The sequence below is a fragment of the Mucilaginibacter achroorhodeus genome, assembly GCF_007846095.1.
GTDB lineage: Bacteria > Bacteroidota > Bacteroidia > Sphingobacteriales > Sphingobacteriaceae > Mucilaginibacter > Mucilaginibacter achroorhodeus.
In genome coordinates this window covers 1-57,671 of sequence record NZ_VOEI01000001.1, presented here as the reverse complement: position 1 = coordinate 57,671, position 57,671 = coordinate 1, and the positions used below count along the sequence as shown (strand labels likewise).

Annotated in this window: 56 protein-coding genes (1 of these 56 running past the window's edge); 22 read left to right on the top strand and 34 right to left on the bottom strand. The window is 41.9% G+C overall.

What is annotated here, in order from left to right; translation table 11 throughout:
* The 5 genes from secDF to FPZ42_RS00260 form a co-directional block, all read right to left on the bottom strand.
* A protein-coding gene (secDF, locus tag FPZ42_RS00280) for a protein translocase subunit SecDF (protein ID WP_146268501.1) crosses the window boundary here: on the bottom strand, positions 1-2,802 show its 5' portion. It extends 180 nt beyond the left edge of the window; the window shows 2,802 of its 2,982 coding nt (coding positions 1-2,802); it begins with the start codon at positions 2,800-2,802; its stop codon lies off the left edge, out of view.
* Positions 2,803-2,916: 114 nt separating this feature from the next.
* Positions 2,917-3,399: a dihydrofolate reductase gene (locus FPZ42_RS00275; RefSeq protein WP_146268500.1), complete on the bottom strand. Its 483-nt coding sequence runs from the start codon at positions 3,397-3,399 to the stop codon at positions 2,917-2,919.
* Positions 3,396-3,776, bottom strand: a complete 381-nt coding sequence (locus FPZ42_RS00270; protein WP_146268499.1) for a type II toxin-antitoxin system death-on-curing family toxin — start codon at positions 3,774-3,776, stop codon at positions 3,396-3,398. The genes FPZ42_RS00275 and FPZ42_RS00270 overlap by 4 nt, the downstream gene beginning before the upstream one ends.
* Positions 3,773-3,973, bottom strand: a complete 201-nt coding sequence (locus FPZ42_RS00265) for a hypothetical protein (RefSeq protein WP_146268498.1) — start codon at positions 3,971-3,973, stop codon at positions 3,773-3,775. Before FPZ42_RS00265 ends, FPZ42_RS00270 begins: the two co-directional genes overlap by 4 nt.
* Positions 3,974-3,998: 25 nt before the next feature.
* Complete coding sequence (locus tag FPZ42_RS00260) at positions 3,999-4,820, bottom strand: thymidylate synthase (RefSeq protein ID WP_146268497.1); 822 nt, start codon at positions 4,818-4,820, stop codon at positions 3,999-4,001.
* A gap of 178 nt (positions 4,821-4,998) precedes the next feature.
* Here FPZ42_RS00260 and ispE point away from each other — a divergent pair, with 178 nt between their 5' ends.
* Positions 4,999-5,841: a 4-(cytidine 5'-diphospho)-2-C-methyl-D-erythritol kinase gene (gene ispE, locus FPZ42_RS00255; RefSeq protein WP_315898384.1), complete on the top strand. Its 843-nt coding sequence runs from the start codon at positions 4,999-5,001 to the stop codon at positions 5,839-5,841.
* Positions 5,842-5,969: 128 nt separating this feature from the next.
* On the opposite strand, the gene FPZ42_RS00250 is transcribed toward ispE, so the two are convergent.
* The 4 genes from FPZ42_RS00250 to tgt form a co-directional block, all read right to left on the bottom strand.
* Positions 5,970-6,248, bottom strand: a complete 279-nt coding sequence (locus FPZ42_RS00250) for a hypothetical protein (RefSeq protein ID WP_146268496.1) — start codon at positions 6,246-6,248, stop codon at positions 5,970-5,972.
* Positions 6,249-7,100: 852 nt separating this feature from the next.
* On the bottom strand, positions 7,101-8,003 hold the full coding sequence (locus FPZ42_RS00245; protein WP_146268495.1) for a DMT family transporter: 903 nt from the start codon (positions 8,001-8,003) through the stop codon (positions 7,101-7,103).
* A complete protein-coding gene (locus FPZ42_RS00240; protein ID WP_146268494.1) occupies positions 8,004-9,119 on the bottom strand; it encodes an LptF/LptG family permease in 1,116 nt (371 codons plus the stop codon). It lies immediately after the preceding gene.
* The gene (tgt, locus tag FPZ42_RS00235) at positions 9,120-10,250 is read right to left on the bottom strand and encodes a tRNA guanosine(34) transglycosylase Tgt (protein WP_146268493.1); all 1,131 of its coding nucleotides are present in this window, start codon (positions 10,248-10,250) and stop codon (positions 9,120-9,122) included.
* Positions 10,251-10,371: 121 nt separating this feature from the next.
* Between tgt and FPZ42_RS00230 the strand changes: the two genes are divergently transcribed.
* The 3 genes from FPZ42_RS00230 to rsmG are packed head-to-tail and all read left to right on the top strand — an operon-like array spanning position 10,372 to position 12,786.
* Positions 10,372-11,574: a glycosyltransferase gene (locus FPZ42_RS00230; RefSeq protein WP_261382197.1), complete on the top strand. Its 1,203-nt coding sequence runs from the start codon at positions 10,372-10,374 to the stop codon at positions 11,572-11,574.
* On the top strand, positions 11,565-12,170 hold the full coding sequence (locus FPZ42_RS00225; RefSeq protein ID WP_146268492.1) for an RNA polymerase sigma factor: 606 nt from the start codon (positions 11,565-11,567) through the stop codon (positions 12,168-12,170). The genes FPZ42_RS00230 and FPZ42_RS00225 overlap by 10 nt, the downstream gene beginning before the upstream one ends.
* Positions 12,160-12,786: a 16S rRNA (guanine(527)-N(7))-methyltransferase RsmG gene (gene rsmG, locus FPZ42_RS00220; protein WP_146268491.1), complete on the top strand. Its 627-nt coding sequence runs from the start codon at positions 12,160-12,162 to the stop codon at positions 12,784-12,786. Before FPZ42_RS00225 ends, rsmG begins: the two co-directional genes overlap by 11 nt.
* Here the strand turns inward: rsmG and FPZ42_RS00215 are convergent.
* Positions 12,776-14,866: a M56 family metallopeptidase gene (locus FPZ42_RS00215; RefSeq protein WP_146268490.1), complete on the bottom strand. Its 2,091-nt coding sequence runs from the start codon at positions 14,864-14,866 to the stop codon at positions 12,776-12,778. The two genes, rsmG and FPZ42_RS00215, sit on opposite strands and share 11 nt — an antisense overlap.
* Positions 14,863-15,240 carry a BlaI/MecI/CopY family transcriptional regulator gene (locus tag FPZ42_RS00210; RefSeq protein WP_146268489.1) on the bottom strand — a complete coding sequence of 126 codons (378 nt, stop codon included), beginning with the start codon at positions 15,238-15,240 and terminating at the stop codon, positions 14,863-14,865. The genes FPZ42_RS00215 and FPZ42_RS00210 overlap by 4 nt, the downstream gene beginning before the upstream one ends.
* Positions 15,241-15,364: 124 nt before the next feature.
* Here FPZ42_RS00210 and dprA point away from each other — a divergent pair, with 124 nt between their 5' ends.
* Positions 15,365-16,465, top strand: coding sequence for a DNA-processing protein DprA (gene dprA, locus FPZ42_RS00205; RefSeq protein ID WP_146268488.1), 1,101 nt, complete (start codon positions 15,365-15,367; stop codon positions 16,463-16,465).
* Here dprA and FPZ42_RS00200 read toward each other — a convergent pair.
* The 8 genes from FPZ42_RS00200 to sppA form a co-directional block, all read right to left on the bottom strand.
* Positions 16,462-16,938 carry a SixA phosphatase family protein gene (locus FPZ42_RS00200; RefSeq protein ID WP_146268487.1) on the bottom strand — a complete coding sequence of 159 codons (477 nt, stop codon included), beginning with the start codon at positions 16,936-16,938 and terminating at the stop codon, positions 16,462-16,464. The genes dprA and FPZ42_RS00200 overlap by 4 nt on opposite strands.
* 62 nt (positions 16,939-17,000) lie before the next feature.
* A complete protein-coding gene (locus tag FPZ42_RS00195) occupies positions 17,001-17,612 on the bottom strand; it encodes a porin family protein (RefSeq protein ID WP_146268486.1) in 612 nt (203 codons plus the stop codon).
* Positions 17,613-17,661: 49 nt separating this feature from the next.
* Entirely contained in the window at positions 17,662-18,627 is a 966-nt protein-coding gene (locus tag FPZ42_RS00190) for a glycosyltransferase family 9 protein (RefSeq protein ID WP_146268485.1), read from the bottom strand.
* A complete protein-coding gene (gene rfaE2, locus FPZ42_RS00185; protein WP_146268484.1) occupies positions 18,627-19,130 on the bottom strand; it encodes a D-glycero-beta-D-manno-heptose 1-phosphate adenylyltransferase in 504 nt (167 codons plus the stop codon). The genes FPZ42_RS00190 and rfaE2 overlap by 1 nt, the downstream gene beginning before the upstream one ends.
* An 18-nt stretch (positions 19,131-19,148) precedes the next feature.
* Positions 19,149-19,703 (bottom strand): D-sedoheptulose 7-phosphate isomerase, encoded by a 555-nt coding sequence (gmhA, locus tag FPZ42_RS00180; protein ID WP_146268483.1) that lies wholly within the window; start codon positions 19,701-19,703, stop codon positions 19,149-19,151.
* A 55-nt stretch (positions 19,704-19,758) separates the two neighbouring features.
* The gene (gene rfaE1, locus FPZ42_RS00175) at positions 19,759-20,739 is read right to left on the bottom strand and encodes a D-glycero-beta-D-manno-heptose-7-phosphate kinase (RefSeq protein WP_146268482.1); all 981 of its coding nucleotides are present in this window, start codon (positions 20,737-20,739) and stop codon (positions 19,759-19,761) included.
* 15 nt (positions 20,740-20,754) lie between these two features.
* On the bottom strand, positions 20,755-22,440 hold the full coding sequence (locus FPZ42_RS00170; RefSeq protein ID WP_146268481.1) for a DNA polymerase/3'-5' exonuclease PolX: 1,686 nt from the start codon (positions 22,438-22,440) through the stop codon (positions 20,755-20,757).
* A 142-nt stretch (positions 22,441-22,582) separates the two neighbouring features.
* A complete protein-coding gene (sppA, locus tag FPZ42_RS00165; RefSeq protein WP_146268480.1) occupies positions 22,583-24,361 on the bottom strand; it encodes a signal peptide peptidase SppA in 1,779 nt (592 codons plus the stop codon).
* Between the two features lie 82 nt (positions 24,362-24,443).
* Here sppA and folK point away from each other — a divergent pair, with 82 nt between their 5' ends.
* Positions 24,444-24,923, top strand: a complete 480-nt coding sequence (gene folK, locus FPZ42_RS00160; RefSeq protein ID WP_146268479.1) for a 2-amino-4-hydroxy-6-hydroxymethyldihydropteridine diphosphokinase — start codon at positions 24,444-24,446, stop codon at positions 24,921-24,923.
* A 23-nt stretch (positions 24,924-24,946) separates the two neighbouring features.
* Positions 24,947-25,324, top strand: a complete 378-nt coding sequence (locus FPZ42_RS00155) for an Hpt domain-containing protein (RefSeq protein WP_146268478.1) — start codon at positions 24,947-24,949, stop codon at positions 25,322-25,324.
* Between the two features lie 157 nt (positions 25,325-25,481).
* On the opposite strand, the gene purS is transcribed toward FPZ42_RS00155, so the two are convergent.
* From purS to rho, 3 genes are all read right to left on the bottom strand, one after another.
* Complete coding sequence (gene purS / locus FPZ42_RS00150) at positions 25,482-25,736, bottom strand: phosphoribosylformylglycinamidine synthase subunit PurS (protein WP_146268477.1); 255 nt, start codon at positions 25,734-25,736, stop codon at positions 25,482-25,484.
* Positions 25,737-25,771: 35 nt separating this feature from the next.
* Positions 25,772-26,506 carry a CDP-diacylglycerol--serine O-phosphatidyltransferase gene (gene pssA / locus FPZ42_RS00145; protein WP_146268476.1) on the bottom strand — a complete coding sequence of 245 codons (735 nt, stop codon included), beginning with the start codon at positions 26,504-26,506 and terminating at the stop codon, positions 25,772-25,774.
* A gap of 90 nt (positions 26,507-26,596) precedes the next feature.
* The gene (gene rho / locus FPZ42_RS00140) at positions 26,597-28,225 is read right to left on the bottom strand and encodes a transcription termination factor Rho (RefSeq protein WP_146268475.1); all 1,629 of its coding nucleotides are present in this window, start codon (positions 28,223-28,225) and stop codon (positions 26,597-26,599) included.
* A 255-nt stretch (positions 28,226-28,480) separates the two neighbouring features.
* On the opposite strand from rho, the gene pyrF reads away from it, so the two are divergent.
* On the top strand, positions 28,481-29,311 hold the full coding sequence (gene pyrF, locus FPZ42_RS00135; RefSeq protein ID WP_146269530.1) for an orotidine-5'-phosphate decarboxylase: 831 nt from the start codon (positions 28,481-28,483) through the stop codon (positions 29,309-29,311).
* Positions 29,312-29,404: 93 nt separating this feature from the next.
* Here pyrF and FPZ42_RS00130 read toward each other — a convergent pair whose 3' ends face one another.
* A complete protein-coding gene (locus FPZ42_RS00130) occupies positions 29,405-29,941 on the bottom strand; it encodes a pyridoxamine 5'-phosphate oxidase family protein (RefSeq protein ID WP_146268474.1) in 537 nt (178 codons plus the stop codon).
* Between the two features lie 219 nt (positions 29,942-30,160).
* On the opposite strand from FPZ42_RS00130, the gene FPZ42_RS00125 reads away from it, so the two are divergent.
* Complete coding sequence (locus FPZ42_RS00125; RefSeq protein ID WP_146268473.1) at positions 30,161-30,724, top strand: dihydrofolate reductase family protein; 564 nt, start codon at positions 30,161-30,163, stop codon at positions 30,722-30,724.
* A gap of 41 nt (positions 30,725-30,765) precedes the next feature.
* Here FPZ42_RS00125 and FPZ42_RS00120 read toward each other — a convergent pair whose 3' ends face one another.
* The 3 genes from FPZ42_RS00120 to FPZ42_RS00110 form a co-directional block, all read right to left on the bottom strand.
* Positions 30,766-32,130 carry an exonuclease domain-containing protein gene (locus FPZ42_RS00120; RefSeq protein ID WP_146268472.1) on the bottom strand — a complete coding sequence of 455 codons (1,365 nt, stop codon included), beginning with the start codon at positions 32,128-32,130 and terminating at the stop codon, positions 30,766-30,768.
* Between the two features lie 192 nt (positions 32,131-32,322).
* On the bottom strand, positions 32,323-34,140 hold the full coding sequence (gene yidC, locus FPZ42_RS00115; RefSeq protein WP_146268471.1) for a membrane protein insertase YidC: 1,818 nt from the start codon (positions 34,138-34,140) through the stop codon (positions 32,323-32,325).
* A 23-nt stretch (positions 34,141-34,163) separates the two neighbouring features.
* Positions 34,164-35,774, bottom strand: a complete 1,611-nt coding sequence (locus FPZ42_RS00110; RefSeq protein WP_146268470.1) for a CTP synthase — start codon at positions 35,772-35,774, stop codon at positions 34,164-34,166.
* 235 nt (positions 35,775-36,009) lie between these two features.
* Here FPZ42_RS00110 and FPZ42_RS00105 point away from each other — a divergent pair, with 235 nt between their 5' ends.
* A complete protein-coding gene (locus tag FPZ42_RS00105) occupies positions 36,010-37,011 on the top strand; it encodes a hypothetical protein (protein ID WP_146268469.1) in 1,002 nt (333 codons plus the stop codon).
* Here the strand turns inward: FPZ42_RS00105 and FPZ42_RS00100 are convergent.
* Together FPZ42_RS00100 and trpS are read right to left on the bottom strand one after the other, a co-directional pair.
* Entirely contained in the window at positions 37,008-37,622 is a 615-nt protein-coding gene (locus FPZ42_RS00100; protein WP_146268468.1) for a deoxynucleoside kinase, read from the bottom strand. The two genes, FPZ42_RS00105 and FPZ42_RS00100, sit on opposite strands and share 4 nt — an antisense overlap.
* A 111-nt stretch (positions 37,623-37,733) precedes the next feature.
* Positions 37,734-38,729, bottom strand: a complete 996-nt coding sequence (trpS, locus tag FPZ42_RS00095; RefSeq protein WP_146268467.1) for a tryptophan--tRNA ligase — start codon at positions 38,727-38,729, stop codon at positions 37,734-37,736.
* 319 nt (positions 38,730-39,048) lie between these two features.
* On the opposite strand from trpS, the gene FPZ42_RS00090 reads away from it, so the two are divergent.
* The 5 genes from FPZ42_RS00090 (at position 39,049) to FPZ42_RS00070 (ending at position 43,625) form a co-directional block, all read left to right on the top strand.
* Positions 39,049-39,774, top strand: a complete 726-nt coding sequence (locus FPZ42_RS00090) for a lysophospholipid acyltransferase family protein (protein WP_186458657.1) — start codon at positions 39,049-39,051, stop codon at positions 39,772-39,774.
* A gap of 2 nt (positions 39,775-39,776) precedes the next feature.
* Entirely contained in the window at positions 39,777-40,067 is a 291-nt protein-coding gene (gene gatC / locus FPZ42_RS00085; RefSeq protein WP_146268465.1) for an Asp-tRNA(Asn)/Glu-tRNA(Gln) amidotransferase subunit GatC, read from the top strand.
* Between the two features lie 115 nt (positions 40,068-40,182).
* The gene (locus FPZ42_RS00080) at positions 40,183-40,950 is read left to right on the top strand and encodes an ABC transporter ATP-binding protein (protein WP_146268464.1); all 768 of its coding nucleotides are present in this window, start codon (positions 40,183-40,185) and stop codon (positions 40,948-40,950) included.
* Positions 40,951-41,763, top strand: coding sequence for an AraC family transcriptional regulator (locus FPZ42_RS00075; RefSeq protein ID WP_146268463.1), 813 nt, complete (start codon positions 40,951-40,953; stop codon positions 41,761-41,763). It begins immediately after the preceding gene.
* Positions 41,764-41,978: 215 nt separating this feature from the next.
* Positions 41,979-43,625, top strand: coding sequence for a serine hydrolase domain-containing protein (locus tag FPZ42_RS00070; protein ID WP_146268462.1), 1,647 nt, complete (start codon positions 41,979-41,981; stop codon positions 43,623-43,625).
* A 1-nt stretch (position 43,626) separates the two neighbouring features.
* Here FPZ42_RS00070 and FPZ42_RS00065 read toward each other — a convergent pair whose 3' ends face one another.
* From FPZ42_RS00065 to FPZ42_RS00055, 3 genes are read right to left on the bottom strand one after another with little or no spacing between them, the layout of a single operon-like run.
* Positions 43,627-44,256: a hypothetical protein gene (locus FPZ42_RS00065; protein ID WP_146268461.1), complete on the bottom strand. Its 630-nt coding sequence runs from the start codon at positions 44,254-44,256 to the stop codon at positions 43,627-43,629.
* Positions 44,257-44,304: 48 nt separating this feature from the next.
* Positions 44,305-44,760 (bottom strand): hypothetical protein, encoded by a 456-nt coding sequence (locus FPZ42_RS00060; RefSeq protein ID WP_146268460.1) that lies wholly within the window; start codon positions 44,758-44,760, stop codon positions 44,305-44,307.
* A gap of 1 nt (position 44,761) precedes the next feature.
* Positions 44,762-45,781, bottom strand: coding sequence for a chitinase (locus tag FPZ42_RS00055; RefSeq protein ID WP_146268459.1), 1,020 nt, complete (start codon positions 45,779-45,781; stop codon positions 44,762-44,764).
* Positions 45,782-45,884: 103 nt separating this feature from the next.
* Between FPZ42_RS00055 and FPZ42_RS00050 the strand changes: the two genes are divergently transcribed.
* From FPZ42_RS00050 to FPZ42_RS00035, 4 genes are all read left to right on the top strand, one after another.
* Positions 45,885-46,433, top strand: coding sequence for a cob(I)yrinic acid a,c-diamide adenosyltransferase (locus FPZ42_RS00050; protein WP_146268458.1), 549 nt, complete (start codon positions 45,885-45,887; stop codon positions 46,431-46,433).
* Between the two features lie 94 nt (positions 46,434-46,527).
* A complete protein-coding gene (locus tag FPZ42_RS00045; RefSeq protein WP_002996718.1) occupies positions 46,528-46,749 on the top strand; it encodes a DUF2795 domain-containing protein in 222 nt (73 codons plus the stop codon).
* A 124-nt stretch (positions 46,750-46,873) separates the two neighbouring features.
* On the top strand, positions 46,874-47,020 hold the full coding sequence (locus FPZ42_RS00040) for a lmo0937 family membrane protein (protein WP_146268457.1): 147 nt from the start codon (positions 46,874-46,876) through the stop codon (positions 47,018-47,020).
* A gap of 105 nt (positions 47,021-47,125) precedes the next feature.
* The gene (locus FPZ42_RS00035; RefSeq protein WP_146268456.1) at positions 47,126-47,275 is read left to right on the top strand and encodes a lmo0937 family membrane protein; all 150 of its coding nucleotides are present in this window, start codon (positions 47,126-47,128) and stop codon (positions 47,273-47,275) included.
* A gap of 36 nt (positions 47,276-47,311) precedes the next feature.
* Here the strand turns inward: FPZ42_RS00035 and FPZ42_RS00030 are convergent, their stop codons facing one another.
* The gene (locus FPZ42_RS00030) at positions 47,312-48,040 is read right to left on the bottom strand and encodes a 2-C-methyl-D-erythritol 4-phosphate cytidylyltransferase (RefSeq protein ID WP_261382196.1); all 729 of its coding nucleotides are present in this window, start codon (positions 48,038-48,040) and stop codon (positions 47,312-47,314) included.
* Between the two features lie 164 nt (positions 48,041-48,204).
* The gene (queA, locus tag FPZ42_RS00025; RefSeq protein ID WP_146268455.1) at positions 48,205-49,254 is read right to left on the bottom strand and encodes a tRNA preQ1(34) S-adenosylmethionine ribosyltransferase-isomerase QueA; all 1,050 of its coding nucleotides are present in this window, start codon (positions 49,252-49,254) and stop codon (positions 48,205-48,207) included.
* 178 nt (positions 49,255-49,432) lie between these two features.
* On the opposite strand from queA, the gene FPZ42_RS00020 reads away from it, so the two are divergent.
* Positions 49,433-50,680 carry an ABC transporter permease gene (locus FPZ42_RS00020; RefSeq protein WP_146268454.1) on the top strand — a complete coding sequence of 416 codons (1,248 nt, stop codon included), beginning with the start codon at positions 49,433-49,435 and terminating at the stop codon, positions 50,678-50,680.
* Here the strand turns inward: FPZ42_RS00020 and FPZ42_RS00015 are convergent.
* Positions 50,677-53,982 (bottom strand): PAS domain-containing hybrid sensor histidine kinase/response regulator, encoded by a 3,306-nt coding sequence (locus FPZ42_RS00015; protein WP_146268453.1) that lies wholly within the window; start codon positions 53,980-53,982, stop codon positions 50,677-50,679. The two genes, FPZ42_RS00020 and FPZ42_RS00015, sit on opposite strands and share 4 nt — an antisense overlap.
* Before the next feature lie 145 nt (positions 53,983-54,127).
* On the opposite strand from FPZ42_RS00015, the gene FPZ42_RS00010 reads away from it, so the two are divergent.
* Positions 54,128-55,414 carry a citrate synthase gene (locus FPZ42_RS00010; protein ID WP_146268452.1) on the top strand — a complete coding sequence of 429 codons (1,287 nt, stop codon included), beginning with the start codon at positions 54,128-54,130 and terminating at the stop codon, positions 55,412-55,414.
* Positions 55,415-55,487: 73 nt separating this feature from the next.
* Positions 55,488-57,380 (top strand): RecQ family ATP-dependent DNA helicase, encoded by a 1,893-nt coding sequence (locus FPZ42_RS00005; RefSeq protein WP_146268451.1) that lies wholly within the window; start codon positions 55,488-55,490, stop codon positions 57,378-57,380.
* Positions 57,381-57,671: the final 291 nt, after the last annotated feature.

The following is a 57,671-nucleotide window of genomic DNA, read 5'->3' as shown; positions in this document are numbered from 1 at the left end:
GCTTAAAGTATTGTTAATGGCGTGGTTAATAACTTCGCCCTGATCCGGGTTTTTCTCATTATGTAAAAACTCGCGGATACGGTCAAACACAACAACGGTATCATTAATAGAGTAACCTATAACGGTAAGCAAAGCTGCTATAAAGGCCTGGTCGATATCTAAAGAGAACGGAAGAACATCTTTAAACAAAGAGAAGAACGATAATACCAGCAATGAATCGTGCGCGGTTGCAACCATTGCACCCAAGCTAAACTGCCATCTGCGGAAACGGATAAGGATATACGCAGAGATAACAATAATAGCGATGATGATGGTCCACTTGGCAGATGATTTGACTTCGTTGGCAACGGTAGCTTCTACCTTTTGGTGGCTTAATATGTTATCAGCCGTGATCTTGGTAGCAGGGTTAGCCGATAAAGCTTTGATCAAAGCAGCTTCAACTTTAGCATCAGCGCTTTCTACGTTATCATTGATGAGGTAGTTAGTAGTAATGCTGATCTTATCAGAACCGTAAGTTTTAACTTCGGTACCTCGGCCAAGCGTAGCATCTACAGCATCATGTACCTGCTCTGTAGTAACAGATGGGGCAAACTTAACAACGTAAGTACGGCCACCGCCAAAATCTACACCATAGTTAAAACCACGGGTAAACATTGATATTAAACCGGCAAGTATGAACAAGCCAGAGAATGCGTAGAACTTGTAACGGTTTTTAACAAACTTGTAGTTTGCGTTTTTAAAAGTATGTGAGCTCCAAGGGCGAGAGAATTTGATATCCCAGCCTTTTTCAAGCATATATTCAAATATCAACCTTGAGATCAGTAATGAACAGAACAAAGTGGTTATAATACCGATCATCAACGTGGTAGCAAAACCCTGGATAGGGCCCGAGCCGAATACGAATAATATAACACCTGTTAAGAATGTACTGATGTTGGCATCCAAGATTGATGGCAATGCGTGTTTAAAACCATCAGCAATGGCAATGCGTAATGATTTGCCTGCATTAAGTTCTTCACGAACGCGCTCGTAAACCAATACGTTGGCATCCACCGCCACACCCAATATCAAAATGATACCGGCAATACCAGGCAGCGTTAATACCGCACGGATGCTTACCAATACACCCATCAGGAAGAATACGTTAACCAATACCGCAACAACGGCTACTGTACCTGCACGGTTGTAATAAGCGATCATGAATATCAGGATCACAACTAAACCAAGTATACATGATAGCAAACCTGCGCTGATAGCTTCCTGGCCTAATGACGGACCTACTACTGCCTCACCAATGATACGGGCAGGAGCTAATAAACGGCCTGCTTTTAACACGTTGGCTAAGTCTTTGGTATCTTCCTGGGTAAAGTTACCGCCGGAGATAGATGAGACACCACCGGTGATTTCGTTCTGTACGTTAGGAGCAGAATATACATTATCATCAAGAACAATCGCAATGGCTTTTTTACCACCGCCTGCAGAAGCTTCTGCGGTAACGTTTTTCCATTTTTGTGCACCCTGAGAGTTCATGTACATGGTAACTTCAAAGCCGCCTTTCAATTGGTCAACATCGCTGCGTGCATCAGTGATCACATCACCGTTTAGCACCGCGCCATTTTCAGCACCTGATAACTTGATAGCAAACAGGGTAAATCTTTTTGTGCCTTTTTCAGGTTTTACGCTCCAAAGCAGTTTCAGGTTTTGTGGTAACACCGCTTTAACATCAGCACTACGCAGGTATGCATCTACTTTAGCAGTATCTTTTTGCTCGGCAGAACCAACCATTGGGCCGGGAGCCAACTGAGGCGAACCATCTTGCCCCTGGTAAACCATTGGGGTTAAAACAGCAAACAATGGGTTTTGTGCAGCCAGCTGCGATTTGTTATTTACACCGGCTGAATCTTTAGCAGCACCGGTTTTGATCTTGCTTAATAATGAAGAAGCAGAATCTTTTTTATTAGCATTAGCAGCAACTTTAGCAGTATCTGCCTTGGCAGCCTTTGTAGTATCTTCTTTTGGAGCTGTTTTGTTTTTAGCGTTTGCCGCAAGAATACCGTTAACGTTATTAAGCAAACCGTAGATCTCGCTGTTATCAAAAGTTTGGTAGAACTCCAGTTTCGCAGTTCCTGATAACAATTTACGAACACGCTCTGGTTCTTTAACACCAGGTAGCTCAATAAGGATACGGTTAGTGCTTTTTTGTAACTGAATGTTTGGTTGTGTTACACCAAACTGGTCAATACGTTTTTGCAATACGGTGTATGATTGTTGAACTGCAGTATTGGCCTGGTCTTTCAGGTAAGCTTCAACTTCGCTGTTTGATGAGTTGAATTTTAATTTATCCTGGTTGTTGTTGTTAGCAAAAATAGTAGCCAGTTTGCCATTAGGATTAAGCTTCTGGTACTCATCAACAAAAAGGGTAATGTAATCCTTTTGCTCGGTTACCGTTCTTGCCTGCGCGTTAGCTAACGCCTGGTTAAAAACAACATCTTTGTTTTTGTTTGAAAGCTCGGTCACCAACTCGCGCAAAGATATTTGCATGGTAACATTCATACCGCCTTTTAAGTCCAAACCTAAAGCAAGTGCGTTATCAACACAATACTGGTAAGTATGCCCAAAAACCGGGTAAACCGGTTGCGTAGAAATAGAATCAAGATATGCCCTTTCTTTTTCGGCATTGCCTTTGGCGTACGCTTTAGCATCGCTCTCAACTTTGTGCGTCACCCATGTAAATGATAGCTGGTATAAACATACCACAGCCAGCACAATGGCGAAAAATTTAATAACCCCTTTACCTTGCATTGCGAATTAAATATGTAATGAATTAGTTTATAAGCTTTTTAAATAAGACGGCAAATCTAATAAAATTTCACAAGCATGAAATTTTTAATTGAAACAAAATCTCTGCTGTTTTTGTTAGCGCCGTTCAAGTGTGATATAAGAATACGGATAAGGATTTTTCTCGTCGGCTTCATGGCGCTCGCGGCTCACTTCATGCCACAACGAGTGGTCTATCTCCGGGAAAAAAGTGTCTGCATCAAACTGATGATGAACAACTGTTAAATAGATCCTGTCGGTTTTGTCCATGGCCTGCCTGTAGATCTCGGCACCGCCACCAATAAAAACTTCGTCTTCGCTTTTGCAGAGATTCAAGGCCTCGTCTATTGATCTCACCACCTCGCAGCCGGGGATCTCAATATCCTGCCTGGTCACCACAATATTGCGGCGTTTAGGCAGCGGCTTACCAACCGAATCAAACGTCTTGCGACCCATGATGATGGTGCGGCCCGATGTTATGTCCTTAAAATGTTTAAGATCATTTGGCATGTGCCAAAGTAACTGATTGTTTTTGCCGATAGCATTGTTCTCTGCTGTGGCTACTATGATTGAAATGGTCATTGGGTTTTTATAGAGTGCCGGATAATCCAGTCTTTTATTTGGTCAAAGTTTATGTGACCCATACTTGCAGAGATTGCCATATCGTATTTCTCTTTTTGAGAAGCTAACATGGTAAACTGAGCGTCTCTCAATGTAATACGAAACAACAAATAAGCGATTCTTTTAATTCCGTCAACAAATGGATGATTGATGATGAGGCTTTCAAATATTGCAGCCGCCTTATCAACTGCAGTTGGATAAAGATCTTGTTGATCAAAAGTCATATACGGACGAGCTAATGCAGCTTCCAAGTCAGCAATGTCTCTAATGCCTTTGCTTCCTCCAAATTGATCGACTAAAGCATTGTGGTATTCTTCAACAATTTGTAAATCGATCATTGAGCTAACTTCCTCAATACTTCTTCATCCTCTGCAACAATCTCCTTGAAGTATTGATCTAATTTTGCTTTATCAGCTATTTTAGTATTTACGTCTTGTATATAATCCAAAACATCTTGCAGCAATTTTTCTGGAGCGTTTTCAGGAATTTGTCCAATAGCTTTTTGGATCTCTTCTTTTAATTCTGTAGTGCTCATAGTCTCAAATTTACAAAATTTCTAACTATACCGCAACTACACCCTTGATATGCGGATGCGGATCATAATTTTCTAAAGTAAAGTCTTCGTACTTGAAACTGAAAATATCTTTAACATCAGAATTGATCTTCATGGTTGGCAGCGGGCGTGGGTCGCGGCTTAGTTGCAGTTGTGCCTGCTCCAGGTGGTTATTGTAAATATGGGCATCGCCAAAGGTGTGGATGAAGTCGCCGTAGTCAAGGTCGCAAACCTGTGCCATCATCATGGTGAGCAAAGCGTAGGATGCAATGTTGAACGGTACGCCTAAAAATATATCTGCACTGCGTTGGTATAACTGGCAAGATAGTTTTCCTTTGGTCTCACCCTTTGATGCATCAGCCGGCTCAACGTAAAATTGGAACAAGCTATGGCAGGGTGGGAGTGCCATCTGGTTAACATCAGCAACGTTCCAGGCCGATACCATGATGCGGCGCGAGTCAGGGTTGTTTTTGATGGTATTCACTACCTGGATAATCTGATCTATGTGGCCGCCGTCAGGCTTAGGCCAGCTGCGCCACTGGTAGCCGTACACCGGGCCAAGGTTGCCGTTCTCATCGGCCCACTCGTCCCAAATGCGAACGCCGTTATCTTTTAGATACTTGATATTGGTATCTCCACTCAGAAACCAGATGAGCTCGTGAATGATGGATTTCAAGTGAAGTTTCTTGGTAGTCACCATCGGGAAGCCATCTTTCAAATTAAAACGCATTTGGTAACCAAAAACGCTGAGGGTGCCCGTCCCGGTGCGGTCATGCTTTTGCGCTCCGTTTTCCATCACATGTCGCATCAAGTCGAGGTACTGTTTCATTTTTACTTTGCTGGGTGGTTAGTTGTCATTGAGTCATTAGGTCATTGAGTCATTGTTTTTAATAATGACTCAATGATAGCAAGGTCAATGACTCAATGACTCAATGACAGCGCAGCGAATTATGGCGAAGCCAGTTCTTCGGTACAAAGAAAAATAATCTAATTTTGGTATCCTACTGATGTGCAAAAATACATCCGTTGTTAATCAATCGCTGATGATCGTATTCCCGAACGCAAAAATAAATATCGGATTAAATGTCACTGCCCGCCGGCCCGACGGATACCACGACCTTGAAACGGTTTTTTACCCTGTGAAAATTTATGACGTGCTGGAAGTGATAAAGGCTGATGAGCTAAGCTTCCAATCATCAGGACTTGACATACCTGGCAGGCCAGAGGATAACCTTTGCATCCAGGGATACCACCTGCTCAAAAAAGATTTTCCAAAACTACCGCCGGTAAAAATTCACCTGCACAAAAATGTGCCGATAGGTGCAGGGCTGGGAGGGGGATCTGCTAACGCTGCGTTCTTCATCAAATTGATGAATGAAAAATTTGAGCTCGGCATGGATGAAGACGCCATGATGGACTATGCGCGGTTGCTTGGCGCCGACTGTGCTTTCTTTATCAACAACCGCCCGGTCTTCGCTTTTGAAAAGGGCGATGAGTTTGAGCCGGTAAAACTCGACCTATCAAACTACCATGTTGCGTTGGTAATGCCTGATGCCCACGTATCCACTGCAGAGGCTTACAGAGGCGTAAAACCAACTCCTGTTAAGGAAACTGTATACGACCTGGTAAATATGCCCCTAACGGCATGGAAAAAGCATATTCGTAATGATTTTGAAGCGCATATCTTCAACAATCATCCCGTTATCCGTGGCGTAAAAGCAAGCTTGTATGAGCGTGGTGCTTTATACGCCAGTATGAGTGGCTCGGGAGCATCGGTGTTTGGCATTTTTGAGAGCAAGCCCGACTTGAAAGATCTTGAAGAAACATGCCGGGTTTTTTACAACGTTTAACAATAACCGCCTGGGAGTGGTATCAAGTAACATGCAACCGGGTACAAACTAACCCCTGACCAGGTACCGACTAAGCCAAAGTAAATATACTTGAAGTGCTATAATCACCCATTAAACCTCGCTCACTACTAACTAATATAATCCCTGTCTTCGTCACTTAGTGTATTGGGATCTTCTTTTCCATGGATGTCGTTGTAGTGTTCGCTGATATTATACTTCTTGTTTTTAGGGCGTGCAACTAACACGCCTAAAATGAAAGCCAGGATGGCAACCGGCAAAAGCATTTTCACTTTTGATGTATACACTGTGTTGAATAAAATATGGAAATACACGCCATCGGTATTTTGCATAATGATCACCGTAAGCAATACAACTATAACAAGCGCAACAATATTTTTGATGCTCATAATTTCTCGAGATAAGCTTTTCTCTAATCTACATTTTTTAGTTGCTATTTAAAAATAGGATAGGGTCGAGGCTAGATTTACACAAGACCAACTGCTGCCGTTTTTTCAAATTGCCGACGGGCTGAATCTTCGCTCAGGTCTTTATCAAATACATTCCAGTTGAGGTTGCAATTCCGACCCTATTAAGATATCGCTTTTGCAATATGATGGAGTGGTTTGGAGCCAAAAATCTCTCCGCTCGGCGGGATCATTAGTTTGATACATGTGTCGAAAATTCCTCGAAATTTTCACCAGGGATTCCAAAATGTATACGCTTGGCAGTACTACCAGCTTTTTATTCAATTTTATATTTTGGCTATTCGTTACACTTAGTATTCCGGATATAGCTTAAGGATATGCTTCAAATTTATTGATTATTTAATCAATATAATTACACTGATAACCATTACGTTAAGTCGATTTAAATCCTCTTTTAATTTGCTATGCTAATTTTATTAGTAATTGAGTTTAATTTAATTGTTATTTATATAAATTAAAATTTCATTTAAATTATATAAATAAATGATTTACATAATTATATATAATTTATATATTATTTATAATTAACTATAATAATTAAAATTTTAAGTTAGAAGTGACATGAAAGTCATCTCTGCTCATTACTTGATACTAATACACTAACTTGATTTTCAAATTTGGCTCTAAAGTGTCTGAATTTTTTTTGCGTGGAAATATGCGCCTAAAAATGAAAGTGCCTTAGAAGGGCTAAAAATGCGTTTGACTGATAGGGTTACTTTGCCCCTACCCCTGATAGAAAACCCTGAGGAACGACAGAAAAAAGACAAGGAAAAATTATCTGTTACGACGTTTGGCCATCTGTTTCTGGGCGACAGGAAACAGGAAGATGGTAGACAATACAATTGCGGCACCGGCCCAAAAACCGGCACTCATGGTGCTGGTATTGTTAAAAAAAAGAAAAGCCATAATGATGCCGTACACCGGCTCGAGGTTGGTGATCAACGCCACACGAAAGGCAGAGAGCTCGCGCATTACTGATACACCTGCAACATAAGCGAGGGACGTGCAAACGGTACCAAGTAGTAGGAGGTAGCCAATATCAGATGGTTTTGGAACCACTAAACCACTGGTTCCAACGGTTCCCAAAAGGTATAATGTGATCCATAAAAAGGCGCCGGAAAGTTCATAAAATGCAATTACAGGCGCTTCTATTTTTTGCACATGGCGACCATTGATGATAGAGAATAAGCTCGCAAGCACAGCACTTACAAGGCCGGCGATGATACCCTTAGTGTATTGCGTTTCAAACTTGAAAATTAACGCAATGCCAATTACGATAAAAACGCCTGCAATTACCTCCAATTTTGAAGTTTGCTTTTTATTGATTATCGGCTCAAAAATTGCCGTAAAAAGTGTGATAGATGAGAGGCAAACTAAGGTCACCGGAACGGTTGAAAGTTTGATTGAAGCAAAGAAAAGTATCCAATGCCCGCCTACTAAAGCACCGGTAAGAGCCAGTTTTAGCGCCGTTTTTCGGCTTAATTTGAAGGCCGTTTTGTTGAATTTGAAGTACAAAAACAACGAAAAACTGGCGATCATAACCCTGTACCACACCAAATTTACCGCGGAAATTGAGATCAATTGACCTAAAATTCCGGTAAATCCCCAGATAAAAACAGTGAAATGAAGGATCAAAAGGTTCTTGTTCAGACCCTGATTTTGTACGTTTGAAGGCATTTATTTAGGCGCTTTTACGATCAGTATATAGCCTAATATACCAAAAATTGCGTTGGGAATGCACACTGAAATGAGTGGATCGAAGCCTCCTTTTACCGAAAAAACGAGGGCAAATTTGTTCACCACGATGTATGTAAAGCATATAAAAATGCCTATACCAAGTGGCAAACCTACTCCTCCGCGTACCTTTCTGGATGATATTGCAACGCCGATACATGTGAGTACAAAGGTGGATAGTGGCTCTATAAACCGTCGATATTTTTCAAATTCCATATCAATAACTGCCCCTGTGCTGCGGATTTTTTCCTTGGCAATTGCCGCATTCAAAGTCTTCAAAGGCATGGCGCCGTAGATATTACTTACCACATTATCGTGCGCCTGGAAGTCAATGGGGCGCATGTCAAGCACGGTATCTATGTTGTTGTAGCTGCTGAAAAGAGTGTCCTTTAAGCCCTTAATAATGCGCCTGGATGGGCCGCTTATTATCCAGTGATTTTTAAGAGAATCGTACTTTATACTGGTTGCCGTGAGGCGTTCTTTCATGGTATCACCATCAAATTTTTCCAGCATAAACTGATAGCCGGTTTGCATTGCAGGGTCAAAAGATTGCATGTAAACGTAAGTGTGTTTATCTAATTGGATATGCACATCAGCCTTTGATTGGTCGTCGTTAGCGAAGAAATTTCGACTTTCAAAATCAACTTTTAGCTTGTTGGTATGCGGAATCACATACAAATTAAGCAGGAGGGAAATAACAAAAATTAGGATTGAGGATAGTGCGTAGGGCCTTAAAAAGCGATTAAAACTGGCCCTGCTGGTAAGTATCGGAACGATCTCCGTCTGGTTGGCCATCTTAGCCGTAAAGTATATCACCGCCAGGAAGTTAATGAGTGGCGACAATAACATCAGGTAAAATGGAATAAAACCTGCATAATATTCGAATATAATATCGTGCAGGCTGGAATTCTTGCCCAGGAAATTATCAAGGTGCTCAGAGATATCAAAAATAACCGATATTACAAGGAAGATACCAAGGGTAAACACAAATGTGCCCAGGTATTTACCCATAATAAACCTGTCAATAACGGTTAAATATCTGCCAAGTAGTTTCTTCATCTACAATCTTGTGCCTAAGCGGGTTACCATTTTGTTCTTCCAGTCGTAAAACTCTCCCGAGATGATTTTATTGCGTGCTTCGCCTACCAGCCATAGATAAAAGTGAAGGTTATGCAGGGTTGCCACTTGTGCGCCAAGCATTTCGCCGCTATGTATAAGGTGGCGCAAGTAGGCTTTGGTGTAAACCTTATCGGCAAAAAGGTCACTGTCTGCCTCGATAGGAGAAAAGTCGTTTTTCCACTTTTCGTTTTTGATATTGATAATGCCGTCTTTAGTGAACAACATACCGTTACGGGCATTGCGGGTTGGCATTACACAGTCAAACATATCAATACCTAAAGCAATGTTTTCCAATATATTAACAGGGGTTCCAACACCCATTAGGTAACGTGGCTTTTCCTTTGGTAATATATCGCAAACTACCTCCGTCATGGCATACATTTCTTCGGCAGGTTCGCCTACGCTAAGTCCGCCAATGGCATTTCCTTCGCGCTCAAAAGAAGCAATAACTTCTGCCGATCTCACCCTCAGATCTTTATAAACAGACCCTTGCACAATAGGGAATAGGGTTTGGCTATAGCCATATTTCGGCTCGGTGTTGTCAAACCTGTCGCAGCATCGTTTAAGCCATCGATGGGTCATTTCTATAGACCTTTTCGCGTAATTGTACTCGCAGGGGTAAGGCGTGCATTCATCAAATGCCATAATGATATCGGCACCAATAATGCGCTGTATATCCATCACATTCTCGGGTGTAAACAGGTGTTTTGAGCCATCAACATGCGAGCGAAAGGTTACGCCTTCCTCCTTTATCTTACGCACTTCGGTAAGCGAATAAACCTGGTAACCGCCGCTATCGGTCAAAATTGGGCCGTCCCAGCCGTTAAATTTATGTAATCCGCCGGCTTGTTCAAGCGTGTTTAGTCCGGGCCTTAAGTATAAATGATAGGTATTTCCTAAGATGATCTGCGCCTTTATGTCCTCTTTAAGTTCGCGCTGATGTACCGCTTTTACGGTACCGGCAGTGCCAACGGGCATAAAAATTGGCGTTTGGATAACCCCGTGATCGGTAACCAGTTCGCCTGCCCGGGCCTTTGATAGTGGGTCTTGTGCTTGTAAAGTAAATTTCATTGTATCCCGGCAAAATTAACAAAAGCTACCTTATTACTGTAAGTTTTAAAGGCTTCAAAGTTTTAATGTTTGTTGTGGATAGCTAAATGTTTGCCCGATATGGAAAACTAATGCTGATTATGTGAAATATGTTAACATTTCAACCTCAAAACGTTACAACATTACAACGTTTTTTAACAACTTTGCTCTTTATTTTAAAGGCGCATTGGAAGCTTATATACAACAGGCATTATTCATTTTATTTCAGCTTTGTTTTATTGTTCAACTATATTACCTCATCAGTAACCATAGTAAACTTTCGGGCTACAAACCACGGCAAGAGCTTCCGCAACCAACAGTACCTGTTTCGGTGATCATCAGTGCACGTAACGAAGCTAAAAACCTGATCGTTTACTTGCCTTATATCCTGCAGCAAAATTATCCTGACTATGAAGTTGTGGTGGTAAATGACCGTTCAACAGATGATACGGCTGATGTGCTGCGCGAGATACAACAGGAGTTTCCGCATTTAAAAATAGTAACCGTGACCGAAAGCGAGAAGCATAGAACTGGGAAAAAGTTTGCGCTTACCATGGGTATAAAGGCTGCGAAATATGAGCATTTTTTGTTTACAGATGCCGACTGCAAGCCCGCCACGCTCGACTGGATAACCCGAATGGCCGCAAACTTTAACGCCTCAACATATATCGTTTTAGGGTATTCGCCGTATATTAAAACCCGCAATTTTTTAAATCCTTTTATCCGTTTTGAAACGCTTAAAACGGCTATCAATTACCTTTCTTCAGCCTTAAAAGGCGACCCTTACATGGGTATAGGCCGTAACTTGGCTTATACGCGGAGCCTGTTTTTTGGTGCCAAGGGCTTTGCATCGCACATGCACGTAATGAGTGGGGATGATGACCTTTTTGTGAATCAAAATGGTACATCTGTAAATACAACTATCGAAATTCACCCCGATACATTTACTTACAGTGATGCAAAAAGCACTTTAAAAAGCTGGTTTATTCAAAAGAAAAGGCACATGGGTGTAGGTAAATTATACAAGAACAGCCATCGACGTATGCTTAGCCTTGATGCTGTAAGCGGCTTTTTGTACTATGTGCTGCTTATTGCATTCATCATACTAAAGTTTGAACCATTATTAATAGCGGGTGTTGTATTATTTAGGTTGATACTGCAATTTGCTATTTATCGCAAAATATTTAAAAAACTGGACTGTGCCGATCTGCTGTGGTGGCTGCCATTTTTTGATATGATATACTATATCTATTTAAATGTATTTGGATTGATTGGTACCTTTATTAAAACCACACGATGGAAGTAAACAAAAATTTCACCGAGAACGCCAGGAACGATTTCCAGCTGGTGCTGAAAGCCCGCGAGGGAAACCAAAAGGCCTATGCTGATCTGATGCAGCGTTATAAAGATTCCATTTACTTTATGGTGCTTAAGATGGTGAACAATAAGGAAGATGCCATGGACCTTACCGTTGAAACCTTTGCCAAGGCCTTTGAAAAGCTGGATAAATATCAGCCCGAGTTTGCCTTTAGTACCTGGTTATTTCGTGTGGCTACCAATAACTGTATAGATTTTATCAGGAAAAAGAAGCTTAGCACTCAATCCATCCACGGTATGATGGATGATGATGGCGATGAAAAGCCGTTGCAAATAAAAGCTGATACCCTTAATCCTGAAGAATCATCGATAAAAAAACAACAAACGGCCGAGTTAAAATTATTGATAGAAAGTTTGCCTCCGCGTTACCGTAACCTGATAACCCTGCGCTATTTTGATGAGCTGTCATACGAAGAGATCTCCCAGCAGTTAGACTTGCCGTTGGGAACCGTTAAAGCACAATTATTTAGAGGGCGTTACCTGTTGGGCAACATCATAAACCGATACAAAAAGGATGGAATCTGATATCCTCTTAAAATACTTCCCCGATATTACCAAGGAGCAGCAGGAACAGTTTGCACAGCTGCAGGAACTTTATACATTTTGGAATAACCAGATCAATGTGATATCCCGTAAGGACATCGACCTGTTGTATGAGCGCCACGTTTTGCATTCGTTAGGTATAGCTAAAGTGATGGGCTTCTTGCCAGGTGAGAACGTTTTGGATGTGGGTACCGGTGGTGGTTTTCCGGGCGTTCCGTTGGCTATTATGTTTCCGGATACACAGTTTCATTTGGTAGATAGTATTGGTAAAAAGATAAAGGTAGTGAGCGAGGTTTCATCTGCTATTGGCTTAAAAAACCTGCGTGCAACACATGCACGTGCAGAAGAAATTAAGGAGAAATTTGATTTTGTAGTATCGCGTGCGGTTACGCAATTAAAGGATTTTTATCCCTGGGTAAAGGATAAATTTAACAAGCAGTCTAAAAATAAATTGCCTAACGGCATACTCTATTTAAAGGGAGGGGATCTAACTCAAGAAATTGCCGACGCGGGTTTAGCCGTGCAGCAATTCTACCTCAAAGATTATTTTGATGAGGATTTCTTCGAAACCAAACAGGTTATTTACGTTAAGATTTAATTTTACTGCCAGTTACAACAACTTCTGTAAGTACCGTGCTTTTGCCATCTTTTGGTATCTGCCTGGCAATTTCTACTTTATTATCTATTGTTGGATTAGGATTATCTTCATCAACAAGATTAAAAGATACAGGGATATAATAGTTGCCGGCCGGAATATCCAAATGCTTATCATACATCCCTAATACCCTTGCTACTTCATTATCGGCGATCGGAAGTATCCCTTTGTACAATTTGATGTTGTTTAGTTTTCCATCTTTTACATCAAAATTCATGATCACTATGCCGCTTTTGTCTTCATTTCGCAACCTGGCAGGGAATCTTACATATTTGGCTATAAAACTATAAAAAGCATTTAATCCTTCGATTTGGTCCCGGCTTTTCCACTTGGTTGAAGTTATAGTGGGTGGCGGTGGCGGAGGTGGAACGCTCGTAGCTTTTTTTCTTGATTCTACGGGTGGCGGCGGTGGTGGATTATTCACATAACCAGTGGCTACAACTACGCCGGCAAAATTTGGTTTAGACCTGTAATTATCTAATGATTGATACCTTTTAGTATAACCTTGCAGTGCAAAAACCGTTGCCAAATAGTATTGCCCCGGCGCTTTATCAACAATGCCATTAAAAGAACGGATTGCGTTCAAAGCTGCTTCGTCACAACCATTGCCAATGCCTTTTTCTACTTTTATGTCGGTTATTTTACGATCGGAATTCAAACGGTAAGATAATATTACATTACCATCAGTTTTACTTTCTCGGGCAGATTGTGGATAACGTAAAGTTTTAGCCATATGTTTATACAATGGTATATATGCCGTTTCATAAGGTGGCGGTGGGACCAAAGCTTTAGTAGGCAATTGAGGCGCAATTACGAGCGCGCTTCCTCTTTTATCTTTATTGTATATTGATACCGGTCTTGAAGGCGGCGGCGGTGATTTTTGAGTTTGCTCATACGCTGATCTGGCCGAATCACGCAAAACTTTTTCTATCCTAAAGTGATCGCCGTTTGAAATGGTAATCTCTTTAGGTTTATCAGGAAAGGTTTTAACTGAATAAAAGGTGGCTTTGTCGGCAGTCGAATCGCGCAGTTCCATGTCATCCGCAATGGCTATGATGCCGGTTGTTAGATCAGTTAGTCTAAGCGTGTAGTTACCGCTATCAATTTGCACTGTACGGCTGGTTTGCTTTTGCGGCGTAAAGTCTATCACCCCGTAATCTTTACTAAATAGTAACGTGGATGTACACAACATCCCCGCGCAAAGCGGTGCTGCTGCCAGGTATTTTAGCCTTGCTAACTTGCCTGATCGTTTTTGGTTTAACATGATTATTCTCCTTTTTAATAGGTTATTGTTGAAGAAGGAATGCGTAACCGATGCGCCTGCCAATCCGTAAGCGTTATTAAGCAGGAAGGATGAATAGGAAAGGGCATCATTTTCGAGGGCCGCAGTTTGCTCGTCGGCTATATATTCGTGCAGGGTTTTTAAGCTTTGCTGTACCAGGTAAACCACCGGGCTAAACCAATTAACGATCTTAAGCAACTCCAGGAAAAGCACATCGAGTGTATGTTTCTGGCGAATATGCACCAGTTCGTGCGCGATAATGGTCTCAGACTGTTTAAGACCGGTACCCATGTACAAATAATTGAAGAATGAAAAAGCGGTTTGGCTATCAGGCAGATCAACTCGTTGGTAGTCGCCATAGCTGTATGATCGCCCGGCTTTGGTTATCTTAAATAAACGCCATAACCTAACAAGAAGAACTACTGCAGCAATCATTGCCCCGGCTATGTACAGGTAAGGCAGCGTATTATCTACAGTAAACTCGAAGCCCTGCTTTTGAACCTGTACGTTTAAATTTGTTGGTAGTACGTAAGAGGCCTGAGTAAACGTTTGCGTTTCTTCGAGATGCGGCTTTAAGGCACTTATCTGCGTTAGCGGAATAATAAACGCAATAATGCAGGATGCTATCAGATACATCCGGTTGAGCGTATAATGTGTATTGTCAGCTAAGATCAGACGGTAGCACAAGTAAAATACCAGCATGTAAATATTGGCTTCGATGAGATAATGTAACCAGCTCATTTTTTCTCAGATTTAAGTTTTTCAATCAGTGCGCTTAATTCGTCAAGTTCTTTAACGCCCAGCTTATTTTCATCGGCAATAAACGATACCAGGCTTTTGTAAGAGTTATCGAAGTAGTTGGTCATCAACTTATCTACGCTGAATTTCTTGTAATCAGCTTCGCTGATGACAGGGAAGTACACATGCGAGTTGCCATAAGCTTTATGATCAATAAATCCCTTACCTTCCAATACGCGCACTACAGTTGATACCGTGTTGTAGGCCGGTTTGGGATCAGGCATTTGGTCCAGTATATCTTTTACAATACCTTCCTGTAACTGCCACAATATCTGCATTATCTGTTCTTCGGCTTTGGTGAGTTCTTTTAGTTTCATAGCAAACTATTTTTATAGTTAAGTGAAGGTATAAACTATTTATATAGTTTGCAAACTATTTTTATAGTTTTTTTCGGAGGCGGCATTTTTACAATGCTATCGCTATATTGTAGCACTTATAACTATGTCACTACTTCACCAGGTTGCGCTTACTTTTTTAAAAGAGATAGGTCACGTTAGGGCCAAAACGCTTGTTGCACACTTAGGCAGCGCCGAAGCAATTTTTAAGGCGAGCCCCGGGCAGTTATCAAATATTCCGGGGATAGGGGAGATCACTATCAAGAAACTGGAATTCACTGAGCCGCTGCAACGCGCTGAAAAGGAGTTGAAATTTATTGAAGATAATAATATTGACGTGTTGTTTTACACCGATGCGCGTTACCCCAAACGCTTAAAAAATTGTGTAGATGCGCCTGTGTTGCTTTATGCGAAGGGCCAATATAATTTAAATGCGCTTAAGGTTGTGAGTGTTGTTGGTACCCGTAATGCTACCGATTATGGTAAGCAGCTTTGCCGCCAGTTGATTGAGGAACTGGCAGAGCATAACGTTCTGGTGGTTAGCGGACTTGCGCACGGTATTGATGTTGCCGCACATAAAGAGTGCTTAAAAGCTAATGTGCAAACGGTTGGGGTGTTAGGGCATGGGTTGGATAGATTATATCCCGGCCAGAACCGCAGTACTGCAGATAGGATGCTGCAAAACGGCGGACTTTTAACCGAGTATCCATCTGGTACCAATGCCGACAGGCAAAATTTTCCTGAGCGTAATAGAATAGTTGCAGGCATGGCTGATGCTACTATTGTTGTTGAAGCAGGTTTAAAGGGTGGGGCGTTGATAACTGCAGAGATCGCTAACAGCTATCACCGTGATGTATTTGCTTTCCCCGGAAGGTTGGATGATGAATATTCGGAAGGCTGTAACTTCCTGATCCGTAATAATAAAGCTGCACTGTTAACCTGCATGGCCGATCTGGCTTACAGCATGGGATGGGAAAAAAGTACGGAAGTTAAAGGCGGCCCAGAGCAGTTGATCTTGCCGATTGATTTATCTGCCGATGAACGTGCTGTATATGAAGTGATACAGACCAATAAAGCGCCGTTGGCCATTGATGAACTCGCCATAAAAGTAAATATGCCTACCAGCCAACTGGCCATGACGTTGTTAGATATGGAGTTGCAAGGTTTCATCCGTTCATTACCGGGTAAAACCTACGCGCTTAATTAATCCTCCTTTGGGCTATCAAGCCAGGTGAGTTTTCCTGAACCTTCGTGCAGTTCCATCCAGTTGTCAGCCTCAAATTCCAGAAGCGCAACGGCGCAGGTAGACATATCTTTGTATTCTCCTGATAGCAATGTAAGCACCTGGCTTATAGCGGGGTTGTGCCCTACCAATGCAACGAAATCCTTATCAGGTAAGTTATAGATCACTTTGAGTAGCGTATTTTCACTCGCCTCATAGATATCATGATCTGTGATGGCAGTAACAAGACCGAGTTCCTCTGTAAAAACATTTGCTGTAGATAGGGTACGCAAAGCTGGGCTCGCTACTACAATATCCGGCTTTATATGGTTTTTAAGCAGCCTCGCCGTCATGATTTCACATTGCGTAAAGCCTTTATCAGTAAGGGGGCGTTCAAAATCCTGGTAACCACTTTCATGCGTGGCTTTAGCGTGTCGGATAAGTAGTAGTTTTTTCATGTTATATTAAACAACAAAAGCGAAGCCAAAGCTCCGCTTTTGTAATAGTGTAATGGATTTATTTAGAATTTAAAACCAGCAGAGATACCAAATACACGGTTTTTGGTTGAAACTTCTGCTGTGCCGTCATTACCAATATCTGTTAATCCCAGATCATAGTTAATACCCAACAGGAAGCCGTTTTTAAATTCGAAACCTGCTATGCCATTAAAACCTGCATCAACTCTTTTAAAGTCACCATCGCTGCCGAAGGTTACATCCATGCTTTCAGAATTTGTTCCATCTGATGCTTTTACCTTACCGTTTAATCCGAAGGCAACATACGGGCCTACGCCAAAGTAAACGCCGCCAAACGTAGCAGGTACGTGGTAAACCACATTAACGGGTACTTGCAGATAATAGGTTTTAAAATCTGCTTCAACACCACCTGATTTGTAATTTCCGCCTTTTCCTGCATAGTAAATACCAGGTTGGATGCTGACGTTTGTGCTGGTTTTAACATCAGCAAAAAGGCCGGCTGCAAATGTTGTTGTTGAACCTGAACCTACAGATAAATTGCCGCTTGATGATGAAAGGCTTGCGAAACCTATACCACCGCGTACACCATAAGTTGTTTGAGAAAATGCTGAGGTTACTGCGAATGCGCAGCAAATAGAAAGTAAAAATTTCTTCATTGTGCTTAGATTTAGTGAGCGCAAATGTAAGAAAATATGAGAAAATCCCTTAGCTGTTCACAAATTCGGTGATAGCGTCCTCGGGGATATCCCACATGCATTTAAAATGACCTAATGGACATCTCTCCAGGCCGAATTTTGAACAGGGGCGGCAATCCAGATCGATGCCGGCCACCAATGACTTTTTTACCATGTAGGGTTTTACGCCAAGCAAATCTGGTATCGTGCCACCCCAAATGGAAACAATTGGCCGGTCAAAAGCTTCGGCAATATGGGTAAGCCCGGTATCAAAACCTATAACGGTTTTTGCTTTAGAAACCAGGAAAACAGATTCATCAAGCGAAGTTTTGCCGCAGGCGTTATGGACTTTTTCGCCGATCGCAGAGGCAATCTCATCTCCGTTGATCTTTACATCATTGCCGCCGAGCAATAAAACAGGGCCCTCAATTTCTTTACAAATGCTGATAATCTTTTTGTTAGGCATGCGCTTTGTAAAATGCGTGGCCCCAATTACAAAGGCCGTATATCCATTAAGGTGACTTGCAGGCAGCAGATCTGCTAACTGATACGCCTTATTGATGTAATAATCTATAGGCTCTCCGTCATTGGTAACGCCTAAAAATTTTACTGTCTTAAGGTATCTATCAACCAGGTGCACGGGTGGTACCAGGTTTTTACGAAGCTTTAGGCTAAGCCATTTAAGTATGGTTTGCTTATTATAAGTAGACGAGTGTATACGTGTACGTAGTTTAATAATAGCCGTACGCAGGTTGTTGTGCAGATCGATGATGTGATCGTAGCCTTCTGCCTTGATATCAGCAATGGTTTCTGATAGGCTGGGTTTAAGCAGCAGCAGCTTATCCAGGTATGGATTATTATCGTAAATGTATTTGAATGCCGGTTTGGTTATGAAGTGTACTTCGGCGTTGGGTAATTGTTTTTTTAAGCATCGCACCACCGGTGTGGTGTAAATAATATCACCCATTGAACTGAAGCGGATAACCAAGATCTTCATCAGGAAGTTTGCGCTTTTATCCTGTTAATAATAGATGTTGATGAGTAGCCATCAACCAGCGTAATTGTTTTTACTTCACCGCCGTTTGCCAGCACTTCTTTTGAACCGGCTATCTGGTCTACAGTGTAATCAGCACCTTTCACCAATACATCAGGCAATAACTGCGCAATCAAATCACGAGGTGTGTCGTCCTCGAACATCACAACTGCATCCACAAAAAATAGGGAAGCCAATAAGGCCGCCCGGTTGTTTTGGTCGTTTATTGGCCTGCTTTCACCCTTGAGTCGTTTAACAGATGCATCGGTATTAAGGCCGATTATAAGTTTATCGCCAAGGTCGGCGGCCTTTGCCAGGTAGGTGACATGGCCCAGGTGCAGCAGGTCAAAGACGCCATTAGTGAATACAACCTTTTTGCCGGCAACCTTCCATGCAGTGATAGTTTCCTGCATTTGAGGCAGGGTTTGTATCTTATTCAAAAGTGTATTTTCCAGCTCTTGGCGCATGTTGTAAAGCTACGCAATTTAAAAAAGGTCGTCTACAGCTTTGCACAAAATGTGGCCAATGAGGATGTGCATTTCCTGTATGCGTGCGGTAACATTTGCAGGCACTACAATATTAAGGTCACAAATGCTATTCATTTTTCCACCATCCCTGCCGCTCAATCCCAGTGTTTTACACCCAGCGTTTGTTGCGGCACTAAAAGCATTTAAAATGCCCTGACTGTTGCCGCTTGTTGAAATGCCTATAAATAGATCATCCGGTCGCGCCAATGCCTCAACCTGGCGGGAGAAAACGTGATCGTAACCGTAATCGTTAGCTATAGCGGTAAGGGCAGATGTATCTACCGTTAAAGCGATTCCCGGCAAAGCACGGCGTTCTTTTACAAAACGGCCGCTTAGTTCTGCCGCAATATGCTGGGCATCGGCAGCACTGCCACCATTACCCGCAATTAAAACTTTGTTACCAGCTTTTATACAATCAGCGATCATTTTGCAGGCAAACTCAATGTCGCCGGTAAGAGTTTCTATTACCTTTTGTAGGGTTTGCTGGTGTTCGTATAGTTCCTCTATAACCATTTCTTTAAATCATTGTAATTAAGTAAGTCATTTATTACCGGCTACTTGTCACTTTTTACCTGTTTTCAATATCCTGTAGTATTTCATCCACCGTAGTCACAGCACTACCTGTTTGCCTTATCACGATGGCCGCAGCATGGTTAGCCAATTCACAGGCCTCTTCAACAGAAAGCCCCTGAGCTATAAAGTAAGCCATAGTTGCAATTACCGTATCACCCGCGCCCGTTACATCAAATACCGATGTTGCCTTAACGGGTAACAGCTTGTAAGCCAGTTCGCTGATAATGGCCATTCCCTGCTCTGACAAGGTTACTACGATGTATTCGGCCTCCGTTTGCTGTAATATTACGCGGGCAGCTTGTTGTAATTCTTCTAAATTAGTTATACGTTCAACTTTTGCAGCTTCGGCAAGTTCTTTACGATTGGGCTTAATAATGTAAGCACTTTTATACTTTGCGTAGTTAAGACCTTTCGGGTCTACGATCACTTTTTTGCCGGCTGCATTTGCAGCTTCAATCAACTCCTGTGTAAGCTCCGGAGAGAATAAACCTTTGTTGTAATCAGATAGAATGATTATATCTGCCGCGTCGATAGCTGTTTTTATATTGGCAACAAACTGGTGCTGTAGTTCTGGTAAAAGCGGGATGGTGGTTTCCCTATCTACACGTACTAATTGGTGACTGCCTGCCATAACGCGGGTTTTTACCGTTGTAGGCCTGTTTTTATCGCTAAAGATGGCACTTGCATTAACGCCTTCGCGCTCAAGTATTTCGGTAAGCTTGCCTGCATCGGCATCATTACCAGTTACGCCACCTAAAGTGATAGCAGCCCCTAACGAGAGCAGGTTTTGCGCAACGTTGGCAGCACCGCCGGGAGTAATAAACTCTTTCGTAACGTTAACAACAGGCACCGGTGCCTCAGGCGAGAGCCTGTTGGCATCACCTATAATATAGTGATCGATCATCAAGTCGCCAACAACCAAAATATTTGGTTTGGTTCCAGATTGCTGTAAGCTGCGTACTTTTTGTGATAACATACCTTGTGGCAATACTTAAGCGCTTACAGCGCTTTTTTTCTTAGCAAACACTTCTTTAATTTCTGTTAATGATAAAGCGTTAAGGCAATTCTGTTTTGCCACACCGCCTTTACGTGCCACAATGGTACCGTATTTCATATCATTAAAACCACTGTTGCGGTGCGCATCCGGATTAATGGACAGCATTACGCCTTTTTCAATAGCGTACTGATGCCAGCGCCAATCAAGGTCTAAACGCAATGGGTTGGCATTTATTTCTATAACAACATTATTGGCGGCACAAGCTTCAATTACTTTTTTATGGTCAATATCATATCCTTTTCTGCTTAGCAGTAGTCTGCCGGTAGGGTGGCCCAGTATTGTGGTGAAAGGGTTTTCGATAGCTTTTATCAAACGCGCAGTAGCCTTATCCTCGGTCATTTTTAAGTTGGCGTGGATAGATGCTACTATTAAATCAAACCGTGCTAAGATCTCGTCGGGGTAATCCAGCGAGCCATCGTTCAATATGTCTGATTCAATCCCCTTGAAGATATGGAAGCCATCGATTTTTTTATTTAAATGATCAATCTCTTCATGTTGTTGCAACACCCGCTCAATGCTTAAACCTTTTGCATAGAAGGCACTTTTGCTGTGGTCTGATATACCCAAATATTCGAGTTTGAGTTCGTCACGGCAGTAGAGGGCCATTTCTTCAAGTGTATTTACCCCATCGCTCCAGGTACTGTGGTTGTGTAATGATCCCTTGAGATCATTTAAGGTTATCAACGTAGGCAACTGGTTATCAATAGCTGCCTCTATAAAGTTTTTCCCATCGCGCAGCTCAGGCGGCATCCATTGCAGATTTGCCTTTTCGTAAATAATTTCTTCACTATCCGGGAAATCAAGCGGAGGGCTTATCCTGTTCAAAACTGCTTCCACGTGCTCATCGTTGCCTGTATTGATAAAGAGTTCTTTATAATACTCCGACCTTTGTACGCAGATGATATCGACTAACAAGCCGTTCTTTAACTCACCTGATACATGGTGCCCATTTATGGTTACATTACTTAACAGCGCCGAATTGGCCAAAGCATTAAACGCAATTTGCTGATCAATACTGCCGATGATAATAACCAATTCGCTGATGACCTCATTCAAACGGCGAAATTCTCCGGCAAAATGTTTTAAAGCATCGGGGAAGATGCCTCTTATTTCATCCATCAACTCCTGAGCCTCTTTTTCTACTTGCGCAAAAAGGAATTTGCCGTTACCGGCCATGCGGAATTCGATCACTTTTTTGATCTCTTCCTGCGTCTTAAGGCCGAAACCTTTAGCCTCTATCAGTCGGTTCTCGTTACAAGCATAATAAAGTTCACCAATATTTTCAATGCCCAGATCCTTCCAGATAATAGCGATTTTCTTTGGGCCGATACCTTTGATACCCATCATTTCCACAATGCCTTCCGGTGTTTGGGCAATCATGTCTTCCAGTTCGGCAATTGTGCCGGTTTGCAATAGCTCAATGATCTTAGCAGCTGTACTTTTACCGATACCATCAATTTTTTCTAATTCTTCCTGCGTTTTGTCTGAAGCTTGGAAGGGTAATTTATCTATCTTAAATGCAGCGTTTGCTATTGATTTTGTTTTGAATGAGTTAACCTCATGCAACTCCATCAATTGCGATAAAAGGCGAAACGTGCGGGCTATCTGTTTATTCTCCATAAATTAGACGAACGGTAAAAGTACGAATTAGCATTAGCTACAACAATCTTAATTAAGTTTGAACATCCAAATAGCTGTATAGTTTATTTGGAACAAAAAAAGCCACCATTAAGGCGGCTTTCTTCAAAATATTAAAGCGAAATTATTTTATCACTATATCATAAGGCATGCGCATTTGCGGGGTACGCATCATGCTGGTAACGCCCTTTATCTGTTCGTAGATGCGGTAATTTTCGCCAAGCTCGGCTTTTACAAAATAAGCTTTAACTTCGGCGCTTAAGCCGGCACCAAATTTATCCAGCGTGCTTTTCTGCTCCGGGTAGCTTACCAATTTATAATTTTTAAGGTTAGCTTTTTTCGCTGCTGACGCAATGGCATCGTTGATATTACCAAGGCGATCAACCAGTCCGATTTTTACTGCCTGTGCACCCGTCCATACGCGGCCCTGGCCGATGCTATTTACATAAGCCTGCGTTTTGCCGCGACCAGCTGCAACGGCTTTGGTAAAATCATCATACCCGTGGTTTACGTTGTTTTGTAAAATAGCGCGCTCCTCTGGCGTAAGCGGACGACTGACATCACCCAGATCAGCAAATTTACCGGTTTTTACACCGTCAAACGTAACGCCTAACTTATCATTAAATAGCTTTTGCATATTAGGCAGTACCGCGAAAATACCTATTGAACCGGTAATGGTATTAGGTTCTGCTATAATAGAATCTGCCGCGCATGAGATATAATAACCTCCGGATGCTGCCACATCGCCCATTGAAACAATTACGGGCTTTACTTTTTTTGTAAGCATTACCTCGCGCCATATCACATCTGAAGCTAATGAACTACCACCCGGCGAGTTAACACGTAAAACCAGCGCTTTAACCTTGTTATCAGTACGCACTTTTCTTATTGCTTTAGAGATGGTCTCAGATCCGATCGAATTGTCGTCACCGTCGCCGCCGTTAATCTCACCTGATGCATAGACCACAGCGATGCGATTATTGGAGCTTACCTCTTTAGGATCAGTAGAATTTTCGTTCCCGCTTTTCAGGTATTCATCTAAGCCAACACTGGCAATATCTTCTTTGTCTTTTTTACCTGTGCGCTGTTTTAATTCAGCTAATATCTCGTCTTTGTATTTTAAACCATCTATCAATTTATATTTCAGGGCATCTTCCGGCAATTGAATGCGACCGCTGTTGGCGTAGTTAAACAATGTGTCTTTGTTGATATTGCGCGCCTTGCCAATATTGGTCAGAAAGTGATTGTACATTGAACCCAGGTAAGAGGTAACCTGCATGCGGTTAGCATCGCTCATTTTGGTTAATACCAACGGTTCTACCGCGCTTTTGTACGTACCCACCTTAATGATCTGCGCTTCGATACCTAATTTATCCAAAGCACCTTTAAGGAAAGTGATCTCAGAGCTAAAGCCCTTAAACTCCATTATGCCTTTAGGGTTCAAATACACTTTATCGGCAACAGATGCCAGGTAGTAGAAACCCTGTGTGTAGATCTCTGAGTAAGCGATAATAAATTTGCCCGATTTTTTGAAATCTATCAGCGCATTACGTATCTCTTCGGTAGTTGCCTGGCCATTCATCATATAGCTTTCGTCCAGGAAGATACCTTTGATCTTATCGTCGGTTTTAGCTTTTTTAATGCTGGCTAAAATATCGTTAAGGCCTAACTCACGTTTTTTATCAAGGCCGAGGAAGGGTAAGTTACTAAGCGGATTATTGGGCGTGCGCTCATTAATGGCATAATCGAATTTGACGTGCAGAACCGAATTTGCATCTACTGTAGCAGCACTATCGCCACTGGCCGCCACCCCAATTATTCCCAACAAGATCACAAAGCCAACAACAAAAACAATGGTGATACCTACTATAGTAGCTAATACAAATTTGAAGAATTGTTTCATTAAGAGTGATAAATCATTTAACTATGCAAACTTAGCGATTGCATATCGATTAAGAGTTGCAAGCTTGATATTTGTTACAACAATGATTGATGTTTTTTTGCTCTTAGGCAGTAACCTCGGCAACCGTAAATTGTTTTTAGACAAGGCAATTGAACATATATCAACAGAGATAGCGCCGGTAGAGAAGGCTTCGTCAATTTATGAGACACAATCATGGGGTAAAACAGATGAGCCTGATTATTTAAACCAGGTGATACAAATAAAAACAAGCAAGCCGGCAAGAGTGATATTGCAAAAAGTATTGAATATAGAACAAGAGCTTGGACGCGTGCGCGAAGCCAAGTGGGGTTCAAGGGTCATTGATATCGATATATTATTTTATGGGGACGAAATTATAGATGAACCAGACTTGAAGGTGCCTCACTCGCAATTACATAACAGAAGATTTACTTTAGAGCCATTAAATGAGTTAGCACCAAAACTGTTTCACCCTGTTTTACGTAAGAATATAAACCAGTTAAAAACCGAGCTTACCGATAGCTTAATTGTAAAAAAAATCTAAATTTGATCTTATAAATTTACATAATGTCTGATTTTCAGCCTAACCAAGACCTTGACCTGTCTTTCCTGTACGAAATTGCAGATGGCAGCGACGAATTTATTGTTGACTCTATAGGGTTATTTCTTGAACAAACCCCGCAACTGTTAAATACCATTAGTAACGCTATTGATGCACAGGATTGGGCTACGGCAGCATCTGCATCACATAAACTTAAACCTAACCTGGGGTTTTTTGGTATGCCGATAAGCCAGGCAACCATACAAGAGGTTGAGTTGGCTTGCAAAGCAGGAGGGGAAAATCCGACAGAAATAATTGAAAAATTTACGCAGGTTAAAAGCACTGTAGAAGCTAACCTAATTGAGCTGCAAAAGATCAAAACTGAAAAAGAAGCAAATCTTTAGCGATTAGAAAGACTGCAGTTGGTAAGTCCGAACGACTGAAAAAGAAAATATGAAGCAAAAGAAAAGCAAGCCATCGGCTTGCTTTTTACATTTTATCTGTGTTTTCTTGAAATAAAGCAGCTTTCGGACTTACCGACTACTGACTTCAGACTCGATACTACTTCTCAGTAAGCGTAAAAGTATAGCTTTCCATGATCAGGTTAGCTAACAGGTTTTTGCATGCTTCGTCAACTTTTGCATTCGCGGTGGCCTCGCTGTCGGCTTCAATTTCTAACGAAATGTGTTTACCAATACGCACGTTCTGTATCTCAGACAAGCCAAGGTTTTTCATGCTGCCGGTTACAGCTTTACCTTGTGGGTCAAGAATTTCTTTTTTGGGCATTACATCGATCTCGGCCAGAAATGTTTTCATGTTTTGAAGTTAACGAGATGATACCGAATAACCGATTACTTTTTTGAACCGCTTATTGCAGTATTATCTGCAAATTTTAATTGAATTAACGATAAGGTGATATACATTACAATAACCACCGGAACCGCGGCAAATTTAAAAAATAGTATGAGTATTGCCGAAAACAGGAGCAATAAATAGCGGTAAAAGTTTTTATTAAAGTCGCGATCCTTAAACTTTAACGACATAAGGGGCAACTCGGCTACCAGCAGGGTACACATCACAACAATGAATACCGAAAGCACGTACGGGTTGTGCACATAATGCGCAATGTTGGTATACTGTGGCAAAATTAAAGGGATGGATGCGATAAGGATGGCGTTTGCCGGTGTAGGCAAACCAATAAAACTTTCGGCCTGGCGTGTATCGTTATTAAATTTAGCCAGCCTTAGTGCAGAGAATACCGGAATAAGAAATGCAATAAAGTTTAACCACTCACTTACATGGTCAATCTGTTTGGTTTGCAGCATCAACATGTACATAATAGCTGATGGCAGCACGCCGAAACTCACCATATCAGCAAGTGAATCAAGATCTTTACCTATACCTGAAAAGGATTGGAGAACCCTGGAAGCGAAGCCGTCAAAGAAGTCGAAAATGGCTGCCAGGAAAATGGCATAAGCTGCAAATATCAGGTTATCCTGAAAGGTAAAAACAATACCAATACAACCACTGAACAGGTTTGCACACGTAATTGCATTCGGTAGATGTTTTTTTACCCGTAGCCGCATAATGTTATGAAGGTATCACAATTTTTACTAAAACGCAAAGGAGTTACAATTAACGTTGTGTTATTTATAACTCCTTTAAGCGTGAAAATATTATGAATTCATTGATATTAAGAACTCTTCGTTAGTTTTTGTACCACGTATCTGCGCTTGTAAAAACTCCATCGATTCCTGCGAGTTCATATCAGCCAGGTGGTTACGTAATATCCAAATGCGTTGCAATGTATCGCGGTCAAGCAACAGGTCGTCGCGGCGGGTACTTGACGCGGTAATATCAATAGCCGGAAATATACGTTTGTTAGATAATTTACGATCCAACTGAAGCTCCATGTTACCTGTACCTTTAAATTCTTCAAAGATAACCTCGTCCATTTTAGAGCCGGTTTCGGTAAGCGCAGTTGCTATAATGGTTAAAGAACCGCCATCTTCGATGTTACGGGCCGCACCAAAGAAACGTTTTGGTTTATGTAATGCATTAGCATCAACACCACCCGATAATATTTTACCAGATGCAGGTGCAACAGTATTATAAGCACGCGCTAAACGGGTGATAGAGTCAAGCAGGATAACCACATCGTGGCCACACTCAACCATACGTTTTGCTTTTTCTAACACGATATTGGCGATTTTAACGTGGCGCTCGGCAGGTTCATCAAATGTTGATGATACCACTTCTGCACGTACGCTGCGGGCCATATCGGTAACCTCCTCAGGGCGCTCATCAATTAGCAGGATGATCAAATAAACCTCCGGGTGGTTTTTTGCTATCGCGTTAGCCACATCTTTTAACAACATGGTTTTACCTGTTTTAGGCTGCGCAACTATCAAACCACGCTGACCTTTACCAATAGGTGAGAAAAGGTCCATAATGCGGGTTGAGTAATTGTTAGGATCGGTAAACAGGCTTAGCTTTTCTGACGGGAAAAGCGGCGTTAAGTGATCAAAAGGAACACGGTCGCGCACCTCTGCGGGGATACGGCCATTAATAGCCTCAACACGCACCAACGGAAAATATTTTTCACCTTCTTTTGGCGGGCGAATACTACCGCGAACGGTATCGCCGGTTTTTAAACCAAATAATTTGATCTGCGACTGTGATACATAAATATCATCAGGAGAGGTTAAATAGTTATAGTCTGACGAGCGTAGAAAACCATAACCATCGGGCATAATTTCAAGCACACCTTCGTTAACAATTACGTTATCGAAATCCATGTTAATGGCAGGTTCCTGTGCTTTTTGCTGTTGTTGGTTATTTCTGCGGTCAAATTTCTGCGGGCGTGGGTTTTCAGTAACCGGTGCTGCATCGGGCTGGCCTACTTGTGGTGTTTCCTCAGCGCTTTCAGCAGCGGGCTGGTCAGTAACTGGGGCTACTTCCGACTCAACTTCCGGCTGAACTTCTTCCTCCTGCTGATCAAAAAGGTTAGTATCATCTAAACGTACCTCAACGCGTGGTTGCTCTTTGCCTTTTACGGTACGCGTACGTTTACGTGGTTTATCTTCAAACTCTGCGGCGGGGGCTGCAGTTGCAGTTTTTTCAGTGTAATTATTGTTTGTTGTATCTTGTTGTTCCCGGGCTACAGCTATTAATTGTTGTTGCTCGTTTATAGCAGTTATTAACTGCGCTTTACGCAGGTCATCAGCTTCGGCAATACCTAAACTTTTAGCAATTTCGCGCAACTCAGAAACGAGTTTGTCGTTCAATTCAGTTGTCTCAGACATGTTATGAAATATAATTCAAAAGGATTTTTATGAAAGTTGTTTGGAAGTCCTGATATACAATGTTAATCCAGGCAAATTATTAGATAGATAATAAATAACGTGGAAGCTAAAATTGTTTCTTTGGTGCAAGAAATAATCCAGGAAAACAGTGCAATGTTAATGAAATAATGTTACAATGCAAATTTATTAAAAAAAATAAGGGTTGGCTATAATTAATGTAGTTTTGCCACAACAAAATTTAAGTACCCGCCAATGATATCCCGCGCGCAGCTTATTGACCAGATCAAACTTAAGAAATCGTTTTTATGTGTTGGCTTAGACACTAATATTGAGAAGATACCCGGTTTTTTAAAAGAATATCCAGATCCTGTTTTCGAGTTCAATAAGCGCATAATTGATGCTACTAAAGACCTTTGTATAGCTTATAAGCCCAACGCCGCTTTTTATGAAGCACGTGGTGTAAAAGGTTTGCTTAGCCTGATAGCTACAGAACAATACATTCCTAAAGACTGCCTAAGCATAATAGACGCCAAGCGTGGTGATATTGGCAATACATCTGATAACTATGCCCGGGCGTTTTTTGATAAAGAAGCTTCGGGGATGGATTTTGATGCCATTACGGTAACGCCCTATATGGGTAATGATAGTGTTACTCCGTATCTTAAATACGATGGTAAATGGGTGATCATATTGGCTTTAACTTCATCGGTAGGTAGCAAAGATTTCCAGTACCTCAATACAGGTGATGGCTACCTTTATGAAACTGTTATAAAAAAGGCTAACAGTTGGGCGGGCACCGATAGAATAATGTATGTAGTTGGCGCTACCAAAAGCACTGAGTTTACGGATATTCGCAAACATGCGCCTGATAATTTTCTTTTAGTACCAGGTGTTGGTGCACAGGGCGGAAGCCTGCAAGACGTTTGCCAATATGGCATGACCAAAGATTGCGGACTGATCGTAAACTCATCTCGAGGCATCATTTACGCCAGCAACGGTAAGGACTTTGCTGAAGCCGCTCGCGCAGAAGCGCTCAAACTGCAGCAGCAAATGCAGCAGGAACTGGAGAAAGCGGGCGTTATTTAGTTAATTAGAGATTAGTTGATAAGAGATTAGGGAAACCTAACGATATAATTTGTACAAAGGTAAGCCTAATCTCTAATCTCCGGTCACTAATCTCTAAACTTCAAGCTTCCCTTCAATAGAATCATCAAGGGTTTTGCCTAAAGCCGCGCCTACCAGTTGTTTAACAAAGGCAATGGCGTTGCCGTGTTTATTATCCCAGTAATAACCTTGTGTTGGCGATACTTTTATAACGGTGATACGCGAGTCATCTTCGCCTTCGGTAAACCATGTTTTTAAAATGGGTTGCCACAATTCTTTAATCTTTTCTTTGTCTTTGCTTATTTCTGCAGTGCCATAGATATTCAGGAAATCAGAATGTGCTGAACCTTGAAAAAGCAATTGTACAAAAGGGTCTTTACTTATCTCTTCGTTTTTATGGCTGTCGTCTGCGCTTAGGAACCATAGATCACCGTTGTCGTCAATTTTTTGAGGTGACATGGGGCGGGTAGAAAACGGCAAACCTGTTTTGATGTTGCTGCAGAAAAAGCAACTTGAAGCCGCTTCTGCCAATTCCTTCATTTTTTTCCAGGCTTCATTACCTTCCAGGTTTTCAAAATTATCTTCGGGTTGTTGTTGGTTGATACTATCCATCTTTATCGTTTTTAATAGTTAAATGATAATATATTAACTTTTAGGATAGTGATTTGTTTGTATTGAAACTTGATTAACATGACTCAAAAGGCAATTTTTGAATGTTTTCTTAACGCTTTTTCGGTAGACGTGAATAGCCTCGTACTTAGTCGTTTTTGCACCCGATGATCCTGAAAGTCTCAGCCTACTTTTGGTAGATAATCATTAACAATAACTAAAATGAGAAAATTGAAATTGCAGGTACACATGACCGTAGATGGTTTTGGAGCAAGAAAAAATGGACAAAATGATTGGGTTTTCTTTTCAGGGCCGGACGAAGCAGGTTTTCAAAAATTAATAAATCTTGCAGAAACATGCGATACCGTTTTGGTTGGGCATAATATGGCACCTACTTTTTTAGGGCATTGGCAAAACATGGCAGATAGTGAGCAGCCTACCCAGCAAAAAACCTTTGGACAGGTAATATCTAACATGCGAAAAATTGTTTTTAGCAGAAACCAAAATACGAGTGACGTGCCTAACGTAGAAATCGAAAACGGAGATTTGCGTAAAGCTATTGAAGCGTTGAAAAACGAAGAGGGTAAAGATATGATAGCTTACGGTTGTGGTGAATTTGTACTTGCTCTTATCAAGCAAAATCTGATTGATGAATACTACATTATTGTGAACCCGGTGGTTATCGGTGATGGTATAAGTGTTTTTAAAGAAGAAAAAGTACTGACATTAGAAAGCTCAGACGCTTTTAAAAACGGAAAGGTTTTAAACAAGTATCTGCCGGTATAATCCTGTAAATTCAGACAATTCTTTAATTCGAATTCTAACTGCTATGCAAACACAACTTTTCGTTGCGGAAAACGGTCGGCATAGCCGGTTACAATGTTGCGGATGTAATCGTTACCGGGATAGGGGGTAAGGTAATTTTTAAGCGATTGAAGATTGTCTGCATTATAATAGTGAGAGATGTAGCCCATTCCATAAAAACGGCCTTCTTCAATTAGTATACAGCTATGCTCATCGTCTGTTCGCCCCTCATCCCGTATGGCAAAAGTAGGCAAAGCTTTTTTCAACTCATGAAGGGCTGCATCAATGCGTTTATTATAGTTTTCAGGCGACTCATGGCCTTCACATGCACAGTTGCCAATGTTATTACCGCTGCAGGGCTGGTCATTTTTTTGAATGAAGCACAGCTTAGGGCAAAGCCCGAAGGTTTCTATGAGGTTGTTTAGTAAATTATAGCCTTCCAGCAGCGAGTTGCAAGCATAAACGGCAGGCATATGCTTGCGGTGTTTATCAACAGCCATACGCAGGTATCCACGCTGATCTTCGTACATGTAGATGCCAAATGTATTTTCAAAGCGTTTAAGCGATCTGTTGTATTTCGGCCAAAGGCGTTTTATTTCGACAGCTTCCAGTACAAAAGCAATCAATTCTGTACCGCAATTTTGGAAACTGATGCGGTGAATGTTCTTTAAAAATTCTTGCCTTTGCAGGTTGGGATTGTTCCCGGTAAAATGGCTGCATACCCGTTTGCGCAAGTTTTTGGCTTTGCCCACGTAGATCACCTTGCCTTTTTGATCATGGAAATAATAAACACCGGGGTTTTGAGGTAAAGCATCAATATCGGCCTTAGGTAAATTGGCAGGTAGTGTTTGCTCCTTACTATTTTGTTTTAAGGCTTTGCTGATGTGGTTATCATTATCCTTACCAAGCAATATAGAGAATAGTTGAGCAGTGGCTTCAGCATCGCCCATGGCCCGGTGGCGGGCATTATTCTGAATGCCCAGGTGGGTGCAGAACTTACCTAAACTGTATGACATCAGCCCCGGCATAATTTTACGCCCCAGCCGCACGGTACAAAGCTTATTGAGGTTTACTTCATAACCCGCAGCACTAAGGTGATATCGCAGAAAAGAGTAATCGAAGTTGACATTATGAGCTACAAAGATCTGCCCTTTAAGCAGGTGGAATATTTCCGCAGCAACATCTTCAAATAAGGGTGCGTGCTGCACCATATCGTTGGTTATACCGGTAAGAGCACTTATGTAAACCGGTATATCTCGTTGAGGGTTTACCAAAGTCTCAAACCGTCGAACCACTTTTTTACCATCGTGTATGCAAATAGCCACCTCAGTAATGCCGTTAGCACTGGCATGCCCGCCCGTTGTCTCTATATCTACAATTGCATACATGGTAATAACAAATGTAAATATAATTGCTAAAATTATTAGTCTTAAATAAAAAAAGTCGGAAAATCGGTAAAGTCCGCAAGTCTGAGAAGACAAGAGGTATGAGTAACGATGTTAAAAAGAAAAGCCCCGTAACATTAGTTATGAGGCTTTAAATATAATCTTTGGACTTTACCGACTGTCGGACTTTCCAACTTATTTCTTCTTCGTCTGCACCTGTTGTTGCTGGCGCATCATTTCTTCCATTTTAGCGGCAAAACCTGATTTTTTCTTTTTAGGATCTTCGGGTTTCTTTTTATTTTCCTGGATTTGTGCATGGATCTTCTTATCATCAACCATGAATTTGATCAGGTATTGCTGCAAGAAAGTGAACATGTTAGCCAGGAAGTAATAGTAGTTCAAACCGGCAGGGTAGCTGTTCAGCGTAGCAAAGAAGATAAATGGTGTAATATAACCAATGTATTTCATTTGGCCTGTAGCCCCCGAGATCTGATTGTTGAAATAGGTATAGATCAACGTGGATATCGTCATCAGCAAACACATTGCACTGATGTGATTACCTATAATAGGGATGTTAGTTGAAAATTTGATCACATCATCATAGGTAGACAAATCATGCATCCACAAAAAGTTTTGTCCGCGCAACTCAAACAAGCTTGGGAAAAAACGGAAGAATGCAATTACGATAGGCATTTGTAACAGTAGTGGCAAACAACCACCTAAAGGATTAACGCCTGCTTTTTTGTAAAGCTTAAGATATTCCTGTTGTAAAAGGGTGGGGTTATCCTCTCCAACTTTAGCTTTGATCTCGTCCATCTCCGGCTTAATTACACGCATCTTAGCCATTGACAGGTATGATTTGTAGGTAAGCGGCGATAACACCAATTTCAACAATACCGTAAGCGCCAGGATGATCAACCCATAATTCCAGTTAAACTGTTTAAGGAAGTTGAATACCGGCAACACTGCAAACTGGTTGATGTATTTTAATGGTCCCCAGCCCAAGTTAATGATCTTTTGCAGATCGTAACCTTGTTCTTTAAGAGTATTGAACTGATTAGGGCCAAAGTAAAACTCTAAAGGCACAGCGCCGCTTGCATCGCGGGTTAGCTGTAAACCTGCCTTCATTTCCTTGACCAGGGCTGTATCTGCAACATTGGTAACCACGCCAAGGTCAGATCTGGTGATGCCATCTTTAGCAATCAAAACGCTTGAGAAAAAGTGCTGCTTAAAGGCAACCCATTGCATTTTTTTATCGCCAATACTTTTCTGGTCGTCCTTGGCTTCAGACAGGTAATCCACATCGCCATCCATGTTACGATAGTATACCGTTGAATATTGGCGCTCTTGTTTAATGTCTTTTTCAAGTTTGTTTAAGCTGGCGTTCCAGTTAAGGCTGTATACATTGCTGTTGGCCAAAACCTGATCCATCCCAGTTGGGCGTATGGTTAAACCCAACTTAAAGCCCGTGCCTTTTAAGTTGTATACATAATCAATATACTGCGTAGGGCTATAGCTTAAACGCATAGTAACCGTTGAAGAATCTTTACCGGCAACCGTTAAAGAGGTGTTACTTGGCTTAAAGTAAAGATCATTGGTGTTATAGTTTTTACCTGATGCAGTTAACGCCAGGCCAAAGGTGTTTTTATCACCGTCAAATAAAACCAAAGGTTTTTTACCGTAAGTAAGGTATTTTTTAAGTTCAGCAGAATAAATACGGCCGCCTTTTGTGCTTAATTTAATACGAACGTCTGCATTTTCTAAAGTAACAAATTGCTCGGTACCGTTAATTGCAGCACCAAACGGGCCCTTCATTGCAGCAGAATCTACCGCTACAGTTTTTGCTACGGTATCTGCCTTGGCAGGGGTTTTTATCAGGCCTTTTTTTATCGAGTCCTGGTGAACTGTTAGCTTTTCTTTTTTGATCTCTGCCTCGTTTGGTTTCATTAAAAAGACACCAACACCAAGGATGATCATGATCAGGAATAAACCTGTGAATGTATTCTTATCCATTTATCTGTTTCTCGTACTGTAACTTAGTTCTTGCGGGCGTAAGCCAGCGAAGCGGCGACAAAGTTAATAAAAAGTGGATGCGGATTAGCAACAGTTGATTTTAATTCCGGATGGAACTGTGCTCCCACAAAATAAGGGTGATTTTTTAGTTCAACAATTTCCACCAAACCATTTTCAGGGTTGATACCTGATGGTACTAAACCCGCCGCTTCGTATTCTTTTAAATACTTATTGTTAAATTCATAACGGTGGCGATGGCGCTCACTAATGCGTGTTTTGCCGTAAGCAGCAGCTGCCTTTGTGCCCTTTTTAATATCACACGGTGAAGCACCTAAACGCATAGTGCCGCCTTTGTGCACAATAGTTTTTTGTTCCTCCATCATGTCAATTACCGGGTTAGGTGTTTCCGGGTTCATCTCGGTGCTGCTGGCATCAGCATAACCTAATACATGGCGGCCAAATTCTACAACGGCACATTGCATGCCCAGGCATATGCCGAAGAACGGAATGTTATTTTCGCGCACATAGCGTATAGCTTCGATCTTGCCTTCAAAGCCACGTTCGCCAAAGCCGGGTGCAACTAACACACCATGCAGGCCACGTAATTTTTCAATGGCGTTTTCTACTGTTAAACTTGCCGATGGAATATATTCTACCCGTACTTTGCACTCATTTTTTGCACCTGCATGCACAAATGCTTCGATAATTGATTTGTACGCATCGGGTAATTCCACGTATTTACCAACCAAACCTATTCTAACATCAGCAGTAGGGTTTTTTAAGCGGCCCAGGAAATCCTTCCAGCTTTCCAGATCCGGCTCGTTCTTGTGGGCCAGTTTAAGTTTTGATAATACGGTTTGATCGAGTTTTTCTTTCAACATCAGCAAAGGCACATCATAAATTGTTTGTGCATCCATTGATTCGATTACCGCATTGATGTTTACGTTACAAAAAAGTGCAATTTTTTTTCTGATGTCTGCATTTATATGATGCTCTGTACGGCAAACAAGTATATCCGGCTGGATACCGTACTCCAGAAGCATTTTTACCGAGTGCTGTGTAGGTTTGGTTTTTAACTCACCTGCTGCAGCAAGGAAGGGGATTAGCGTTAGGTGGATAACCAGTGCATTATTGGGCCCTGCTTCCCATTTAAACTGCCTTACAGCCTCTACAAACGGCAGGGATTCAATGTCACCTACGGTACCTCCAATTTCGGTGATCACAATATCGTAGTCGCCGCTTTCACCTAATATGCGGAAGTTGCGTTTTATCTCATCAGTAATGTGAGGCACAACCTGCACGGTTTTACCCAGGAAAGCACCTTCGCGTTCACGATTAATTACATTTTGGTAGATACGGCCGGTGGTAATGTTATTAGCCTGAGAAGTAGGAACGTTTAAAAAACGCTCATAGTGACCAAGGTCAAGATCCGTTTCGGCACCATCCTCGGTAACGTAGCACTCGCCATGCTCATAGGGATTTAACGTACCCGGATCGATGTTAATATACGGATCGAATTTTTGGATGGTAACGCGATAGCCGCGCGCCTGAAGTAACTTAGCTAATGAGGCCGAAATAATGCCTTTTCCTAACGATGAGGTAACTCCACCCGTAACAAAAATGTATTTAGTCATGATTTTTTTTGAAATCAAAGGCAGTTTTAAAGGGGGCTGCCAATTGTTTGTGTACGGGATACAAAAGTAAGAAATTTTGCGGGATTTGCCCGTTCATTTTGCAATTGTGGAAAAGCCTTGATAAACCGATAAGGAGCCGCTTGATTAGCAATACAATAACAATTCATAAATTTTATCTGCAGGTTAGCAACCAAAGCATATATGCATTAGTTTAGCGAAGCCATTTATTCTTTTAATGCCGCTAATTAAAGTAATACCCCAAATATTCTCTTGTAGAAAACTGCCTGTATTGGCAAATGCGCTTATTTATCTGCTAATCATCATAGCTACTTCATCTTGTTCGGTGAAGAAAAAAGCAGGTGCCACGCTTGTGATGCAAGAAAATTACTGCGAACCGCCCAAATATTTCATAAGGTCAGCAATTCCGGATACGTTAAAGTCGGAAGAAATTTTGGCGGAAAATCTCTCTTTAAAAAAGTTTTTTACCGACCAGGATATTTTGATCATCAACTCATTAGGGATTGCAGAAGATATGAAAAAACTGATGAGTTTAAAAAAAGACACTACAATTAATGGCAAATTGAGAAAATTGGAGATCGGGAACAAAACATCTAAAGTATTGCTGCTTGCTATCTCTGATATTAATTCGGCTGCTGCAGAATTAGATTGTGAGGGTGAGCGTGTAGACCAGGTAGGCAGCTATGTAGATGATATCAATTCAACAAGAAATAACCGCTACACTGCTGCCTCAATTGTATTAGGCGCTTTAACATCAATAAGTGGCGTTTTTATTAAAGCAGAAGGACTGAATAATGTTGTTACCGTAGCAGGAGGGGGGCTAACAGGTGCGCTCGGATTCTTGACACTTAACCCGGGCGGTAAAAAGGTAAAATTTAACCATCGGCGTAATTTGCTCAAAGACATTTGGCTGCAACAAAACACAGACAACCATTTTTCGGGTTGGATATGGTATATGTTGAGCGAAAAAAGCTTTAGCAATAAAGGGGAATCATCCCTGATGTTTAATCTGAAAAAAAGATGGATAAAATATCAGTTTGATAACGACGAGAAACAAGCCAACAGCTCTGTAATTTTTACCGAGGGTGGTATTTACAAGGCGGATGACCTACATGACCGGGCATCTATGATCAATCAATTGCAGGCAGTTATCCGTTCGATAAATCAAAATCTGAATAACCTGATGATCGAGATGGAAAAGGCGGAAACTACTCCTTAAAACAACCCATTTATTTCCCGCTCTATCTGGTTGATGATGGTACCCATGTCCTCGGGGTTGTTGGCGAAATCAAGGTTGTCTTTATCCAGCACCAGCAGTTTGCCCAACTTATAGTTCTTTATCCATTTATCGTACTTCTCGTTAAGTTTGGACAGGTAATCTATACGGATACCAATTTCATACTCGCGGCCGCGGCGTTGGATGTTATTCACCAGGGTTGGTACCGAAGCCTTGAGATAAACCAACAGATCTGGTGGTTTTATAAATTCGGTGATGTTGTCAAAAATGCTTTGATAGTTCTCGTAATCGCGGGTGGTCATCAGGCCCATATCGTGCAGGTTCTCTGCAAATATGTAGGCATCCTCATAAATGGTCCGGTCCTGGATAATGTTACGGCCGCTTTTTTGAATATCGATGATCTGGCGGTAACGGCTATTGAGGAAATAGATCTGCAGGTTAAAGCTCCAGCGTTTCATATCGCTGTAGAAATCCTCTAAGTAAGGGTTATTATCAACTGCTTCAAAAAGGGGATCCCAGCCATAGTTTTTGGCGAGCATTTCTGTAAGCGTGGTTTTTCCCGCGCCGATGTTTCCTACGATAGCTATGTGCATATTTTGTCTGAATCAGAATTTTCCGAATTTACAGAATTAAGAGAATTTATTTGGGTGTCTGAACATGAATTCTGAGAATTTTAAAATTCTGTAAATTCTGATTCCGACAGTTTAAAACTTCCTGAACCCGATGATCTCTCTTACTTCCCTGATTGTTTTTGATGCACTTTCACGGGCTTTATCGGCTCCAAGGTTGGCAACCTTGCGTAGGTAATCAGCATCACCGGCAATATCGTTAATGCGGTCGCGAATAGGTGCAGTGGCAATGATCATATCTTCAGCCAGTTGCTTCTTTAGGTCGCCATAACGTATAGCCATAGTATTGTATAGATTGTCAAAGTGCGCGATAGTATCTGCCGATGAAACTACTTTCATCAGGTCGAACAGGTTTTGTATCTCCTGTGGTTTAGTTTGGTTCTCTTCTGTTGGGCCGCTATCGGTTTTGGCGCGCATCACTTTTTTGCGGATAGCCTCGGGGCTGTCACCTAAAAATATAGCATTACCTTCTCCTTCGCTTTTGCCCATTTTGCCGGCGCCGTCAAGTCCCGGGATTTTCACCAGATTGGTACCGTATGAAAATGCATAGGGCTCAGGAAAATATTCGTGGTTATATAGGCGATTAAAGCGGTTGCCGAATGTACGGGCCATCTCCAGATGCTGTTCCTGGTCCTTACCTACAGGTACCTTGATAGCTTTGTGAATGATGATGTCTGCAGCCATTAAAACAGGGTAGGTAAGCAGGCCGGCGTTAACATTATCAGGATTGGCACGTACTTTATCTTTAAAAGATGTGGCGCGTTCCAACTCGCCCATATAGGCGTTCATATTTAAATATAAGTAAAGCTCTGTTACTTCCGGTACGTCGCTTTGCACGTATATAGTTGCTTTTTCAGGGTCGATGCCTGCTGCAAGGTATTCTACTAAAACCTGTTTAACATTCGCGTGCAAATTGGCAGGCGTTGGGTGCGTGGTCAATGAATGCAGATCGGCTATAAAAAAATAACAATTGTACTCGTTCTGCATTTTTACGAAATTTTGGATAGCTCCGTAATAGTTTCCTAAATGCAAGTTTCCGGTTGATCTTATGCCGCTAACAACAGTTTCCATATAGGTGGCGAAAGTAAGGATTTTTTAGCCTCAGCCCAAACCGGTCTCCACGGGAGAGAGGCTTTTAAGAAAAAAATATAAGCGTGTGACAAGCTAAGTTTTGATCCGCTCGTAAAGTAACTCAACCCGACATCACTACGCTCGTCGACCCTCTCTTCGCTACGCGAAACGAGAGTAAGGAAATCTGTGTTCCTTTACCCTCTTTGCTGCTTGCAGCAGAGAGGGTGGTCCAGCGTAGCGTAGACCGGGTGAGTCAACTACGATGCATGAAATAGTATAGTTACATTATAAGCGGCTATTTTTTATATTTTTGGAACGGATGAAAATGATATTGAGAAAAGCGCACCTATACCTTTACCAGGGCAGTGTGGCGTTTTTTTACTTTGTGCTTTGGCCGTTTTTATACTATAACTCTCGCAAATATGAGCGTTACGGCAGCATGAATGCTTTTAGGCGCGTATGGGGGCGCTTAAGTTCAGGCACTGTGGGCATCCGTTATCGTTATCATTACGAGAAACCTATTGACTGGAGCCGGGCTTACATTATTACACCTAACCATACATCAAACCTTGATATTACCGCTATGAGCCTGCTGGTGAAAAACAATTTTTGTTTCATGGGCAAGCAGGAACTGGTTGATGGTTTGGTTACTGGCCTTTTCTTCCGTACGGTTGATATTCCCGTGAATCGCGAAAGCAAAATAGCGTCTTTTAAAGCTTTTAAACAGGTGATGGAACGTTTGCAGCAGGGCATGTCGGCCGTTATATTCCCTGAGGGCACTATCCCTGATGAGTACCCACCGGTGCTTCATCAGTTCAAGAACGGCCCTTTCAGAATGGCTATTGAACTGAAGATCCCAATTATTCCCGTAACATCTGTAAACACATGGAAGGTGATGTGGGACGACGGGAAAAAAATGGGCAGTGAACCGGGCGTATGTGATATATTTGTACACGAGCCAATTGAAACGGCCCATTTAACTGTTGATGATGCTGACGATTTACGCGATAAAGTTTTCAGCATCATGACCAATAAATTAAATTAAGCATGAACATTGACGAGCAAACCGTTGATAAGATAGCCCACCTGGCAAGATTAGAACTGGCTGCCGACGAAAAACAGGCCATGATAACCGACATGAACAAAATATTAGGTTTCATGGATAAACTAAATGAGGTAGACACTACAGGTGTTGAGCCCCTTGTTTACATGACGGCAGAGGTAAACAACCTGCGCGATGATGTGGTAAAACAGGATATCACTACCGAAGAAGCGCTTAAGAATGCTCCACTGCATGATGATAGCCATTTCCTGGTAGCGAAGGTTATTTCTAAATAGATAAATAGTCGAAGGACAAAGGACAGGAAATTCTTCTCTCCTTTATCCTTGTTTCTTTTGTCAAAAAAAATGTAACATTTCCTGCCGACTTATTGTCAAAGCAGCAAAAAAACGGATGAAGCAGACACTTACCAAAGATGAACCGCTTATTACTATCAAGGATATCGGCCGTAAATACGTAATCGGGTCTGAGATTATACACGCTATAAAATCCGTTACGCTTACTATTCAAAAAGGCGAATTTGTGGCTTTAATGGGGCCGTCCGGTTCAGGAAAATCTACCTTAATGAATATTCTTGGCTGTTTAGATACACCTACCAAAGGGCAATATGTACTAAACGGTATCGACGTAAGCCACATGACCGATAACGATCTTGCAGAAGTGCGCAATTCGGAAATCGGGTTTGTGTTCCAAACATTCAACCTTTTGCCGCGCAACAGTGCCTTAGATAACGTGGCTTTACCTTTGGTATACGCCGGCATCAGTAAAGAAAAACGTAACGAGCGCGCAAAACAGGCTTTAGAGAACGTAGGCCTTGGTCATCGTGTAGATCATCGCCCTAACGAGCTTTCGGGCGGACAGCGCCAGCGTGTTGCAGTGGCCCGTGCTTTAATAAATAACCCATCCATCATCCTTGCAGATGAACCTACAGGTAACCTGGATACCAAAACTTCTATTGAGATCATGGGGCTTTTGGAAGATATTCACTCAAAAGGTAACACCATTATATTGGTAACACACGAAGAGGACATTGCTTTGCATGCCCACCGCATTGTACGCATGCGCGATGGCCTGGTGGAGAATGATTATCTTAACGATAACATTCAAACCGTTAGCAAACGCGAGCCTGAGGCTGAAAGCGGCATCAATTTGACTAAATAAGTGAAAACGCTAAAAACAGGTGAATTTTACGGGCAAACCAACCAAACCCTGCACCTGGATTTTGCAACCATAACCGATACCGAATATACCCACGATAGTGTTGACTGGCATTACCACGAGAATGCTTATTTTACTTTTATACTGCAAGGCAACGTAATTGAGGGTAACAAGAAAGAAGTCTATACCTGCACGCCCGGCACCTTGCTTTTCCATAACTGGCAGGATCCGCACTATAACATTAAGCCCAAGGGATATACCCGCGGCTTCCAGATAGAGATCAATAACCACTGGTTATCTCAAGCCGATATAGACATACAGAACTTACAGGGGAGTTTTTCCATTGATAACCCGCAGGTGAAATTGCTTTTTTACCAGTTATTTAAAGAATCTAAGGCCAATGATGATGCATCGATACCCGCAACTGAGGCATTGCTGCTACAGGTTTTAGCCGGCATGGAAAGTAACGCCGCAACCGGAAGCCGGAACAGACCAGATTGGGTAAAGCAGGTAAAGGAAGCTATCGCCGATGATATTTCGCGTAAGTTTACCTTAAAAGAGATGGCTGTTGTAGCCAATGTGCATCCCGCGCACTTGTCTCGCGATTTTTCAAAATATTTTAACACTAACCTCGGCGAGTATATTCGAATGATGAGGATAGAGAAGGCCTTATCGCTGATGCATAGCAGGAAGCTCAGCTTAACCGAAATTGCCATGCAATGCGGCTTCGCCGACCAAAGCCATTTTTTGCGCTGCTTTAAAGTGCTAAATGCGGATAAGCCTAAGGTTTACAGGGCGGTGTTGGCGAGCGGTTGAACAAATAACACACCCCTGGCCCCTCTCGATAGGGGAAAGTTGATGGTGAATAGATGCTTTCATCCCCCTCTTGAGCGGGGCGACCGGGATTGACAAAAAGCAGAAACATTCATAGGGTGTGTCAATCTCGTACTGTAAAGAATAATTCACAACGTTAATTCTGTTCTATTTTAGCAAATACTATCCGGCCATCTTTGGGGAAATAAAATTAATTGATGAAACTACTTAAAACGCTGCTTTTTCTTATTTCAATCCTTGTTTTAAGAAATGCCTCTGCGCAGGATATAGTAAAAGCCGACCCGATAGAATCGCCATTACATAAAACGAATGTAGGCCGCATCATATTCATGACTGATACCGTTCCCCTGGATAAAACCACTGATAAAGATTTCTTAAGTGAGGTTACATTAACTCCCAATGCTAACTTAAGCATGCGTGCTTTTATGCCCAACTCGCTTACTAATCTACAGCATCAAATGGCCCCACAGCAAACTGTCGACCAGCTAAATCAGGGCAATTACCAGTTCACATATTATGTAGATGGCAAACAGATCTACCAGGAAAATCTGCATAAAGGTGCTGGTTATGCGCGCAATAAAAATGGCCGCACAATACTCACTGTTAAATTATTAAGTACACTGCATGAAGATATGTGGTCGAGGCATATGTTTAGCCGATTTATGATGCGCGGGGGCGAGGATGCCTTAACAACCGGACATCACACGCTTAAAATAGAACTGCGTCCATATATAGTTGAGCCCGATATTAAAGTAGGTGACCTGATAGCGAAGGGTGAAATAAAAATTATTGTCCCGAGTATTGATGTAAAAAATAAAGCCATTCAGGCGATAAAACCGAACAGCGGCTGGCCGGTATCTGCCGAGCGCTACAATAATCAACTGATCATTGGCCTTAATGAGAAGATCTTGCAGAACAAGTTTAAGAACATTAATGGTATTGTAGTGATCAAGAATGGCAAACTGTTGATAGAAGAATACTTTAACGGCGATGGGCGTGATACACTGCATGACCCGCGTTCGGTAGGGAAAACCTTTGCATCAGCTATTACGGGCGTAGCTATCAGTGAGGGTCACATCAAATCTGAACAGCAAACGCTAAAAGATTTTTATGATCTTAATACTTATCAAAACTACTCGCCCCGCAAGGATAGCGTCACTATTAAAAGTTTGCTCACCATGAGCTCTATTTTCGATGCCAATGATAATGACGATAACTCGCCTGGCAATGAGAACAACATGTATCCAACTGATAACTGGGTAAAATTTGCGCTGGATTTGAAGGTAGATAGCCTAAAAAAGCCATATAAACAATGGAACTATTTTACTGCTGGGATAGTAGTTTTAGGGGATATTTTGAACAAAAAAGTGCCGGGCGGACTTGAACGTTATGCCGATACGAAATTATTTGAACCACTTGGCATACGTGAGTACAAATGGCAATACACACCGCAAAATGTGCCAAGTACCGCTGGTGGTATACGGTTACGAGCATTGGACTTCGCAAAATTTGGACAATTATATAAAAACAAAGGCCAATGGCAGGGCAAACAGATCATCCCGAAAGCATGGGTTCAAAAATCATTCACCAAACAAATAGCTTTGCCTGCCGATGTGGTTGGCCCTGGTTATTACGGTTATTTGTTTTGGAATAAAACTTATCAGGTCAGTGGAAAAGCGTACGAAACGTGGTATTGCACGGGCAACGGCGGCAACAAGATATTTGTGTTTAAAGATCAGCCTCTTGTAATTGTTATCACAGCAAGCGCCTACAACGAAAGTTATGCCCACATCCAGGTAGATAAAATGATGGAGGACTATATCATACCGGCCGTAACGCCCTAAATTAACATTTCAACTCTGCCAGTTTAGCTACAAATTCTGCCAGGTAAAGTGTGTTTTCGGGGGTAACTGGCTTGTGGTTGCCGATGATGAGGGTATGCTCATAGATCTCGATCACAAAGTCTGACTTTTTGATAGACATAACCGCATCCCTGAATTGTTGGTTCATTGCGGCTTCTGTTTTATGGCGGTCGTCTGTTAAAACATAAAAGCGGTCGCTGAAGGCTTTATCTTCTCTAAAGTCCAGTTCTATCGGGAAGATGATCTCCCGGATCTTATCGATAATTGTTTCGGTACGGATCACTACGCGCCCAAAATCTTTTTTAAGGTAGGCCAGCGCCCAGGGCTGGAAGGTATCGCGGTGCTGTATCTTGTTTTTCTGATTGATTGAGGTTGTTTCGGCATCGGTGTCCAGCAGTAAAACATAGCTGTCCCCACAATGATTTTTAATGGCAAAGGTGTTGCGGATGTGAACAGACCGGTGATGATTTAACGTTTCAAATTGCTCTAACTGAAAATCGATATCACCCGGAATATCTATCCTGAAACGGTTTCTTAACCTTTGGCAAGTTGTTTCGTAAGGGTGTTTTCCAATATCGGGCAAGCCGGTAGCATCAACAGATAAGGAGTTCATTTAGCTAAGATAGCACAATGCGGTATTTGTTACAACCACATTGTTTAGTTACTCAATAAGCCCAAACTGCTTAAAATGATGTGTAAAGTGCTTGTTGTGCCATTTTATCCACTCGTTGTAGGTCATCATACCGAAGCCGCCGTGTAGTATTTCAATGCCGGGGTTAACGTTGTGATGTTGATGAAAATTTTCTATTTCAACAAGTAACTGCCATTTTGCAGTTTCCAGATTCGGGTAAGTATATTTATCCGGCAGTTGACCAAGCACTACATTCCGAGGGATGGGCTCATCTGTGTAAACCCAAAGTTTTTTCTGTTCCTTAAAATCTGGCGGTAGGCCTATATCTATAGGTGTTTTTACCCCATTTGTGTACTGCACCTCGTTGATCATGTGCTCAACCATTTGTTGTGCAGTCATGTTGCCCCAAAGGGGAAGCGAAACGGGTGTGAGTTTCTTAAGCCATTGTTGAACACCATCAATATCGGTTACATCAACAGCCAACATATCAATACTTATAAGGCTCCATTTTACCACAGCTACAAGCGCAATTAGGGTCGGTAACGCCTAATTTTTTAAGAAAGAACTGGTAAAAGCCTATACGGTCTTTCATGCTGTAATTGTCTTCACCCTTATTACATTCCAATTCGCCGTTTACGATAAGGATGGTCATGCCGAAGCCCGGTGTTCGGCCTTTGGCTCTATCAGTGGCGCTTGGTTGCCATTTACCTATCATCACATCATGTGCTGATGGTTTGTGAGTTTCGGGCGTCATCCAGAAATAAATAGCAGTTTTAAACGATACAACAGGATCAGTTTCAACCAGGCCCGGATTGTTCAGTAATACTTTCTTATCGCCAAAAATACAGTCAGATGCATAACCGTAGTTGCCATTATAACTTATTTGCATAGGCCCGCGACCATAGTATTTTTGGCCTTTAACTGGTGGGTACTCATCGCTATCGCTTATGTATTGCAAAGATGTATTTTCTTCGTGCAGCAGCATAAGCCCGTCGGTATAACTCTCATTTTGACCGTGGCGAGTTTCATGGGCTATTTGCGCAAAAAAAGCTGATAATTCGCGCTTGTTAGTAGTTGCATCACCGGCAGTACAAAACGCGCCATAATCAACAGTGTAACTGCTATCAGGCTTTTGCTTGGCCCAAGGCTCGTTCCAATCACCATCCTGCCTTACGGTTGAAGATTTACCTGTACTTTTATCGGTGCGGATAAATTGGTAAACCGATACCGCTCTGCGTGTAACCTGTACCTTTATCTGTGCCAATTCATCAACTGCTTTTATAAAGGCCGCATAGGTATAAAACTTATCTCGTTCAGGGAAAAGCTCATTGAACTGCTTCTCTGATATAAACTTACTGAAAGAAGGGGCGGTAGCAGGTTCGGCTTTAACGGTGGCTGTGCTGTCAGTAGTTTTTTTTGCATTACTGTTACCGCAGCTAAAGCTTAACAATGCGGTTGCCAATAAAGTTACAGTGGCCAGCCTGGCAGTAGAAGTGATGATCTTCATGGTAGCGGTACATATTTTATTTGTACAAAACACAAACACGTAGTTTAAGTTTAAACTTTGTAAATATGCATATTAAAACGCCATCACAATTAAATAATTGTTTATGAAGATCTATACCAAAACCGGCGATAAGGGCTTAACTTCGTTAATAGGCGGTACCCGCGTACCCAAGCATCATTTACGTATTGAAGCCTATGGCACGGTTGACGAATTAAACTCTTATATCGGACTGATCAGAGACCAAAACATTGAACAACACGATAAAGATATCCTCAAAGAGATTCAAGACAGGCTATTTACGGTTGGGTCGTCATTGGCCTCAGATCCCGAAAAATCTAAAATGACAATACCCGATCTTTACGATGATGATGTTGATTTGCTGGAGAAGGAAATGGACAAGATGAATGAGATTTTACCGGCGCTAAAACATTTTATATTGCCCGGCGGGGCTACAACGGCTTCCTATTGCCACATAGCCCGTTGTGTTTGCCGCAGGGCCGAACGTCTCTGTGTACACCTGGCTGAAGAAAGCAAGGTAGAGGAGAAGGTGATCATTTACCTGAATAGATTGAGCGATTACCTGTTCACGTTAGCGCGTATGGTTGTATATCAGCATAATGTTGCTGAAAATCAATGGATTCCGAGAGTTTGAAAATTTTACAAAAAAATATTGATTATCAATTTAAAAATATTATACTTTTGCGAAAACATACAAACAGAAAATATTTACCATTTAATATAAAAACATGTATTGGACACTTGAATTAGCATCACATTTAGAAGATGCTCCCTGGCCTGCCACAAAAGATGAATTAATAGATTACGCTATCCGTTCTGGTGCTCCTGTTGAGGTAATTGAAAACCTGCAGGCTCTTGAAGACGATGGCGAACCATATGAGAATATTGAAGAAATATGGCCTGATTACCCTACAAAAGACGATTTCTTCTTTAACGAGGACGAGTACTAATAAACCTCTGCTAAAACTTAAAGCCACTGATAATCAGTGGCTTTTTTTATTTTTATCTCTGTTTTGGAATGATTTTGGTTTAGCCTCTCTTAATTAACAAAAACTTAAACAAAAGCATATTAACATGAGAGGTTTACTTTACATTATCGCGGTTATCCTGGTGATAGGATGGGCGTTTGGTTTCTTTTACGCCGGCGCAACCGGAATCATTCATATTTTATTGGTAATTGCAATCATTGCTTTATTACTGGGCGTCATAAGAAGAGCGTGACCAGCCAGGCAATAATTGACTTTATCATTTAAACCAATTGGTTGTAAAACTTTTTTTTGGAGACTTGGTTTATATAACATTTACTTAACAAAAACACACATCACTATGAGAAGCTTATTGTACATAATCGCCGTAATTTTAGTTATCGCCTGGATATTTGGCGCATTTGTAACACCATTTGGTGGCAACATCATTCACGTACTCCTTGTAATTGCAATAATTGCAGTATTATTAGGCGTTATCAGACGAGCATAATATTAAGTCTGACCATAAATATTAGGCCATCAGCTATTAGTTGATGGCTTTTTTGCTTAATAACGCTTCGGCAATTATAACATCTTCGGGAAATGTGATCTTAATATTGCTATGGTCGCCCTTGATTAAATTTATTCTGTATCCGGCTTTTTCAACTACCGAAGCATCATCAGTGAAAAGACTTGTATAGGGTTGTTCATAAGCCTCTTTTAACACCGATGCCCGAAAGGTCTGCGGTGTTTGCACAAGGTAAATTTCATCTCTGTTGAGGCATGCAGAAATGTCGCCGTTCAGCTGTCTTATAGAATCACGGCTTTTTACAGCTGTAACTGCCGTCCCATTTGACGCAGCGACACGAAAGCTCTCTTCGATAGTTTGTTTAGACGTTAGCGGACGAACAGCATCGTGCACAGCAACTATCGCATTGGCTTCAGTTATAATCTCTAAAGCATTTTTTACGGAATGGAAACGCGTTTCCCCGCCCGCAATAACCGTATGAGGTATTGTAAAGCTATGCCGCTGGCAAAGTTCTGCCCATAGGTCATGATAATTACTATTAAGCGCCAGGATGATCTGGGGTGCAGCACTACTCTCAAAAAAAGCCCTGATGGTATGCATTAAAACCGGTTGACCGTAAATTTCGATAAACTGTTTTGGTAAGGCAGATTGCATACGGCTGCCTGTGCCACCAGCAACAATTACTGCGTAATCAGATTTAAGATTTGAGATTTGAGATTTGAGATCGGGCATAATAAAAGTTTTCATGTGATCCCTAATTTATTTCGGGATGACATCACAAAAGCTGACAACTTTACTTGTGGGTTGCCGAAACAAGTTCGAGATGACTAATCTTAACAAAGCTATAAAACAAAAATGAGATATGAGTTTTAGTCTCATATCTCAAATCTAATATCTGCGAGAAGCGCTGATTAGATGATCAGCATCGCATCGCCGTAGCTGTAGAAACGGTATTTTTCTTTTACAGCTACTTCATAAGCGTGCATAACGTGTTCGTAGCCTCCAAATGCACATATCATCATCAACAGGGTTGACTCAGGCGTGTGGAAGTTGGTGATCATTGAATTTGCGATGCTGAATTCATACGGCGGAAATATGAACTTGCTTGTCCAGTCGTTTGCCGCTTTAAGAGATTTGTTAGCTGATACAGCAGATTCTATAGTACGCATAGATGTAGTACCAACGGCACAAACACGTTTTTTGCGCTCAATAGCACGGTTCACAATATCTGCCTGCTTTTGCTCGATTATAAACTGTTCAGAGTCCATTTTATGCTTGGTAAGGTCTTCAACCTCAACCTGGCGGAATGTACCCAAACCAACATGCAAAGTAACCTCTGCAAATTCAACACCTTTTAATTCAAGGCGTTTCATCAATTCGCGGCTAAAGTGCAAACCTGCAGTAGGGGCAGCCACGGCACCTTCGTTTTTAGCGAAAATGGTTTGGTAACGCTCTTTATCCTCGGCGGTAGCTTTGCGTTTAATATATTTTGGAAGCGGTGTTTCGCCTAATATTTCTACGTTACGACGGAATTCTTCGTCAGTACCGTCAAACAGGAAGCGAATGGTACGGCCACGAGATGTGGTGTTATCAACTACCTCAGCAATTAGCAGATCGTCATCACCAAAATAAAGTTTGTTACCAACGCGTATTTTACGTGCCGGATCAACCAATACGTCCCAAAGGCGAAGCTCTTTGTTTAATTCGCGAAGCAAAAATACTTCGATCGTGGCACCCGTTTTTTCTTTATTACCATACATACGTGCCGGGAAAACTTTGGTATTGTTCAGGATCATTACATCCTGGTCGTCAAAGTAATCCAAAACATCTTTGAAGATCTTATGCTCAATCTTGCCCGAATCGCGGTGTAAAACCATTAAACGCGACTCGTCGCGCTTATCTGCCGGGTTGTGGGCAACTAATGATTCAGGTAAATCGAATTTAAACTGAGATAATTTCATGCTTGTATATATGAATTTTTAGGGCGCAAATGTACGAAAATATTATTAAATTATGCGCCTTTGTTTACGGAAACAGGTTTGTGACAGTTTATTGAAAATGCCTGTAACTTAACTCCATAAACACCGTCTAAACCATACTGTTTTAGGCAATACAAAATCTATAACCCGTGGTTAGCTTATGATCATATTAAAACTTATCCGCGAAAGTTTCCTGTTTGCGTACGATGCTTTGAGGCAAAACAAGCTTCGTACCTTACTTTCTTTGCTGGGGGTAACCATCGGTATATTTACCATCATAGCTGTATTCTCTGCAGTAGATACCCTGCGTAATAATCTGCAAAAAAGTGTTAATAAGCTGGGGAGCAATAGCATATACGTTCAAAAATGGCCCTGGGTTGGCGAGGATAATTTTCCCTGGTGGAAGTATATGCAGCGCCCGGTACCAAAACTTCGGGATTTTGACCAGTTGGCCCGCCGCAGCCAAACGGCTAAAGCTTTATCTTACGAGATCAGTATCGATAACCGTACGGTAAAATATGGAAGCAACACGGTAGACGGTGCGCAGATAGACGCAGTTTCTCACGATCATGATAAGACCTGGAATTTCGATTTTCAGGACGGTAGGTATTTTACGGAGATAGAATCGCGTACGGGGGCGCCAGTTACTATTATAGGAGCAGATATTGCGTCAAATTTGTTCCCGGATGGGAATGCTGTTGGTAAACAGATCAAAATTATGGGCAGGAAGCTTACCGTAATAGGTGTGTTTACCAAAGAAGGCAAGGATATGCTTGGTATAACCAGCGATAACGAGATATTGCTGCCTTTAAACTTTGCCAAGAACGTAATTGACGTTGAGAACGAAAGGTATAACCCGCAAATAGTGGTGCGCGGGCTTGATAATTTGACCGATGTGGAGGTCGAAAGCGAAGTGCGCGGCATTATGCGGTCTGTACATAGCATACGCCCGGGCGCAGAGGATGATTTTTCGCTTAACAAGTCAACCATATTAACTAACCAGTTAGACCAGGTTTTCGGGGTATTGAATATTGCCGGTTTGATCATTGGTGGCTTTTCAATCTTAGTTGGTGGCTTCGGTATTGCTAATATCATGTTCGTGTCGGTGAAAGAACGTACTAACATCATCGGCATTCAAAAATCATTAGGGGCAAAAAACTACTTTATCATGCTTCAGTTTTTGATAGAAGCGGTTGTACTTTGCCTGATGGGTGGTTTTATAGGTTTGTTTTTAGTTTACCTGGGCACTTTTGCGGTAAAGGCCATAGCAGACTTGCAAGTGGTGCTTGATGCAGGAAACATCATCTTTGGCATAAGTATTTCGGTGGCTATCGGGATGCTATCAGGCATTGTGCCCGCTTACTTTGCAGCTAAGTTAGACCCGGTTGAAGCTATCAGAACTAATTAGGCTTCCTCCGGATCTTTAAGCAGATCCAGACCTTGTTCTTGTTTGCGATATTTTGAAACCTTTTCAAACAGATCTTCGGGCACAAAAGGTTTGGTGATATAATCGCACATACCTGCCTGGTATGCCTTTGTGTAAGTTTCAGCCATAGCATCTGCTGTAAATGCGATTACCGGTATCAAAGGATCTATTTGTTTAATTTGAGCAGTGGCTTCAAACCCATCCATCACAGGCATTTGCAGGTCCATAATGATAAGATCGTAAACTTCACCAGCTCTAACTAAATCCACAGCAAGCTGACCATTAATGGATTGTGCAACATGGGCCCGCCATTTCTCTAAAAACTTAGCCGCTATCATCAGGTTCATTTTGTTATCATCAACAACTAAAATTGTCATGCCTGCAAGATCTTGTGGCAAGGTTGGTGCTAACACATCCTCCTCGGTGCTTATATGTTCGCGTGGCTCAAGAGCTGCCACAGGAGCATTGCCAAATCTTATGGAAAAAGTAAAGGCTGTGCCTTTACCCGGCTCGCTGCTAACTTCTATGTTGCTTTGGTAAAGTTCTATAAGGCGTTGGGTAATGGCAAGGCCTAAACCCGTGCCACCATACTCGTGTGTTATGGTTTGCGGACCTTGTATAAATGGATCAAAAACAACGGTCAAATTCTCGGCAGACATGCCAATGCCGGTATCAGTCACGGCAAAATTGATCGTCACGTCGCCGTCTGCAGTGAACTCTCTCATTAGAGATATGGTTACGCTGCCTTTGTGAGTGAATTTAACTGCGTTGCTTACCAGGTTGATTAATATTTGCCCTAACCTTGTTTGGTCGCCCATTACAAAATCCGGGATGGCATTATCGTATTGCAGATCGATCTCCAGGTTTTTTTCAACCGCTTTTGCATAAAACGATTGGCGAACGTTTTGTACTAATTGATGAATATTGAACGGCAGGTTTATCAACTGGAGTTTGCCTGCTTCAATTTTATTGTAATCCAATATATCGTTAATGATAGCCAACAGGTTCTCGCTGCTAAATTTTAGCGTATTGAGATATTCCAGCTGCTCTGGCTTTGGATTCTCTTCCAAAAGCAGGTTTGTTGTACCTATCACAGCATTCATAGGTGTGCGGATCTCATGGCTCATGATGGATAAGAATTCCGACTTAAAGTGCGATGAGCGCTCTGCCTGCTCTTTTGCCGAAATCAATTCCTGCCTAACTTTTTGCTGTATGGTGATATCTTCACCTATGCTGGTAGTTTCCTTAATATTTCCATATTCGTCATAGCTCACCGTATTTTGCCAACTGATGGTTCTTAAGTCTCCATTGCGGGCGATAATGGGATTAACATAATGTGGTTTAACCGTTTTGTTTTTAAACCACGATGTAATTACTTCCCTGTGTTCGCCGGGAACAAAGTTCTCCGTCCAGTCCATCCCTAATATTTCCGCTTGCGAATAGCCAACCAGGTTAGCCAGGTATTTATTACAAAAGATAACCTTACCCTCGGCATTTAACGACAGTGCAGCCATTTTAATGGTTTCCAATACCAGGCGGTACTTATTTTCGGTGCGGTGATGGTCTATCTCAGCTTGTTTACGTTCGGTTATATCCTGCAGCGTGCCAATTATTTTACGTAATGTGCCATCTTCCCGGTACATAAGCTTACCAATAATAACGCTGATATACTTGAGGTTACCGTTTGGTGTGATGATACGGTATTCATAAGAGCTACCTGTATTATTACCACTTTTGAATAAGTTGCTTGCAATGTACTGGTCGTCCGGGTGGATGTATTGTAACAACAATCTCCCAAAACGAGATGATGATGCGTTATTGAGATCTATCTCATGTATCGAATTAACCTCATCGCTCCATGATAAAATGTTGCTTTTGCTATCCCATTTCCAGTTACCTATCTTGGCAATGGTTTGCGCCTCCAATAACTCAGCCTGGCTAATCTTAACCGCTTTTTCGGCAAGTTTAGCTTCGGTCAGATCTTGTATAATACCTACAACCCGCTTAAGCCTGCCATCGGTATGCTGTTGCAGATCGCCCACTTGTATCTTGAGGTACTTAAGATTGCCTTTTGGGGTTATAAATTTGTGATCAACGCTGTTTGATCTCGTATTATTTATTTGTTTAAGATAGTCAGTTACGGCTTCCCTGTCGTCCTGATGAACAAGTCCAATATAATATTCAAATTTACTTGTTCCCTCAGGGATGCTATCGATCTCTAATACATTATAGAGACTGGAAGACCAGTAATTTTCCTTTGTGTCATCATCATACCACCAGTTACCAACTTTAGCCAATTGCTGGGCTTGTAACAACAATGCTTCGTTTTCAACAAGTGCATTGGCATGTTTCTTTTGCTCAGTAATTTCAGTTACTGAAACAGATATGCGTTTAGTGTATGCACCGTTAACATCAAGTACCGGAGACGCTTTGGCTAAAAACCATCCGGGCTCGCCGTAAACAGACGCAAACTCTACCTGGTAAGGCTTTTTGTACCTGATGACATGGTCGTAAACCTCCAGAAAAGGACGCGCACGTTCTTCGCCTATGGCTTCAAATAGCGTTTTATTAATAAAATGTTCGGGTTTTAAATAGGGGGGCGTATTTGGCCCGAACCAAACGTTGATACAGGTCTTGTTTTCATCAAACTCAAAAATAGTATCATTAACAGAGCTGATGAGCGCATGTAGTTGATGCTGGCTCTCACGCAATTTAATGCCCTTACTTATAAGCGATTTATTGAGCTCTACGATGCTTTTTACGGCTTTGCGAAATTGTAGTTTGTAAGCCAGCACTACCAGGAAAGATACGTACGCAACAATTGTGAAAACAGTTATCAATATTAACAGCCCCGAGAGTGGTATCTTACTTGATGATGTAAGATAGGCACCTACAACAGCAAGCGTATTTAGCGACGCCAGACAAACAAATTCCCAGGCCTTTTTACAAAACAGCGTTAACGCGACAAAAATTGTTAACGAGCTGAATAAGTAAACGTTAGCAAAATTATTGATCCCTAAAAGTAAATAGTTATTGATGTACAGGTGGGAGCAAATATTGAGGTACACCATTATCCTCAGCGGTTGCCTGTTCTTAAGATAAGATGCTGCTAAAGTTATAAGGCATATCAATACGTTTAGTGCACGCAACCAAATTGGATCAAAACTGTTGTTGTAACACAGATAATGTAAAGACGGGCTTGCAATTAGCAAACCTAACAGCACTAATCTGTTTATGGTTATATCGTTCTCAATAAGCTGCAGAGCTTTGCTTTTAAGCGACATGAAGCAGGGGTAAATTTTTAATCAAGTCAAACAAAATTGAGGACGACAATATAATTACTTAATGAGAATTTTACAGTTAGTAAATCATCATAAAGGCTATTAATACGCAGATTTAATTACATTTGTTGCAAACACTAATTATCCTATGTCTGAGACTGCACAACTAAAAATTGGAGACAAAACATACGAACTTCCTGTAATTGAGGGTACTGAGGGCGAAAAAGCTATCGATATTTCTAAACTTCGTGATCAAAGCGGTTTTGTTACCCTTGATATTGGTTACAAAAATACCGGTGCCACTAAAAGCGCCATCACCTTTTTAGATGGTGAGGTTGGTATACTAAAGTATCGTGGATATCCAATTGAACAGCTTGCAGAGCAAAGCACATTTATTGAGGTTGCTTATTTGTTGATCTATGGCAACCTGCCAACCGAAGAACAGCTTAAAGCTTTTGAATACGAAATAAGCCACCATACCCTTGTACACGAGGATATGAAAAAGTTTTTTGATGGTTTCCCTTCAGGTTCACATCCTATGGGCCAGTTATCATCACTAATAGGTGCTTTGGCTGCATTTAATCCTGCTTCGCTTAAACAAGGCTTAACTGCAGAGGAAGTGAATTTAGAGATCATTAAACTGATAGCCAAGATGAGCACCTTGGTATCATGGATCTACAAGAAATCGCTTGGTCATCCGGTGATCTATCCTCGCAACAAATTTGACTACGTTACTAATTTCATGCACATGACCTTTGGTCAGCGCACAGAAGATATTGAAATAGATCCGGTAGTGGTTAGCGCCATGAACAAACTGCTTATTCTGCATGCAGATCACGAGCAGAACTGTTCAACATCAACCGTGCGTATTGTAGGTTCATCAGATGCTAACCTTTATGCTTCTATTTCGGCAGGTATCTCTGCACTATGGGGCCCGCTGCATGGCGGTGCAAACCAGGCTGTGGTAGAGATGTTGCAAAAAATTAAAGAAGATGGCGGCGACGTTGATAAATGGGTTGCTAAAGCTAAAGACAAGAATGATTCGTTCCGTTTGATGGGCTTCGGTCACCGCGTTTACAAAAACTTTGACCCCCGCGCCAAGATCATTAAAAAAGCGTGTGACGATATCCTTGAGAAATTAGGCGTACAGGATGAAACCTTAGATATCGCTAAAAAGCTTGAAGAAGTTGCCTTAAGCGACCCGTACTTTGTTGAGCGTAAATTATACCCTAACGTAGATTTCTACTCGGGCATTATTTACACCGCGTTAGGTTTCCCTACCGAAATGTTTACTGTTCTATTTGCCCTTGGCCGTTTACCGGGATGGATTGCCCAGTGGAAGGAAATGAAAACCAATAAGGAGCCTATCGGTCGCCCGCGACAAATTTATGTTGGCGAGGTGAACAGGGAATACACTGATATTAAAAGCAGGTAATGCCTGGGTGAATAAAATCACCGCAAAATATATTTTATCCAAAGCCCGCTTGCCGGGCTTTTTTCGTACAGCAATGACACCACGCGAAATACTTAGACAATATTGGGGACATGACCACTTCCGGCCGATGCAGGAGGAGATCATTGCGTCGGTATTGCAAGGGCGTGATACGTTGGCTTTACTGCCTACCGGTGGTGGCAAGTCCGTATGTTTCCAGGTGCCTGCCTTGGCGAAGGACGGTATCTGTATTGTAGTGTCACCGCTTATCGCGCTGATGAAAGATCAGGTTGAAAATCTGATCGAAAGAGGAATCAATGCCATATCCATCGTTTCGGGAATGGGTAGGCGGGAAGTGGACATAGCCCTGGATAATTGTATTTATGGCTCGGTCAAATTCCTGTACTTATCCCCGGAACGTTTGCTGTCTGATCTGGTGCGCGAACGCATCAGATACATGAATGTTAACCTGTTCGCGGTTGATGAGGCGCACTGTATCTCGCAGTGGGGTTATGATTTTAGGCCACCTTACCTGCAACTGGCTAAGTTGCGAGAACTGCATCCTGCAGTACCTGTACTTGCCCTTACAGCAACTGCAACGGCAGAAGTAAAGCAGGATATACAGGATAAGCTTGACTTTAATAACAGCGCTGTATTCGTTAAGAGCTTTGAGCGTAAAAACTTGAGTTACGTGGTGCAAGACACCGAGGACAAACTGCGCAAGCTGATCGACGTAGCTACCGGCATACAAGGGAGCGGAATAGTATATGTACGAAGTCGTAAAGAAACTTTTGAGATAGCGAGGCACTATCAGCGCCATCAAATATCTGCCGATTATTATCACGCCGGCCTTTCTGCCGATGAGCGCTCAGAGAAGCAATCGGCCTGGAAAAATAATAGTACCCGCATTATTGTTGCTACCAACGCCTTTGGAATGGGCATAGATAAGCCGGATGTAAGGTTTGTGATCCATAAAGACATACCGGACAGCCTGGAGGCCTATTACCAGGAAGCCGGCCGTGCAGGGCGCGACGAGCAGAAAGCTTATGGCGTTTTACTGTATAACGAAGCGGATAAATTGCGGCAACAGAAAAAGTTTTTACAAAATTTCCCCTCTATTGACGAAATAAAAAAGGTATACCATAACCTGGGCAATTATTGCCAATTGGCTTACGAAGCAGGGGAGGGCGTAAGCTTTGATCTTGACCTCGGTGAGTTTTGCAGCAAGTTCGAATTGGATGCTATCAAGACCCTCAACGCACTGAAATTCCTGGAGCAGGATGAGTACGTTTCATTTACCGAAAGCGTTTACCTGCCCTCGCGTTTTAGGTTTGAGGTACTTAACGAAGACCTATACAACTTTCAGATACAAAACCCTGGCTGGGACCCATTTGTTAAAACGCTGCTGCGTTCTTACGGAGGTTCATTCGAGAACTACGTGCGGCTAAAGGAGTTTGACATAGCCAGGCGCACCGGTATGAGTGTGCAACAGGTAATTGCCGGGATGCAGCAACTGCAGGCCTTTGATTTATTAAGCTATATGCCACAAACGGACAAGCCTCAGATCACTTGGTTAAAACCTCGGCAGCCAAACAATCAACTCTACATTAACAAGGCTTATATTGAGCAGCGCAAAGCCACCTATCTTAAAAAGCTAAAAGCAGTATTTGCTTATGCAGACGATGAGGTATGCCGCAGCCAGCAACTGCTTAATTACTTTGACGAAGAGGATGCACCAAAATGTGGCGTTTGCGACGTATGCCTGAGAGAAAAGCGTTTGCGTAATTCCGGCGAAATTGTTGACGACCTAACTAACGAGATCGTACAATTGCTTACTATGCGTTCTCATACCATCACTGATCTTATCCCTGCGCTTAAACTTGGTACCGAGCGCGAGAAGATCCAGACTCTCCGTATGCTGTTGGATGCCGGAAAGATAAAAACGGATGGTGAAAATTACTATTTGTAGCGATTTGGTCTAATTAGACCGTTCACGTTCACGCCATGAACACTTGTGAACACCGTGAACGCTGAAAATGGTGACCCGTCCTGGAAAAAGTTTACAGATTAATGAATTAATACTGCGGTGAATTTACACTTTATCATTTAATACTGATGGATGTTGATCCTTCATTTTGTTCAATCATTCATGATAGCCTCCTTTCTGTGTGGTTTCCGGTAATAGTTCTGCCATTTTCGTTTCAGCTCACCGGTTTTCAGGTGGGCTTGCTCGGGTGTCATCATTTCAATGCTGCTGTGC

Coding starts and splice junctions, on each gene's coding strand:
- FPZ42_RS00060 (WP_146268460.1), bottom strand. CDS start 44,760: ATGTTGGCTGTTGATGTAACCGATATTGATGGTGTTCAACAATGGCTT.
- rfaE1 (WP_146268482.1), bottom strand. CDS start 20,739: ATGTTATCACAAAAAGTACGCAGCTTACAGCAATCTGGAACCAAACCA.
- dprA (WP_146268488.1), top strand. CDS start 15,365: ATGTCACTACTTCACCAGGTTGCGCTTACTTTTTTAAAAGAGATAGGT.
- FPZ42_RS00030 (WP_261382196.1), bottom strand. CDS start 48,040: ATGAAAACTTTTATTATGCCCGATCTCAAATCTCAAATCTCAAATCTT.
- folK (WP_146268479.1), top strand. CDS start 24,444: ATGATTGATGTTTTTTTGCTCTTAGGCAGTAACCTCGGCAACCGTAAA.
- tgt (WP_146268493.1), bottom strand. CDS start 10,250: ATGAAATTTACTTTACAAGCACAAGACCCACTATCAAAGGCCCGGGCA.
- pssA (WP_146268476.1), bottom strand. CDS start 26,506: ATGCGGCTACGGGTAAAAAAACATCTACCGAATGCAATTACGTGTGCA.
- FPZ42_RS00245 (WP_146268495.1), bottom strand. CDS start 8,003: ATGCCTTCAAACGTACAAAATCAGGGTCTGAACAAGAACCTTTTGATC.
- FPZ42_RS00275 (WP_146268500.1), bottom strand. CDS start 3,399: ATGACCATTTCAATCATAGTAGCCACAGCAGAGAACAATGCTATCGGC.
- FPZ42_RS00260 (WP_146268497.1), bottom strand. CDS start 4,820: ATGAAACAGTACCTCGACTTGATGCGACATGTGATGGAAAACGGAGCG.
- FPZ42_RS00045 (WP_002996718.1), top strand. CDS start 46,528: ATGTATTGGACACTTGAATTAGCATCACATTTAGAAGATGCTCCCTGG.
- rsmG (WP_146268491.1), top strand. CDS start 12,160: ATGGAATCTGATATCCTCTTAAAATACTTCCCCGATATTACCAAGGAG.
- FPZ42_RS00250 (WP_146268496.1), bottom strand. CDS start 6,248: ATGAGCATCAAAAATATTGTTGCGCTTGTTATAGTTGTATTGCTTACG.
- FPZ42_RS00100 (WP_146268468.1), bottom strand. CDS start 37,622: ATGCACATAGCTATCGTAGGAAACATCGGCGCGGGAAAAACCACGCTT.
- gatC (WP_146268465.1), top strand. CDS start 39,777: ATGAACATTGACGAGCAAACCGTTGATAAGATAGCCCACCTGGCAAGA.
- FPZ42_RS00035 (WP_146268456.1), top strand. CDS start 47,126: ATGAGAAGCTTATTGTACATAATCGCCGTAATTTTAGTTATCGCCTGG.
- FPZ42_RS00010 (WP_146268452.1), top strand. CDS start 54,128: ATGTCTGAGACTGCACAACTAAAAATTGGAGACAAAACATACGAACTT.
- sppA (WP_146268480.1), bottom strand. CDS start 24,361: ATGAAACAATTCTTCAAATTTGTATTAGCTACTATAGTAGGTATCACC.
- FPZ42_RS00225 (WP_146268492.1), top strand. CDS start 11,565: ATGGAAGTAAACAAAAATTTCACCGAGAACGCCAGGAACGATTTCCAG.
- queA (WP_146268455.1), bottom strand. CDS start 49,254: ATGAAATTATCTCAGTTTAAATTCGATTTACCTGAATCATTAGTTGCC.
- FPZ42_RS00190 (WP_146268485.1), bottom strand. CDS start 18,627: ATGAAGATCTTGGTTATCCGCTTCAGTTCAATGGGTGATATTATTTAC.
- FPZ42_RS00110 (WP_146268470.1), bottom strand. CDS start 35,774: ATGACTAAATACATTTTTGTTACGGGTGGAGTTACCTCATCGTTAGGA.
- FPZ42_RS00015 (WP_146268453.1), bottom strand. CDS start 53,982: ATGTCGCTTAAAAGCAAAGCTCTGCAGCTTATTGAGAACGATATAACC.
- FPZ42_RS00215 (WP_146268490.1), bottom strand. CDS start 14,866: ATGAGCTGGTTACATTATCTCATCGAAGCCAATATTTACATGCTGGTA.
- FPZ42_RS00195 (WP_146268486.1), bottom strand. CDS start 17,612: ATGAAGAAATTTTTACTTTCTATTTGCTGCGCATTCGCAGTAACCTCA.
- FPZ42_RS00040 (WP_146268457.1), top strand. CDS start 46,874: ATGAGAGGTTTACTTTACATTATCGCGGTTATCCTGGTGATAGGATGG.
- FPZ42_RS00050 (WP_146268458.1), top strand. CDS start 45,885: ATGAAGATCTATACCAAAACCGGCGATAAGGGCTTAACTTCGTTAATA.
- yidC (WP_146268471.1), bottom strand. CDS start 34,140: ATGGATAAGAATACATTCACAGGTTTATTCCTGATCATGATCATCCTT.
- trpS (WP_146268467.1), bottom strand. CDS start 38,729: ATGGAAACTGTTGTTAGCGGCATAAGATCAACCGGAAACTTGCATTTA.
- FPZ42_RS00210 (WP_146268489.1), bottom strand. CDS start 15,240: ATGAAACTAAAAGAACTCACCAAAGCCGAAGAACAGATAATGCAGATA.
- FPZ42_RS00105 (WP_146268469.1), top strand. CDS start 36,010: ATGCCGCTAATTAAAGTAATACCCCAAATATTCTCTTGTAGAAAACTG.
- FPZ42_RS00270 (WP_146268499.1), bottom strand. CDS start 3,776: ATGATCGATTTACAAATTGTTGAAGAATACCACAATGCTTTAGTCGAT.
- gmhA (WP_146268483.1), bottom strand. CDS start 19,703: ATGGTTATAGAGGAACTATACGAACACCAGCAAACCCTACAAAAGGTA.
- FPZ42_RS00125 (WP_146268473.1), top strand. CDS start 30,161: ATGAGAAAATTGAAATTGCAGGTACACATGACCGTAGATGGTTTTGGA.
- FPZ42_RS00065 (WP_146268461.1), bottom strand. CDS start 44,256: ATGAACTCCTTATCTGTTGATGCTACCGGCTTGCCCGATATTGGAAAA.
- FPZ42_RS00200 (WP_146268487.1), bottom strand. CDS start 16,938: ATGAAAAAACTACTACTTATCCGACACGCTAAAGCCACGCATGAAAGT.
- FPZ42_RS00055 (WP_146268459.1), bottom strand. CDS start 45,781: ATGAAGATCATCACTTCTACTGCCAGGCTGGCCACTGTAACTTTATTG.
- FPZ42_RS00090 (WP_186458657.1), top strand. CDS start 39,049: ATGAAAATGATATTGAGAAAAGCGCACCTATACCTTTACCAGGGCAGT.
- rfaE2 (WP_146268484.1), bottom strand. CDS start 19,130: ATGCGCCAAGAGCTGGAAAATACACTTTTGAATAAGATACAAACCCTG.
- FPZ42_RS00020 (WP_146268454.1), top strand. CDS start 49,433: ATGATCATATTAAAACTTATCCGCGAAAGTTTCCTGTTTGCGTACGAT.
- FPZ42_RS00155 (WP_146268478.1), top strand. CDS start 24,947: ATGTCTGATTTTCAGCCTAACCAAGACCTTGACCTGTCTTTCCTGTAC.
- FPZ42_RS00080 (WP_146268464.1), top strand. CDS start 40,183: ATGAAGCAGACACTTACCAAAGATGAACCGCTTATTACTATCAAGGAT.
- FPZ42_RS00265 (WP_146268498.1), bottom strand. CDS start 3,973: ATGAGCACTACAGAATTAAAAGAAGAGATCCAAAAAGCTATTGGACAA.
- ispE (WP_315898384.1), top strand. CDS start 4,999: ATGTGCAAAAATACATCCGTTGTTAATCAATCGCTGATGATCGTATTC.
- FPZ42_RS00070 (WP_146268462.1), top strand. CDS start 41,979: ATGAAACTACTTAAAACGCTGCTTTTTCTTATTTCAATCCTTGTTTTA.
- FPZ42_RS00005 (WP_146268451.1), top strand. CDS start 55,488: ATGACACCACGCGAAATACTTAGACAATATTGGGGACATGACCACTTC.
- FPZ42_RS00240 (WP_146268494.1), bottom strand. CDS start 9,119: ATGAAGAAACTACTTGGCAGATATTTAACCGTTATTGACAGGTTTATT.
- rho (WP_146268475.1), bottom strand. CDS start 28,225: ATGTCTGAGACAACTGAATTGAACGACAAACTCGTTTCTGAGTTGCGC.
- purS (WP_146268477.1), bottom strand. CDS start 25,736: ATGAAAACATTTCTGGCCGAGATCGATGTAATGCCCAAAAAAGAAATT.
- FPZ42_RS00170 (WP_146268481.1), bottom strand. CDS start 22,440: ATGGAGAATAAACAGATAGCCCGCACGTTTCGCCTTTTATCGCAATTG.
- FPZ42_RS00120 (WP_146268472.1), bottom strand. CDS start 32,130: ATGTATGCAATTGTAGATATAGAGACAACGGGCGGGCATGCCAGTGCT.
- FPZ42_RS00130 (WP_146268474.1), bottom strand. CDS start 29,941: ATGGATAGTATCAACCAACAACAACCCGAAGATAATTTTGAAAACCTG.